The 49,382-nt window shown below is 65.4% G+C and carries 52 protein-coding genes and 3 pseudogenes (1 of these 55 running past the window's edge); 40 read left to right on the forward strand and 15 right to left on the reverse strand.

Annotated elements, in window-relative coordinates; all coding sequences use genetic code 11:
- The 3 genes in view from AC1D2O_RS01895 to AC1D2O_RS01905 are tightly spaced (at most 56 nt apart) and all read left to right on the forward strand, a layout consistent with a single transcriptional unit that may run on beyond the window.
- Nucleotides 1–182 carry the final stretch of a methionine ABC transporter ATP-binding protein gene (locus tag AC1D2O_RS01895; RefSeq protein ID WP_478087624.1) on the forward strand. 694 nt of this gene lie to the left of the window's left edge, so only the last 182 of its 876 coding nucleotides appear in the window; its start codon lies beyond the left edge, outside the window; the stop codon is at nt 180–182.
- Complete coding sequence (locus AC1D2O_RS01900) at nt 175–837, forward strand: methionine ABC transporter permease (RefSeq protein WP_442286031.1); 663 nt, start codon at nt 175–177, stop codon at nt 835–837. Before AC1D2O_RS01895 ends, AC1D2O_RS01900 begins: the two co-directional genes overlap by 8 nt.
- Nucleotides 838–893: 56 nt before the next feature.
- Entirely contained in the window at nt 894–1,721 is an 828-nt protein-coding gene (locus AC1D2O_RS01905) for a MetQ/NlpA family ABC transporter substrate-binding protein (protein WP_478087625.1), read from the forward strand.
- Between the two features lie 65 nt (nt 1,722–1,786).
- On the opposite strand, the gene AC1D2O_RS01910 is transcribed toward AC1D2O_RS01905, so the two are convergent.
- The 3 genes from AC1D2O_RS01910 to AC1D2O_RS01920 form a co-directional block, all read right to left on the reverse strand.
- Complete coding sequence (locus AC1D2O_RS01910; RefSeq protein WP_478087627.1) at nt 1,787–2,437, reverse strand: hypothetical protein; 651 nt, start codon at nt 2,435–2,437, stop codon at nt 1,787–1,789.
- Between the two features lie 624 nt (nt 2,438–3,061).
- Nucleotides 3,062–3,418, reverse strand: coding sequence for a cupredoxin domain-containing protein (locus tag AC1D2O_RS01915; RefSeq protein ID WP_478087628.1), 357 nt, complete (start codon nt 3,416–3,418; stop codon nt 3,062–3,064).
- Between the two features lie 42 nt (nt 3,419–3,460).
- Nucleotides 3,461–4,402: a metallophosphoesterase family protein gene (locus tag AC1D2O_RS01920; RefSeq protein ID WP_478087630.1), complete on the reverse strand. Its 942-nt coding sequence runs from the start codon at nt 4,400–4,402 to the stop codon at nt 3,461–3,463.
- A gap of 156 nt (nt 4,403–4,558) precedes the next feature.
- Between AC1D2O_RS01920 and AC1D2O_RS01925 the strand changes: the two genes are divergently transcribed.
- Nucleotides 4,559–5,293, forward strand: a complete 735-nt coding sequence (locus AC1D2O_RS01925; RefSeq protein ID WP_478087632.1) for a hypothetical protein — start codon at nt 4,559–4,561, stop codon at nt 5,291–5,293.
- A gap of 45 nt (nt 5,294–5,338) precedes the next feature.
- Here AC1D2O_RS01925 and AC1D2O_RS01930 read toward each other — a convergent pair whose 3' ends face one another.
- Nucleotides 5,339–6,019: an anti-sigma factor family protein gene (locus AC1D2O_RS01930; protein ID WP_478087634.1), complete on the reverse strand. Its 681-nt coding sequence runs from the start codon at nt 6,017–6,019 to the stop codon at nt 5,339–5,341.
- Entirely contained in the window at nt 6,006–6,581 is a 576-nt protein-coding gene (locus AC1D2O_RS01935; protein ID WP_478087636.1) for a sigma-70 family RNA polymerase sigma factor, read from the reverse strand. Before AC1D2O_RS01935 ends, AC1D2O_RS01930 begins: the two co-directional genes overlap by 14 nt.
- Nucleotides 6,582–6,849: 268 nt before the next feature.
- Between AC1D2O_RS01935 and AC1D2O_RS01940 the strand changes: the two genes are divergently transcribed.
- From AC1D2O_RS01940 to AC1D2O_RS02000, 13 genes and pseudogenes are all read left to right on the forward strand, one after another.
- On the forward strand, nt 6,850–7,506 hold the full coding sequence (locus tag AC1D2O_RS01940; RefSeq protein WP_478087638.1) for a DUF4148 domain-containing protein: 657 nt from the start codon (nt 6,850–6,852) through the stop codon (nt 7,504–7,506).
- 175 nt (nt 7,507–7,681) lie between these two features.
- Nucleotides 7,682–9,313 (forward strand): adenylate/guanylate cyclase domain-containing protein, encoded by a 1,632-nt coding sequence (locus AC1D2O_RS01945; RefSeq protein WP_478087640.1) that lies wholly within the window; start codon nt 7,682–7,684, stop codon nt 9,311–9,313.
- A gap of 61 nt (nt 9,314–9,374) precedes the next feature.
- Nucleotides 9,375–9,509 (forward strand): hypothetical protein, encoded by a 135-nt coding sequence (locus AC1D2O_RS01950; protein ID WP_478087642.1) that lies wholly within the window; start codon nt 9,375–9,377, stop codon nt 9,507–9,509.
- A 294-nt stretch (nt 9,510–9,803) separates the two neighbouring features.
- The gene (locus tag AC1D2O_RS01955) at nt 9,804–10,160 is read left to right on the forward strand and encodes a hypothetical protein (RefSeq protein WP_478156059.1); all 357 of its coding nucleotides are present in this window, start codon (nt 9,804–9,806) and stop codon (nt 10,158–10,160) included.
- Between the two features lie 76 nt (nt 10,161–10,236).
- Nucleotides 10,237–11,469: a TolC family protein gene (locus AC1D2O_RS01960; RefSeq protein WP_478087644.1), complete on the forward strand. Its 1,233-nt coding sequence runs from the start codon at nt 10,237–10,239 to the stop codon at nt 11,467–11,469.
- Nucleotides 11,466–12,977, forward strand: coding sequence for an efflux RND transporter periplasmic adaptor subunit (locus AC1D2O_RS01965; RefSeq protein WP_478087646.1), 1,512 nt, complete (start codon nt 11,466–11,468; stop codon nt 12,975–12,977). The genes AC1D2O_RS01960 and AC1D2O_RS01965 overlap by 4 nt, the downstream gene beginning before the upstream one ends.
- Entirely contained in the window at nt 12,974–16,132 is a 3,159-nt protein-coding gene (locus AC1D2O_RS01970) for an efflux RND transporter permease subunit (protein WP_478087647.1), read from the forward strand. Before AC1D2O_RS01965 ends, AC1D2O_RS01970 begins: the two co-directional genes overlap by 4 nt.
- A 250-nt stretch (nt 16,133–16,382) precedes the next feature.
- Nucleotides 16,383–17,078, forward strand: coding sequence for an aspartate/glutamate racemase family protein (locus AC1D2O_RS01975; protein WP_478087649.1), 696 nt, complete (start codon nt 16,383–16,385; stop codon nt 17,076–17,078).
- A gap of 123 nt (nt 17,079–17,201) precedes the next feature.
- Nucleotides 17,202–18,119: a LysR family transcriptional regulator gene (locus tag AC1D2O_RS01980; protein WP_478087650.1), complete on the forward strand. Its 918-nt coding sequence runs from the start codon at nt 17,202–17,204 to the stop codon at nt 18,117–18,119.
- A 145-nt stretch (nt 18,120–18,264) separates the two neighbouring features.
- Complete coding sequence (locus AC1D2O_RS01985) at nt 18,265–19,254, forward strand: Bug family tripartite tricarboxylate transporter substrate binding protein (RefSeq protein WP_478089712.1); 990 nt, start codon at nt 18,265–18,267, stop codon at nt 19,252–19,254.
- The gene (locus tag AC1D2O_RS01990; RefSeq protein ID WP_478089710.1) at nt 19,251–19,655 is read left to right on the forward strand and encodes a Zn-ribbon domain-containing OB-fold protein; all 405 of its coding nucleotides are present in this window, start codon (nt 19,251–19,253) and stop codon (nt 19,653–19,655) included. Before AC1D2O_RS01985 ends, AC1D2O_RS01990 begins: the two co-directional genes overlap by 4 nt.
- Nucleotides 19,652–20,812 carry a thiolase gene (locus tag AC1D2O_RS01995; protein WP_478089709.1) on the forward strand — a complete coding sequence of 387 codons (1,161 nt, stop codon included), beginning with the start codon at nt 19,652–19,654 and terminating at the stop codon, nt 20,810–20,812. The genes AC1D2O_RS01990 and AC1D2O_RS01995 overlap by 4 nt, the downstream gene beginning before the upstream one ends.
- Before the next feature lie 43 nt (nt 20,813–20,855).
- Nucleotides 20,856–21,658, forward strand: a pseudogene (locus AC1D2O_RS02000) (JAB domain-containing protein).
- Here the strand turns inward: AC1D2O_RS02000 and AC1D2O_RS02005 are convergent.
- Entirely contained in the window at nt 21,574–22,050 is a 477-nt protein-coding gene (locus AC1D2O_RS02005; protein WP_478089708.1) for an OST-HTH/LOTUS domain-containing protein, read from the reverse strand. The pseudogene AC1D2O_RS02000 and the gene AC1D2O_RS02005 overlap by 85 nt on opposite strands.
- Nucleotides 22,051–22,146: 96 nt before the next feature.
- On the opposite strand from AC1D2O_RS02005, the gene AC1D2O_RS02010 reads away from it, so the two are divergent.
- The 6 genes and pseudogenes from AC1D2O_RS02010 to AC1D2O_RS02035 all read left to right on the forward strand — a co-directional run.
- On the forward strand, nt 22,147–23,427 hold the full coding sequence (locus AC1D2O_RS02010) for an ABC transporter C-terminal domain-containing protein (protein ID WP_478089707.1): 1,281 nt from the start codon (nt 22,147–22,149) through the stop codon (nt 23,425–23,427).
- A 673-nt stretch (nt 23,428–24,100) separates the two neighbouring features.
- The gene (locus AC1D2O_RS02015) at nt 24,101–24,409 is read left to right on the forward strand and encodes a DUF736 domain-containing protein (RefSeq protein ID WP_478089706.1); all 309 of its coding nucleotides are present in this window, start codon (nt 24,101–24,103) and stop codon (nt 24,407–24,409) included.
- Nucleotides 24,410–24,994: 585 nt separating this feature from the next.
- Nucleotides 24,995–25,342 carry a DUF2958 domain-containing protein gene (locus AC1D2O_RS02020; protein WP_478089705.1) on the forward strand — a complete coding sequence of 116 codons (348 nt, stop codon included), beginning with the start codon at nt 24,995–24,997 and terminating at the stop codon, nt 25,340–25,342.
- Between the two features lie 261 nt (nt 25,343–25,603).
- Nucleotides 25,604–26,065 carry a thioesterase family protein gene (locus tag AC1D2O_RS02025; protein WP_478089704.1) on the forward strand — a complete coding sequence of 154 codons (462 nt, stop codon included), beginning with the start codon at nt 25,604–25,606 and terminating at the stop codon, nt 26,063–26,065.
- A gap of 412 nt (nt 26,066–26,477) precedes the next feature.
- Nucleotides 26,478–26,960, forward strand: coding sequence for an N-acetyltransferase family protein (locus AC1D2O_RS02030; RefSeq protein WP_478156061.1), 483 nt, complete (start codon nt 26,478–26,480; stop codon nt 26,958–26,960).
- Nucleotides 26,961–27,317: 357 nt separating this feature from the next.
- Nucleotides 27,318–27,437, forward strand: a pseudogene (locus AC1D2O_RS02035) (DUF3363 domain-containing protein); the annotation flags it as partial.
- A gap of 73 nt (nt 27,438–27,510) precedes the next feature.
- On the opposite strand, the gene AC1D2O_RS02040 reads toward AC1D2O_RS02035, so the two are convergent.
- A complete protein-coding gene (locus AC1D2O_RS02040; RefSeq protein WP_478089702.1) occupies nt 27,511–28,422 on the reverse strand; it encodes a LysR substrate-binding domain-containing protein in 912 nt (303 codons plus the stop codon).
- Nucleotides 28,423–28,645: 223 nt separating this feature from the next.
- On the opposite strand from AC1D2O_RS02040, the gene AC1D2O_RS02045 reads away from it, so the two are divergent.
- From AC1D2O_RS02045 to AC1D2O_RS02060, 4 genes are all read left to right on the forward strand, one after another.
- Complete coding sequence (locus AC1D2O_RS02045; protein WP_478089701.1) at nt 28,646–29,323, forward strand: iron-containing redox enzyme family protein; 678 nt, start codon at nt 28,646–28,648, stop codon at nt 29,321–29,323.
- A gap of 368 nt (nt 29,324–29,691) precedes the next feature.
- On the forward strand, nt 29,692–30,723 hold the full coding sequence (locus tag AC1D2O_RS02050) for an IS110 family RNA-guided transposase (RefSeq protein WP_478089711.1): 1,032 nt from the start codon (nt 29,692–29,694) through the stop codon (nt 30,721–30,723).
- Nucleotides 30,724–31,076: 353 nt separating this feature from the next.
- Complete coding sequence (locus AC1D2O_RS02055) at nt 31,077–31,997, forward strand: LysR family transcriptional regulator (protein WP_478156063.1); 921 nt, start codon at nt 31,077–31,079, stop codon at nt 31,995–31,997.
- 82 nt (nt 31,998–32,079) lie between these two features.
- Nucleotides 32,080–32,811: a LuxR family transcriptional regulator gene (locus AC1D2O_RS02060; RefSeq protein ID WP_478156065.1), complete on the forward strand. Its 732-nt coding sequence runs from the start codon at nt 32,080–32,082 to the stop codon at nt 32,809–32,811.
- Here AC1D2O_RS02060 and AC1D2O_RS02065 read toward each other — a convergent pair.
- Entirely contained in the window at nt 32,800–33,465 is a 666-nt protein-coding gene (locus AC1D2O_RS02065) for an acyl-homoserine-lactone synthase (protein WP_478090323.1), read from the reverse strand. The genes AC1D2O_RS02060 and AC1D2O_RS02065 overlap by 12 nt on opposite strands.
- Nucleotides 33,466–33,847: 382 nt before the next feature.
- On the opposite strand from AC1D2O_RS02065, the gene AC1D2O_RS02070 reads away from it, so the two are divergent.
- The 4 genes from AC1D2O_RS02070 (at nt 33,848) to AC1D2O_RS02085 (ending at nt 36,810) form a co-directional block, all read left to right on the forward strand.
- Nucleotides 33,848–35,011, forward strand: coding sequence for a Bug family tripartite tricarboxylate transporter substrate binding protein (locus AC1D2O_RS02070; RefSeq protein ID WP_478090322.1), 1,164 nt, complete (start codon nt 33,848–33,850; stop codon nt 35,009–35,011).
- Nucleotides 35,008–35,370, forward strand: coding sequence for a chorismate mutase family protein (locus AC1D2O_RS02075; RefSeq protein ID WP_478090321.1), 363 nt, complete (start codon nt 35,008–35,010; stop codon nt 35,368–35,370). Before AC1D2O_RS02070 ends, AC1D2O_RS02075 begins: the two co-directional genes overlap by 4 nt.
- Before the next feature lie 171 nt (nt 35,371–35,541).
- Nucleotides 35,542–36,123, forward strand: a complete 582-nt coding sequence (locus AC1D2O_RS02080) for a helix-turn-helix domain-containing protein (RefSeq protein ID WP_478090326.1) — start codon at nt 35,542–35,544, stop codon at nt 36,121–36,123.
- A gap of 84 nt (nt 36,124–36,207) precedes the next feature.
- A complete protein-coding gene (locus tag AC1D2O_RS02085) occupies nt 36,208–36,810 on the forward strand; it encodes a hypothetical protein (RefSeq protein WP_478090320.1) in 603 nt (200 codons plus the stop codon).
- A gap of 73 nt (nt 36,811–36,883) precedes the next feature.
- Here the strand turns inward: AC1D2O_RS02085 and AC1D2O_RS02090 are convergent, their stop codons facing one another.
- Nucleotides 36,884–37,762 carry a DMT family transporter gene (locus AC1D2O_RS02090; RefSeq protein ID WP_478090325.1) on the reverse strand — a complete coding sequence of 293 codons (879 nt, stop codon included), beginning with the start codon at nt 37,760–37,762 and terminating at the stop codon, nt 36,884–36,886.
- Entirely contained in the window at nt 37,762–39,906 is a 2,145-nt protein-coding gene (gene pabB, locus AC1D2O_RS02095) for an aminodeoxychorismate synthase component I (RefSeq protein ID WP_478090319.1), read from the reverse strand. Before pabB ends, AC1D2O_RS02090 begins: the two co-directional genes overlap by 1 nt.
- On the opposite strand from pabB, the gene AC1D2O_RS02100 reads away from it, so the two are divergent.
- Complete coding sequence (locus AC1D2O_RS02100) at nt 39,905–40,108, forward strand: hypothetical protein (protein WP_478090318.1); 204 nt, start codon at nt 39,905–39,907, stop codon at nt 40,106–40,108. The genes pabB and AC1D2O_RS02100 overlap by 2 nt on opposite strands.
- A gap of 78 nt (nt 40,109–40,186) precedes the next feature.
- Here the strand turns inward: AC1D2O_RS02100 and AC1D2O_RS02105 are convergent, their stop codons facing one another.
- Nucleotides 40,187–40,429 carry a helix-turn-helix domain-containing protein gene (locus AC1D2O_RS02105; RefSeq protein ID WP_478090317.1) on the reverse strand — a complete coding sequence of 81 codons (243 nt, stop codon included), beginning with the start codon at nt 40,427–40,429 and terminating at the stop codon, nt 40,187–40,189.
- 379 nt (nt 40,430–40,808) lie between these two features.
- On the opposite strand from AC1D2O_RS02105, the gene AC1D2O_RS02110 reads away from it, so the two are divergent.
- The 3 genes and pseudogenes from AC1D2O_RS02110 (at nt 40,809) to AC1D2O_RS02120 (ending at nt 42,890) form a co-directional block, all read left to right on the forward strand.
- On the forward strand, nt 40,809–41,366 hold the full coding sequence (locus AC1D2O_RS02110; RefSeq protein ID WP_478090324.1) for a helix-turn-helix domain-containing protein: 558 nt from the start codon (nt 40,809–40,811) through the stop codon (nt 41,364–41,366).
- 173 nt (nt 41,367–41,539) lie between these two features.
- A pseudogene (locus tag AC1D2O_RS02115) lies at nt 41,540–41,929 on the forward strand (type IV secretory system conjugative DNA transfer family protein); the annotation flags it as partial.
- Between the two features lie 496 nt (nt 41,930–42,425).
- A complete protein-coding gene (locus AC1D2O_RS02120) occupies nt 42,426–42,890 on the forward strand; it encodes a hypothetical protein (protein ID WP_478090328.1) in 465 nt (154 codons plus the stop codon).
- 109 nt (nt 42,891–42,999) lie between these two features.
- On the opposite strand, the gene AC1D2O_RS02125 is transcribed toward AC1D2O_RS02120, so the two are convergent.
- Nucleotides 43,000–43,362, reverse strand: a complete 363-nt coding sequence (locus tag AC1D2O_RS02125; RefSeq protein ID WP_478090316.1) for a bleomycin resistance protein — start codon at nt 43,360–43,362, stop codon at nt 43,000–43,002.
- A gap of 238 nt (nt 43,363–43,600) precedes the next feature.
- Here AC1D2O_RS02125 and AC1D2O_RS02130 point away from each other — a divergent pair, with 238 nt between their 5' ends.
- From AC1D2O_RS02130 to AC1D2O_RS02145, 4 genes are all read left to right on the forward strand, one after another.
- Complete coding sequence (locus AC1D2O_RS02130) at nt 43,601–44,305, forward strand: H-NS histone family protein (RefSeq protein ID WP_478156066.1); 705 nt, start codon at nt 43,601–43,603, stop codon at nt 44,303–44,305.
- Nucleotides 44,306–44,407: 102 nt separating this feature from the next.
- The gene (locus AC1D2O_RS02135) at nt 44,408–44,842 is read left to right on the forward strand and encodes a hypothetical protein (RefSeq protein ID WP_478156068.1); all 435 of its coding nucleotides are present in this window, start codon (nt 44,408–44,410) and stop codon (nt 44,840–44,842) included.
- Nucleotides 44,843–45,375: 533 nt separating this feature from the next.
- Entirely contained in the window at nt 45,376–45,651 is a 276-nt protein-coding gene (locus tag AC1D2O_RS02140; RefSeq protein WP_478156070.1) for a hypothetical protein, read from the forward strand.
- A 102-nt stretch (nt 45,652–45,753) separates the two neighbouring features.
- Nucleotides 45,754–46,887, forward strand: coding sequence for an IS110 family RNA-guided transposase (locus AC1D2O_RS02145; protein ID WP_477650503.1), 1,134 nt, complete (start codon nt 45,754–45,756; stop codon nt 46,885–46,887).
- A gap of 455 nt (nt 46,888–47,342) precedes the next feature.
- On the opposite strand, the gene AC1D2O_RS02150 is transcribed toward AC1D2O_RS02145, so the two are convergent.
- From AC1D2O_RS02150 to AC1D2O_RS02160, 3 genes are all read right to left on the reverse strand, one after another.
- A complete protein-coding gene (locus tag AC1D2O_RS02150) occupies nt 47,343–47,501 on the reverse strand; it encodes a DUF1214 domain-containing protein (protein ID WP_477650504.1) in 159 nt (52 codons plus the stop codon).
- A gap of 13 nt (nt 47,502–47,514) precedes the next feature.
- Nucleotides 47,515–47,865, reverse strand: a complete 351-nt coding sequence (locus AC1D2O_RS02155; RefSeq protein WP_478156073.1) for a DUF1214 domain-containing protein — start codon at nt 47,863–47,865, stop codon at nt 47,515–47,517.
- 104 nt (nt 47,866–47,969) lie between these two features.
- Nucleotides 47,970–48,221: a hypothetical protein gene (locus AC1D2O_RS02160; protein WP_477650826.1), complete on the reverse strand. Its 252-nt coding sequence runs from the start codon at nt 48,219–48,221 to the stop codon at nt 47,970–47,972.
- On the opposite strand from AC1D2O_RS02160, the gene AC1D2O_RS02165 reads away from it, so the two are divergent.
- On the forward strand, nt 48,208–49,382 hold a 1,175-nt coding region (locus AC1D2O_RS02165), incomplete at its 3' end, for a PAS domain-containing protein (RefSeq protein WP_478156074.1). The genes AC1D2O_RS02160 and AC1D2O_RS02165 overlap by 14 nt on opposite strands.

The raw sequence follows: 49,382 nt of genomic DNA on the forward strand, positions 1-49,382 counted from the left end.
AGGGACGCCTGGTCGAGCAGTTCGAGGTCGATGCGCCGGCCACCGCGCGCACGACCGCGCTGGGCCGCGAGATCGACGCGCTGGTGCGGCGCCGCGAGCGCGATGCGCGCGAAGCGCTCGAGGCCCAGGCCGCGTCTTCCATCCACCGCCAAGCAGGCACCCAGGAGCTGGCCCATGCCTGAGAACATCGTCGCCATCCTGCCCGAGCTCGGGCTCGCCATTGCCCAGACCTTCATGATGCTGGGCATCGGCCTCACGGCCGCACTCGTGATCGGCGGGCCGCTCGGCGTGCTGCTGTTCCTGCTCGGCCCCGGCCAGTCGCTGGAACACAAGCCGACCTTCCTGATCCTCAACTGGATCGTGAACACCGTGCGCTCCTTCCCCTTCATCATCCTGCTGGTGGCGCTGGTGCCGTTCACGCGCGTGATCGCGGGCACCTCGATCGGGCCGCTGGCGGCCGCGGTGCCGCTGTCGGTGGCGGCCATTCCGTACCTGGCGCGGCTGGTCGACCAGTGCCTGCGCGAAGTGCCGCGCGGCGTCATCGAGGCCGCCCACGCGATGGGCGCCTCGGAGCTGCAGATCATCTGGCGCGTGCTGGTCGTCGAGGCCCGCTCGGGCCTGGTGCTGGCCTTCACCGTGCTGGCCGTGAGCTTCCTGTCTTACTCGGCGATCGCCGGCGTGGTGGGCGGCGGCGGCATCGGCGACCTGGCGATCCGCTACGGCTACTACCGCTTCCAGACCGACGTGATGGTGCTCACGGTCGCGCTGCTGGTGGTGCTGGTGCAGATCATCCAGTTCGTCGGCAACACCGCCGCACGTCGCCTCGACAAGCGCTGAAGCGCGTTGGCCGATTTTCGATTTCTCCCTTTTATTTGAAACCGTTGAACGTTCCCATGAAAAATTCCATTGCCCGCCGTTCCGTGCTCGCGCTGTCGCTGCTTGCCCTTTCTTTCGGCGGCCTGTCGCTGCAGGCCCATGCCCAGGCGCCCTCCAAGAAGGAACTCGTGATCGGCGGCACTGCCGGCTCCAACATCGACCAGCTCAAGGCCGGCATCGTGCCGATCCTCGAAAAGAAGGGCTACAAGGTCAAGCTGGTCGAGTTCAACGACTACGTGCAGCCGAACCAGGCGCTCGCGCAAGGCTCGCTCGACGCCAATTTCTTCCAGCACCGGGTCTACCTGCAGAAGTTCGCGGCCGACCAGAAGCTCGACATCGTCGAGCTGGTGCAGGGCCCGATCGCGCCGCTGGGCGTCTACGCGACCAAGCGCAAGACGCTGGCCGAGGTCAAGGACGGCGACCGCTTCACGCTGCCCAACGACCCGAGCAACCTGGCGCGCGCGCTGGTGCTGCTGGAGCAGAACAAACTGATTACGCTGAAGCCCGGCATCGACCCGCTGCGCGCGTCGGAGAAGGACATCGCCGAGAACCCGCGCAAGCTGAAGTTCATTCCGCTCGAGGCGGCGCAGCTGCCGCGCTCGCTCGGTGACACCGACTACGCCATCATCAACGGCAACTTCGCGATGTCCTCGGGCCTGAAGCTCACCGAAGCGGTGGTGCTCGAGAAAACGCCGGACCACTACCTCAATGTGGTCGCCGTGAAGCGCGCCGACAAGGACGCGCCGTGGGCCAAGGACATCGTCGAGGCCTACCACTCGAAGGACTTCCGCACGGTGGTCGACAGCAAGTTCCCGGGCTACGCCAAGCCGACGTTCCTGCAGTAGAAGGATGAGTAGCGGGCGGAGTGGCTTGGCGCCCTCCGTCCGGTCGCGCGGCTCAGGCCGGGCCCTCAGGCCAGCGGCGCCGCCCCCATCCACAGCCCCAGATACGCCAGCGCCTTCTCCTTCTCGATCGCCGTGCTGCTGCGCTCGATCGACGCCGGCGAGGTGCGCGCGAAATCCGCGATCGACTGCGACAGGTTCCAGACCTGCACGCGGTCGATCAGCAGCAGGCGGTCGTGCAGCGACTTGGCGCGTGCCAGGCGCACTTCGAGCGGCCGCGCGGCCTTGTACTGCGCCTGCCAGCGGCCGGCCGCCGGCGCGAGGCTGGACTTGGTGCCTGCGCGGTCGCCGAGGATCTGGATGCGAACGCCTTCGCGCGCGGCGATGGCGACATCGGTGAGGGCGATCGCGTTGACATACGGGTCGACGATCAGGATCTCGCTGCGCGCCGAGGCCACGAGCCTGGCCAGTTCGGCGAACACATCGAAAGGCGCGTGGCGGGCGATGAAGGCGCCGCCTGCGGCAGACGGCCGCGGCAAGGTGCGCGCGAGCATCGATGCAAGGCCATGGCGGGGCGCGGCGCCCAGCCCGCCGCGTATGGGGGCTGCCGGGCGGTGGTCCGGGGGAGGGGCGTGGGAGGTGTTGACGAAGACCAGCACCGAGGGGGCGCCAATGGAGATGGCGATGCGGGAGGGGTGTCTATGATCCGAGGTAGCCATGATGTGCGGTTCCTTGTTGATGGCACGTTGTGGTTAGAGCCTCGTCGGTGTTGGTGCACCTTCGGGGCTCGCCTTTTTGCTCAGGGCGAAGCGCTGAGCGGTGTTGCGCGTGGCCGAACACAGAGAGAGCGTCGGCGCATGCAGCAACCTGCCATTTCACTGCGCAGCGGCGCTCGTGCGAACCCCGGCGAGTCGGAAACTGCAGGGGGAAATGTCTGGGGTTGAGTTCCGGGCTGGCCTTCGCGGCGTTGATGAATTCGGCCGCCCTCCGGCTGCGTGTTCAGCTTCGGCGCCGGCAGGCGCCGCCGGCGCGCAAGGCATGTGCGGAACGACACTCAGTGTTCGCATCGCCACCTGCGCAACCGCTTGATTTTCAAGAAGCAATTGGCAGCGGCGCCTCAACATGTTCGCGCGGCGCGCCGCTGGACCTTCGCTCATCCTGGCTTTTCGCCACTGGGCTTTCGTCCATCCCATGGCTGTCGATGTGCGACCGAGGCTGAACCCGGGCGCCCGAGCGACCTGGCGCCGGCGGCCAGGGGTGAACAGCCGCTATTGGCGGAGGGCGAAAGTCGCTTCAGGGCCCAACGCTGCCCTCCGGCCCGTTGCGATGAACGTTGCGCCGGGCTATGGCTTGTGCACATGGACGACGCCGGTCATGAACGGATGCACGGTGCAGTAATAGGCATAGTCGCCTTCCTTTGGAAAGGTCACCTCGAACCGATCGTCGGTATCCATCGCCTTCGAGGCGATGACCTTGTCCAGGCCCTGTGCGCTGGCGACAGTGTGTGGCACCTCGTCGTGATTGATCCAGCGCACCGTGGATCCGGGCGAAATCGTGATCTCCTTGGGCCCGAAGGCGAAYTTGCTGACGTCGACGGTCGTCGCGGCGTCGACGGCAAAGCTGGCCGACGGGCTCACAGCGAAGCAAACGGCCAGCGCGAGCAATGCACTGCGTTGGTTGGGAAGAGATTGACAGAACATGGCGAAGCTCCTCGAAATGATTCCGAGATATGGGGGATGGGTTCAGCCTTCGAGCGGCCGGTCGACCATGGCAAGCGCGCTCTTGCCGCGCACCACGCTGATCTGCCGCGTGCCGAGCAGCTTGCCGAGTTCACCCGCGGGGACTTTGACCGGGCCGGGTTCGCCGATCCCCTCCTGACCTGGCGTGGGCAACGGATAGGCGAGCGACATCGCCGTGTGCAGCGCAACGTGGCCTTCGACTTTCTGCAACACCTGATGAATATGCCCGTTGAGGACCGTGACCGATCCGTACGGGCGCAGCAGCCCGAGCGCCTGGGCAGAATCGGCCGTGCCCCAACCCCAGGGTTCCCAAACCGTCCAGAGCGGTATGTGCGCCATGACGACGATCGGCGTCGAGCGCGAGACACCGGCGAGATCGCTCTTGAGCCAGGCCAGTTGCTCGTCGCCCAGTGCGGCCAGCGTACCTGCCTTGAAGTTGAGCACATTGTTCAGCCCGATGAAGTGCACGCCGCCCTGATCGAAGCTGTACCAGGCTCGCCCCTTGCCGTCGTGGTCGAAGAACTTCAGATAGCCGGTGACACCATCGTCGATGGTGTCGTGCTCGCCCGGTACGGTATGGATTCGGTCGACGCGAATCTCCTTGAGGATTTCCTTGGCGTTGCCGAATTCCTCCGGCTTCGACAAGTGGCTGACATCGCCCGTATGCACGACGAATGCGGGAGCCTGAGGCAACGCGTTGATGTCGGCGATGGCGTGGCGCAGGCTGCCAATGACATCCGGGTTGGCCTCTCTGTGGAAGCCGATGTGCGTGTCGCTGATCTGAACGAAGTTCAGCCCACCGCGCGCGGCGCCCGGCGGCGTGCCAGTACCGGTGGCTCCCAGGGCTCGTGGTATGCCGCCGCTCACGGTCCAAATGACGGCCGCGCCGCCCCATGCGGATATACAACTGAGGGCTTGACGTCGGCCCGGATTGTGCGTCTTCATCTGCTTGCTCCTTAGTGGGTTGAAGGTCGTTGCAAGTGGCATTACGGAAGAGGGCTGGGATTTATTCCCGCCGTTTGCACGGGGCGCGCACGCGCCCGCGGAATAGATTCCGTTCGGGCACAGTCATCGGTTCATGAGTGTCGACGGGAGATTCGCATGCCTTTCACTGCCCATCACCTGCGCCTGGGTTCGGGATTGGTGCTGATGAGCTACATCTCGCTGCACCTGTTCAACCACATGCTGGGCATCGTGTCGGTGCCCCTCGCGGAGGCCGGATTGCGCTGGTCAATCCGGCTGTGGCAAAGCGCGCCGGGCACAGCGGCGCTGTACGGTGCGTTCGCGCTGCACTTTGCGCTTGCATTGCGCACGATCTACCAGCGCCGCCACTGGCAACTGCCGGCCACGGAGTGGCTCCGCCTGTGGTCGGGCTTCAGTCTCCCCTTGCTGCTGATCGGCCACGCCGTGAACACCCGCCTGGCGTCGTCCTTCTACGGTTTCGAGCCGAGCTACGAAAGGATCATCGCCGGACTGATCTCGGGCGGTACGCAGGGTTGGCAGATCGCTCTGCTCGCGCCCGGCTGGGTGCATGGTTGCCTGGGCCTGTGGATCACGGCGCGTCATCGCGTTGCGTCGCGTCGCGCCCGAGTCGTATTGGTCGCGATTCTTGTCGCGGTTCCGCTGCTTTCGGCGGCGGGGTTCATACGCATGAGCCGCAGTATCGAGCCATACGAAGCCATCCTTGTGACACACGCGGCAGAGGCGCGCCCTCGTGCGGCGTCGCTCGCGTCATGGCGCCGAGCCCTGGTGGGCACTTACCTGTTGCTGCTCGCCGGCTCGTTTGTCGCCGGCCGATGGCGCGATGCGAAAGGGAGTGACTCGGCGGCGCCGTGACCCGGGGTCGCCGCCGCAACAGAAAGCAGCTCGCCCCGCGGTGGCCTATCGGGCGTCGGCCGCTGCCAGGCGCTCACGTACCAGCCCGGTGAAGGCTCGCAACTCCGCAGCATTCATGTCCGATACGGCCCAGGCCTGCATGCCACCCTGTCGCCAGTGCACGATGTTGAAGCCCTGTCGCGCGAGCAATTCGGACGCGACCGAACTGCCATCCGGCGTCGGCCAGACGAACAGGTTGATCACGTGAGGTCCGGCCTGATAGACCAGCCCAGCGACAGCCCGACCGTCGAGGTAGTCGAGTCGACCGCCGGTCAGCGGGAAGCCTTCGGCTGCGAGGTCGATGACCGGCGGCGAGAAGTCGAGCTTGCCGGCAAACCACGGTTTGACGGTGTGGTGGTCGGACGAAGCAACGTCCACCAAGTGAGACTCCATCAGTGAGCGCACGTGGCTGCCCATCACGGCATCGCGCGTCAAGTCCTGCGCAGGCACCACGAGCAGGCTGAACGCAATGCCCCAGGCGGTCGCGGCGCCGGCGCCGTAGACGGCCGCCGCCTCCAGCCAGCGACGCCATCGGGCTGCGGGCCGGGCTGCGGGAGGTCTCGGCGAAGGCGCGGCCGCTGCCCGAACATCGTCCAGGATGCGGCGGGTCAACCCCGCAGGCGGTGCGTACCGCGAAGCCTGGCTCCGGATCAGCGGACCGAGAGCGTCGTCTTCAGGCGATTGCATCGCGCCTCCTTACCGCATTTTTGGTTCCATGCTCTGCCTGCAGCGCGTCGCGCAGCAGCGCACGGGCGCGCGACAGGCGCGACATCACTGTGCCGAGCGGGATGCCGGCGACCCGAGCGATGTCCTCATACGACATTTCCTCTAACTCGCGCAGCACGATCACCTCGCGAAACACCGGCGCCAGCGCTTCGATCGCCGCATTGACGCGCTCGCCGACGACGTGTTTGTCCCACAGAACAGCAGGATCGACGCTGCCGTCTGGCCACGCAGTCGCGGCCAGACGGCAGCTTTCGCTGTCGTGCATCTCGTCGAACTCGACCTGATGGCCCAGACGGCGCCGCTCGCGCATGCAGTCGTAGCAGGCGTTGCGCACGATGCCCATCAACCAGGGCCTGGCATCTTCGCCACGCAGATCATCGAAAAAGCGCAAGGCGCGCAAGTAGGCCTCCTGCACTGCGTCTTCCGCCTGCTGCGCATCGCGCAGCAACCAGCGCGCCAGGTTGTAGGCGGCGGGCAGGTGTATCAAGGTCGCGGCCTCGAATTGACGGGTACGGTCGATCACGGTTCCTTGCATGACGGGCCGGGGCGCAGATTTATTCCGGGCGAGCGTCGAGTCTTCGATCCGTCATGCGTGCTGAACGCAACTGCACATGGAGCGGTCCCTTCCACCCGCTTTCGGTAGTTGTTCACGTTTTCAGAACCAATGCATGCGAGGGCATGGTCGCCGTTGTGCAGCCAGGAATATTCCGCGGATCGCCGCCGTACTGCACCAGGAGGCTGAGAGGCCTCGACCACGGCACAGGTGGTGCCGCTCAACCCAGGAGATCATCATGCGTACATTCGATCCAACATTTGTCCCCCAGGTCGGCTCAGAAATTGCCGGTCCTCGACGCCAGGCCAACGCGGCCGATGCTCGAACACGTCAACGTGCAAGCACACGCACGTGCGTGACGCTCGCCCGCAGCACTGGCACTTTGTTCCTTCTCGCTGCACTCGGCGTAGCCGCCCATGCCGACGGGGGCATGACACGCGCGCAGGTCAAGGCCGACCTGGCCGAAGCGATGCGAACCGGCGAAATGCTCGCCCCAGGCGAAAGCGGCCTGACGCTGAGGGAGCTGAACCCGCAGCGCTATTCCTCCCCGGTTGTGGCACAGGGCAAGACGCGCGCACAGGTCAAGACGGAACTGGCCGACGCGATCCGAACGGGCGACATCCTGGCCAATGACGAGAGTGGGCTGAGGGTCAACGAGGAGCACCCGCAGCTCTACCCTGCACAGGTTGTGGCGGCGGGGAAGACACGCGCTCAGATCAAGGCCGAATTGGCCGAAGCGATCCGAACGGGCGACATGCTCGCGAATGACGAAAGCGGCCTGAGGCTCAACGAGGTGCGCCCGCAGCGCTATGCCAAGGCGCGGGCGACGAATGGCGACCCGTCCCGGATGGTGGCCGCTGAGGCACCTTCGGCCTCAGGCGGCGCCACGCAGTGATGCGTTCGCGCAGGTCGGCCGGAGTCCGTCGCGGTCGGCCTGCGTCGCTCGACCCCGTGCAGCGGCGCGGCCGGCGTTGTCGCACAATTCGCACGGGGGCACCATGCCAGGCTTCAGACATCTCCGAACCCTGCGCCCGGCCGGACCGCGCTCGGTTCGGCTGGCGAGTGGGCTCGTGCTGTTTTTCTATATCGGGACTCACCTCCTGAATCATTCGCTCGGCAATGCCTCTCTCGCATGGCTCGAGCGAGGCCTTTTGGTGCAGAAGTTCGTCTGGCAGGGGTGGCTTGGCACGACCTTCCTGTACAGCGCCCTGGTCATGCACTTCTTCCTGGGCCTGTGGGCGCTGTACGAGCGGCGCTCGCTGCATTGGACTCCGAACGAGGTGGCGCAGCTCACCCTGGGCTTGTGCATTCCGCCGCTGCTTGCCAACCACCTCGTGAACACGCGAATCGCCTTTGCCGAGTTTGGCTTGAACAAGGGCTATGCCCAACTGCTGTACTCGCTCTGGATCGCTCAGCCAGCGTTCGGCCGCGTGCAGCTGATACTGCTCGTGGTTGCGTGGCTGCATGGGTGCTACGGCATCTGGTTCTGGTTGCGTTTGAAACCATGGTTCGGGGCTTGGCGCAGTGTGCTGCTGAGCGTTGCAGTGCTATTGCCGGTGCTTGCCTTGCTGGGCTATCTGCAAGGCGGCCGCGAGGTGATGGCGCTGGCCCAGAACCCGGCCTGGCGCGCGCAAGCGCTGGCGCAGACCGTCGTCGGGACGGCAGCGCAAAATCGCTGGCTCGTCGGTTTGCGCAATGACTTTCTCCTCTTCGAGGGTGGCGCGCTGCTGCTGGTGCTCTCGGCGCGACTGGCGCGTGCGCTGTGGGAGCGCAGGAAAGGGCGATTTTGGGTGTGCTATCCGGAGGGACGGCAGGTCCACGTGCCGCTCGGATTTTCGGTGTTGGAGGCAAGCCGGATGGCCGGCATACCTCACGCGAGCGCCTGCGGGGGTCGCGCCAGATGCTCGTTGTGCCGGGTGCGCGTCCTCAGCGACGTCGGGCTGCCGGGGCCAGCGGAGGCCGAACGGCGCGTGCTGGAGCGGCTCGGCGCCGATTGGCGATACATACGCCTCGCATGCCAGTTGCATCCGAAAGCTGATCTTGCCGTGTGGCCCCTGGTGCCGCCGGCGGCATCCACGGCCTTCCAACAGGAGCACCGATGGGGCGCGATACCGCAAGAGCGATTCGGCGCGTTCATGTTCGTGGACATGCGTGATTCCACCCGGCTCGCAGCGCAGCAATTGCCGTTCGACAGCCTGTTCTTCGTCAGTCGTTTCCTGGCTGCGGCCTGCGCCGCCGTCGTGCAGGAAGGAGGACTGCCAAACCAGTTCCTGGGCGACGGGGTCCTCGCCATATTCGGCCTGGATACCGAGCCTGGCACTGCATGCCGCCAGGCGCTGCGCGCGGTGCCAGTGGTCGCGATGAATATCGCGGCGCTGAACGTGGCGCTCGAGGCTCATTTGCAGCAGCCCCTACGATTTGGCATCGGAGTGCATTGCGGCCGCGCGGTCATGGGTGAGATCGGCTTTCGTGAGCACGTGACGTTCACGGCGTTGGGGGACGCGTTGAACGTGGCCTCCAGGCTTCAGCAGTTGACAAGAGACATTGGCTGCGAGGCCATCGTCTCGGACGCGGTGTTCCGGCGCGCTGGGGTTTCGGCAACCGGCCTGGCGCCGCTCAATGCACGCCTGCGAGGCCGTGATGAGGCGGTGCGCGTCCGTGTGCTGACCGATGCGCGGCAAATGCCTCGCCTAGTCGCATGAGGGGGCAATACGTGTTGGTGCCGTTGTCCCCCGCGAAACCTGGAGCGGCGATACGGTCGCCTTGTTGACCGACCCGGCCAAGGTCCAGCTCGTGATGAAGGATGGCGTGATCTATAAGGACTGCGCAACGCCTGTTCTGGCGAAAGCGGCGTTGCATGTCGATGGTGCAAGCTCGCCACTGCGTGAAGAAAGGTGAAAGAGGCGATTGCTGAAATGAATTGAGGGCAGAACTATGCGCGACGCATCGATTGCGCCGCGCGACCGCATTGTGGGCGAGACCGGTCATAGCAAGCGGGCGTGTGACTGACCGGTCATGGCCAACTGTAGCCTGTCGCCTTCTCGGCGCTTTGGGCCCGTTGCCGACGTTTAGCTCTCACCGGGACCGGACATTCCCAATGCAACAGCCGTTACATGTCGCCGCCGCTTCTTCAGGCTCAGGCTCGCCGCTACACTCTCGAAAGTCATGTTCCGCCGTCCCTTCCATCGCTGCATGACCGCGTTCGCCGTGGTCCTGGCGCTGCTGTTCTCGCAGCTGGCGCTGGCAAGCTACGTCTGCCCCGGCGCGGCTGACGCGGCCGCGATGGCGGAAATGATGACCGCGGGCGAAGCTTGCGACGGAATGGATTCGGCGCAGCCCGTGCTTTGTCATCAGCACGCGGCCGACATGTCGTTGTCGTTCGAGCCGGTGAAGGTGGCAACCCCTTCGCTGCCGGCCATCGTGCAGATACTCGTCGTGCCGTTGCTCCTCGAGGCGCAGCTTGCCGCGGCGACTCCCATCGCGGTGGCACCGGAGTTGCGACCTCCGCCCGACCCACTCTTTCTCTCCACCCTCAGACTTCGAGTCTGAAATCTCCGTTGACTGAACGGCGCTGGTGCGGCTCGTCCGCCTGCCAGCTCACGCCTCATTTGTCTTCGGAGTACTCATGCCATCCCACTTCCTGCGCGCTGCCGCCTTGGCTGCCGCACTTCTTCCGTTCCTCGCAGCGGCCGCCCCTCTGACCTTAGAGACGGCCCTCGACCTGGCCGTCAATCGCTCTGAAGCCGCGCGGGCCGCACAAGCAGGCGTGACGAGCGCGTCAGAGGCCGCACGCGCCGCCGGCCAGCTTCCGGACCCCATGCTGCGCGCGGGCATCGAGAACCTGCCGGTGACCGGCCCCGACCGCTTCAGCACCACGCGCGACGCGATGACGATGAAACGCATCGGCATCAGCCAGGAATGGCTGTCGAGCGAGAAACGAGCTGCCCGTCAGGCCTCGGCGGAGGCCGTTGTCGCGCGGGAGCGCGTCCAGGCGCGTAGCGCTGTCGCCGAAACCCGCCTCAACACCGCGCTGGCCTACCTCGACGCCTACTATGCCGCCGAAGCGCTGAAGCTGACGACGCTCACGGAGCACCACGCCCATGAAGAGTTCGAGGCGGCGCGTGCCCGTCTTGCTTCATCCTCGGGCAGCAGCCAGGAAGCGCTGGCCCTGACTGGCGCGCGCGGTCTGGCCGAAGACGAGTCGGCCGAGGCTCGTCAACTGCAAAGTGCGGCTCAGGCCGCGCTCCAGCGTTGGGTCGGCGCCACCGTCGAAGAGTTGGCACCTGTCGCGTCGGTTCCCCTGGCGACGGAGCAGGCATATGTCGCGGGGAATCCGATCGTTGCGGCCAAGCGGTTCGACATCGATGTGGCCCAGCGAGGCGCCGCAGTCGCTGCGTCGGAGCGCAAGCCGAACTGGACCTGGGAGGTCTCGTATGGACAGCGCACGAACTACTCAGACATGGCGACCTTCGGCGTGAGCATCCCTCTTCAGGTAGCGCCGTCCGAGCGCCGGGACCGGGAAACGGCAGCCAAGCTCGCACTGGCCGGGAAGGCTGAGGCAGAGCTTGAAGAAGCCACGCGCGCGGCAACAGCCGAATACCGAACGCTTGCCAGCGATGCCCAGCGCCTACGCGAACGCATCGAGCGCTACCGCTCCGGCGTCGTGGCCGTCGCCGGGCAGCGGACCTCGGCAGCCATCGCTGCCTATCGGTCGAACCAGGGCACGCTGATGACGCTGTTCGAGGCGAGACACGCAGAAGTGGAAGCACAGCGAAAGCTCCTTGTGCTTCAGCGCGACCTCGCCAGGACCCAGGCGCAGCTGGCCTTCAAACCCCTTTCGCCAGGAGCCGACCGATGAAACGCTCTTACCTGACCACGCTTCTTGTCGTAGCCGGTGCTGCGCTCATTGGCGCAGGCTTCTTGCTCGGGCGTCAGACCGGCCGGGAGGGCGAGCATGCCGCAGCAAGCCATGCCGTCTCGTCGACCGACGGCCGCAAGGTTCTCTACTGGCACGACCCGATGGTTCCAGGCCCACGCTTCGACAAACCGGGCAAGTCGCCGTTCATGGACATGCAACTCGTGCCTGTGTATGCCGACAGCGACCCCAGCGAATCTGGCGTCAAGGTCAGTCCGACGGTGCAGCAAAACCTGGGCATCCGCATCGCTGCGGTACGTCGCGCCGAAGCCTCGAGCTCCTTCGACGCCATTGGTTCCGTGCAGTTCGACGAGCGGCTGAATGTGGCGGTACAGACGCGCGTCGCTGGCTACGTCGAACGCCTGGCGGTGCGCGCCCCCATGGAGCGCGTACGCAAGGGGCAGGCCCTGGCGACCATCTTCGCGCCGGAGTGGCTCGGACCGCAGAACGAGTTGCTTGCGCTCCAGCGCGCCGGCGTCGCACCCGACCTCATCGCCGCAGCGCGCGAGCGGATGCGCGCGATGTCGATTCCGACGGAACTCATCCGCCAGAGCGAAAGCACCGGAACCGCGCAGGCACGCTTCACCCTCAGCGCCCCGACCGATGGCGTCGTCGCCGAGTTGGGCGTCCGGGAAGGGGTTGCCGTCACGCCCGGCATGACGCTGTTCCGCATCGCCGGTCTCGACAAGGTCTGGGCCGTGGCCGATGTTCCGGAAGCCCAGGCGCTGCGGTTGACCCGCGGTCAGAAAGTCACGGCAGTGCTTCAGGCTGATGCCTCTCAGACCTTCGATGGCGAACTCAAGGAAATACTTCCGGAGGTCAGCTCGAACACTCGCACCCTGAAGGCGCGCTTCGAGGTCGACAACCGGCAAGGAAAGCTCACGCCCGGAATGCTGCTGCGTCTGCGAGTGGCAGGACCGACAAGCAGCCGGCTCGTCGTTCCGGCCGAGGCGGTGATTCGCACGGGCAAGCGTGCGGTCGTCATCGTCCGCAAGGACGGCGGCACCTTCGAACCTCGCGACGTCACCCTCGGCATGGACCTCGGTGACGACATCGAAATCGTCCAGGGACTGAACGACGGTGACCAGGTGGTCGCGAGCGGTCAGTTCCTCATTGACTCCGAAGCCCGGCTGCGCTCGGTCCTGGGAAGCATGTCGGTGTCCGCATCGCCTCCTGCACAGACAGCCTCATCGCCGGCAGCGAAGGCGTCAGGCACGCATACGGCAGAAGGCAAGGTCGAGAGCGTCGAGCTCGACAGCATCACGATTTCGCATGGCCCGGTGCCAACGCTGAAGTGGCCGTCCATGACGATGGGCTTTTCGAAGCCGAATCCCAACGCCTTTGCCGACGTGAAGCCGGGTGACACCGTGCGATTCGAGTTCAATGAGGCCGGCCCCATGGGCTATGAACTCCTCTCGGTGCAGCGCGTTCAACCGGGCGCCAAGCAATGATTGCCGCGCTCATCCGATGGTCGGTCGGCAACCGATTCCTGGTGCTCGTCGCCACGCTGTTCCTGGTGGCGGCCGGAGTCTGGTCGGCCGCCCGCATTCCTGTGGACGCTCTGCCCGACCTCTCGGACGTCCAGGTCATCATTCGAACGCCCTTCCCAGGCAAGGCCCCCCAGGTGGTGGAGGACCTGGTGACTTACCCGCTGACGACCACGATGCTGAGCGTGCCGGGCGCCAAGACGGTCCGCGGCTACTCGTTCTTCGGGGATTCCTTCGTCTACGTGCTCTTCGACGACAAGACGGACCCGTACTGGGCCCGCTCGCGGGTCGTGGAGTACCTCAATCAGGTGCAGGGCAAACTGCCCGCGGGCGCCAATGCCTCCCTGGGGCCCGATGCGACCGGGGTCGGATGGGTCTTCGAGTACGCCCTGGTTGACCGGTCAGGCAAACGGGACATCGGGCAGCTTCGTGCCCTCAACGATTGGTTTTTGAAGTTCGAGCTGAAGACCATCCCCGATGTCGCCGAGGTCGCGAGCATCGGCGGCATGGTGCGGCAGTACCAGGTGGTGCTCGACCCTGACCGCATGCGGGGCCTTGGCGTGACCCAGGGGATGGTTGTCGCGGCCTTGCAGAAGGCGAACCAGGCTTCGGGCGGCTCGGTCGTCGAACTCGCGGAGGCCGAGTACATGGTGCGTTCGCGCGGCTACCTGAAATCGCTGGATGACTTTCGTGCCATTCCGCTCGCGGTCTCGGGCGCGACCCCAGTGCTCCTGCGCGACGTGGCCACGATACAGACAGGTCCCGAAATGCGCCGCGGCATCGCCGAGCTCGACGGTGAAGGGGAAGTTGCAGGTGGCGTCGTGGTCATGCGCTCGGGCAAGAACGCACGTACGACCATCCAGGCCGTCAAGGTGAAGCTCGAGACGCTCAAGTCGAGCCTGCCCGATGGCGTGGAGATTGTTCCGACCTATGACCGGTCGTTGCTCATCGACCGCGCGGTCGAGAACCTGCGCTTCAAACTGCTGGAAGAATTCGCAGTCGTGGCGCTCGTCTGCGCCATCTTCCTGTTTCATCTCCGCTCGGCATTGGTGGCGGTGGTCGCGCTTCCGATTGGCGTGCTGACCGCGTTCATCGTCATGCAGTGGCAAGGCGTCAACGCCAACATCATGTCACTCGGCGGCATTGCCATCAGCATCGGCGCCATGGTCGACGCAGCCATCGTGATGGTGGAGAACGCCCACAAGCACCTGGAGGCGTTCGAGGCGAAACATGGGAGGAGCCCGACTTCTCCGGAACGATGGGAGTTGGTCAGCGCGGCGTCCATCGAGGTTGGGCCGGCCCTGTTCTTTTCGCTCCTCATCATCGCGCTGTCTTTCGTGCCCGTGTTCACCCTGGAAGCACAAGAGGGGCGGCTCTTCTCGCCGCTGGCGTTCACGAAGACTTATGCAATGGCTGCGGCTGCGGGCCTGTCCGTGACGCTGGTTCCTGTGCTGATGGGCTACCTCATCCGCGGACGCATCCCTCACGAGGCAGCGAACCCGGTGAATCGTTTCCTCGTGGCGGCCTACCGGCCCGTGCTGGAAGCGGTGCTTCGCTTTCCGAAGGCCACCCTGGCGGTCGCCGCAGTGCTCATGGCACTGACAGCCATCCCTGTCATGCGTCTCGGCGGTGAATTCATGCCGCCGATGGATGAAGGTGACCTGCTCTACATGCCATCGGCCCTCCCCGGGCTGTCGATTTCCAAGGCTTCCGAGCTTCTTCAGCAGACGGACCGACTCATCAAGACGGTGCCGGAAGTCGAGCGGGTCTTCGGCAAGGCGGGTCGCGCCGACACCGCCACGGACCCGGCGCCGCTCGAGATGTTCGAGACGACCATCCAGTTCAAACCGCGCGCACAGTGGCGTGCCGGGATGACGCCCGACAAGCTCGTTGAAGAGCTCGACCGCGTGGTCAAGGTGCCGGGCCTGACGAATGTCTGGGTGCCGCCCATCCGCAACCGCATCGACATGCTGGCAACCGGCATCAAGAGCCCTGTCGGCATCAAAGTCGCCGGCGCCGACCTGGCCACCATCGACGCGCTGACAACGCAGATTGAAGCAACAGTCAGGGGCATTCAAGGTGTCTCGTCGGCGCTGGCCGAGCGCCTGACCGGTGGCCGGTACATCGACGTCGACGTGGACCGGCTCGCAGCCGCGCGCCATGGACTTTCCGTGGCCGATGTTCAGTCCATCGTCTCGACTGCCGTCGGCGGCGACAACGTGGGCGAGGTCATCCAGGGGCGAGAACGCTATCCCATCAACGTCAGGTATCCGCGAGAGGTTCGCGACTCGCTGCAGCGCTTGAGGGAACTGCCCTTCGTGACCGACAAGGGGGCGCAACTCCTCCTGCAGGACGTGGCAAAGGTGACCATCCAGGAAGGCCCGCCGATGTTGCGCAGCGAGAACGCGCGCCTCTCCGGCTGGGTGTACGTGGATGTCCGAGGCCGGGACCTGAGGTCGGTGGTCAACGACATGCAGGCGGCAGTGGCCAAATCGGTCACCATGCCCGCCGGCTACGCCGTCTCATGGTCGGGGCAGTTCGAGTACCTTGAGCGAGCGACCGAACGGCTCAAGCTCGTCGTGCCCGCCACCTTGGCCGTCATCTTCGTCCTGCTCTACGTGCTGTTCAGGTCTGTTGCAGATGCAGCACTGGTCATGGCGGCGGTCCCGTTCTCTCTCATCGGCGGCTTCTGGCTGGTTTGGGCGTTGGGACATTCCATCTCGGTCGCCACCGTGGTCGGTTTCATCGCACTCGCCGGCGTCGCTGCCGAGTTCGGCGTCGTGATGCTCATCTACTTGAAGAACTCCCTTGCGCGGCGTATCGAAGCTGGAGCGCCGATGAACGACGAAACGTTGATTGCAGCCATTCGCGAGGGAGCGGTGCTGCGCGTTCGCCCAAAGGCGATGACGGTGGCGGTGGTCATGGCGGGCTTGCTGCCGATCATGTGGGGAAGCGGAACGGGCTCCGAAGTGATGACCCGAATTGCCGCCCCCATGGTGGGGGGCATGGTGACGGCGCCATTGCTCAGCCTGCTCGTCATCCCGGCTGCCTGGTACTTGGTCAATCGACGCCGAACTGCAGCGCGCGATACCCGACAGGACCACGAGGTCGTGCCGTAGAGGAAGCCTGCTCCCTTCGAGGTCTGTCACGACACCTGTCAGCCGGCTTGCAAACGAGAACCGACGGCCAAAGACCGCCGATGGCCGATTCCGGCGGTTCGCCGCATTCTGCCTCCCCGCTGGCCGGAAAGCCGCCGCCAGGCAGGCCCGCTCGGGCGGTGCCCCGCAAGTCAAGTGGCGCGTCCACGAAGGTCCAGTGTCGTTCCGCGGCATGATCCCCATTCCACCCATCCACTCTTCCACCATCTCCATGCGCACCATCGGCCTCATCGGCGGCATGAGCTGGGAATCCAGCAGCGAGTACTACCGCCTCATCAACCAGCAGGTGCGCGAGCGCCTCGGGCCGCTGCGCTCGGCGCAGTTGCTGATGCACAGCGTCGACTTCGGGCCGATCGAGCGGGCCCAGCACGAGGGCCGCTGGGACGATGCCGGCGCCATCCTCGAAGACGCCGCGCGCCGGCTCCACGCCGGCGGGGCGGAGTGCATCGTGCTGTGCACCAACACCATGCACAAGCTGGCCGATCGCATCCAGGCCGCGACGCCGCTGCCCTTCATCCACATCGCCGATCCGGTCGGCGCCGCCGCCGCCCGCGACAGCCTGCGCCGCGTGGGCCTGCTCGGCACCGCCTTCACGATGGAGCAGGGCTTCATGAAGGATCGGCTGGCACAGCGGCACGGACTGGAGGTGCTGGTGCCCGAGCCGGACGAGCGCGCCGCGGTGCACCGGATCATCTACGACGAGCTGTGCGTCGGCATCGTCGACGACGCCTCGCGCGACACCTACCGCCGCGTGATCGCCTCGCTGCAGGCCCGCGGCGCCGAGGCCATCGTGCTCGGCTGTACCGAGATCTCGCTGCTGGTCAAGGATCAGGACAGCGCGCTGCCGCTGCTGGACAGCACCGCGCTGCACGCCGCTGCCGCGGTCGACTTCGCGCTGGCAGGGTAGGGCCGGGGGCCGGGGGCCGGGGGCCGCGGGGAGCCCTGCGTCACCGACGTCAGGGCCAGGCAGACGGCCGTGCCTGCACGCTCGCTAAGATCAACGCCGTGTGATGCAAGCGCGCGGAAGGCCATGCGATACGAACTCACCGATCTCCGCCTCTTCATGGCGATCGCCCAGGCAGGCAGCCTCTCGACCGGTGCTTCCGCCGTGCACATCACGGCGTCATCGGCCAGCTATCGGCTCAAGAATCTTGAACATGCGCTGGGCACGCCGCTGTTCGTGCGCAACGCGCGCGGCATGGGACTGACACCGGCCGGCGAAGCCATGCTGACGCATGTGCGCGAGTTGTTTGGAGGTGTCGAACGCATGCACGAAGACGTCGGCCGGTTCGCCGCCGGACTCAAGGGGCACGTGCGACTGGCGGCCAACAGCAGTTCATTGAATGGATTCATCACTCCCAGCCTGGGGCGCTTCCTGATGCTCAATCCGCACATCGACGCGGATGTGGAAGAGCGGCAGAGCGAGACCATCCCTGCGGCGGTGTTCGCGCGAGAGGTTGATGTGGGAATCTTCGCGGGGTCGACCGAGGTCGAAGGCATCGAAGTGCATCCCTACGCGCTGGACCGGCTCGTCATCGCCGCGCCGTCGAACCACCCTTTGGCTGGGCATGGCGAGATCAGGCTTGCCCAGGCGCTCGGCTTCAGCTTCGTCTGCATGAGCCGCAGCAGCAGCAACTTCATGTTCCTGCGGGACATGGCGCAGAAGGTGGCGCGTCCGCTGTCGGTGCGAATGCACGCCCACAATTTCGATTCGGTGCTGTCGCTGGTCGACGCCGGCGTGGGCATCGCCCTGGTGCCGCGCAGCGTGGTCGCCACGTCGCCGGAGGCACGAGCGATCGTCGCCATCCCCTTGTCCGAGCACTGGGCGCTGCGCGAGCTGAATCTGGCCGTTCGGCAGGATGCGCGCATGCCGGCGTTCGCACAGGCGTTCGTGCGGTTCCTGCTGGACGACCCGCGCGTCGCTGCCACGCGAGAAGCTGCCGGCTGAGCACCGAGCCTTCTCTTTCAATTCTTCGAAAGCTTCCTTCGGAACTTTCGGATGGTGCGTTCGAAAGCTCATTCCTAGACTCCTTCCTGGTGACTGCCCAGGGCAGCCCGCACCGGCCCGGCCGGTGACCTATAAGGAGACAAAAATGGGATGGATCCTCACTCGCCGCCTGGCGATGCTGGTGGCTGTTGCCGGCCTGGCTTGCAGCGCTTTTTCTTCCGCGGCGCAGACCGCGCCCTGGCCTCAAAAGCCCATCACGCTGGTCGTGGCGTTTCCCCCTGGAGGGATGACCGACATCGTGGGCCGGTTGCTCGCCAACGACCTGTCCCAGACGCTTGGGCAGCCGGTCATCGTCGAGAACAGGGCGGGTGCGGCAGGGCAGGTGGCGACGGAATATGTCGCCAAGCGGCCCAACGACGGCTACACCCTGCTGATCAGCGCCACCGGACACGTCATCGCGCCGGCAACGCGCAGCCAGGTGGGCTATGACCCGGTCAAGGACTTCGAGCCGATCGCCGTACTGGCCAGGGCGCCGAACCTCCTGGTGGTCAACCCGGCCGTCCCGGCACGCGATTTCCCCGAGTTTCTCAAATGGGCCAGGTCGCAGCCCAGCGTGCCCTATGCCTCCGCGGGCGTGGGAGGGTCCACGCATCTGGCCGGCGAACTCCTGCGCCATGAGGGCCGTGTGCCGTTGTCTCACGTGCCGTACAAGGGCGCGGCACCCGCAGTCAATGACACCGTGGCCGGGCAGGTGCCGGTGGCCATCCAGGATGCCATGAGCGTGTCGTCCTTCATCGCCAGCGGGCAGCTGCGCCCCATCGTCGTGACCAGCGCCGAGCGCAGCGAGGTGTTCCCGCAACTTCCCACGCTCATGGAGCTGGGCTACCGGGATTTCGACGTCTACACCTGGCTCGGCCTGTATGCGCCGGCCTGCACGCCTGAGCCCATCGTCGCCCAGCTCAATCGGGAGGTGAACAGGATCATCAACTCGCCGGAGATGACGCAACGGCTCAAGGCGCAGTACAGCGAACCCGGCGGGGTCCGCGGTGTGGCGCAGGTCCGCCGGTACGTTGAACTGGAAACCGCCAAGTGGCGCCGGCTCGTTCAGATGACGGGCGTGAAGGTGTCGGAATGACGCCGGGTGTGGACGAGGCGCCAGGGCCGCCCGGCGGTACGGCGCATGCGCAGGCCCGCTATTTCGAGCGGCTTGCCGAGGGCATCTTCCAGATTCCACGTTGCACGGGGTGCGGCCGGCCCCATTTCTATCCGCGCATTTGCTGTCCGCATTGCGGTTCACTGGCGCTGGAGTGGTTCCTGCCGTCAGGGCGGGGCGTGGTCTACGCGACGACCGTGGTGCGTCGCACCGAAGGTGACCACACCATATGCCTGGTGGACCTCGATGAGGGCCCGCGCCTGATGAGCCGCGTCGTTGAGTTGCCCGTGGAGCAGGTGTGCATCGGATTGCGCGTGCAGTCGCGCATCGACATCACACCTGAAGGCCCGCTTCTCGTGTTCGTGCCCGGGCAGGCGCCATGAGCGCCGGTCATCGCGCAACGACGGCGATCCTCGGCACCGGGCTGGCCGGCCTCGGCCATGCCGGCGGCCGCTCCGAGCAGGAGATCATCGCGCAGGCATCGTGCACCGCGGTGCAGCGCAGCGGCCTGGCGATGCGCGACATCGACGGCCTCATCACCTCCAGCCTCACCTCGCCGTGGTGGACCCTGCGCATGGCCGAGTACCTGGGCATTCGTCCCCGGTTCAGCGACAGCACCATGTTCGGCGGTTCGTCGTTCATCGCGGATCTCAAGATCGCCTCGCTCGCCATCGCGGCGGGCGAGTGCGAGCACGTGCTCGTCTGCTACGGGGCCACGCCGCGCAGCGCGCCGAGCAGTTCCCGCATCCATCGATTGCGCGCGGAGCTCGACCCCCAGCCCTACGAGCATCCCTATCTGCCCTTCAATCCGGTGTCGAGCTACGCGCTGGCCGCGTCGCGGCACTTTCACGAATTCGGAACGACGCGCCGTCAGTTGGCCGAGGTGGCGGTTGCCGCGCGGCAATGGGCACAGCTCAACCCGGAGGCCTTTTCGCGCGATCCGCTGTCTCTCGATGACGTGCTGGGCGCGAAGATGATCTCGGACCCACTGACCGTGCGCGACTGCTGCCTGGTGACAGACGGCGCCGGCGCGTTCGTGGTCACCGCCGCGCACCGCGCGCGCGACCTGCATGCCAAGCCGATCTACGTGCTGGGCAGCGGTCATGCGCATTGGCACCGGCAGATTTCCTGCATGGACGATCTCACGGTGACGCCGGCCGTCGACTCGGGACGCACCGCGTTCGCCGAGGCGGGCCTCGTCCCTGCCGACATCGACCTGGTCGAGTTGTACGACGCTTTCACCATCAACCCGATCCTGTTCCTGGAAGACCTGGGTTTCTGCCGCAAAGGCGAGGGCGGCGCATTCGTGGAAGGCGGGCGCATCGCCCCGGGCGGTGACTTCCCGATGAACACCAACGGCGGCGGCCTTTCCTGCACCCATCCGGGCATGTACAGCATCTTCCTCGTCATCGAGGCGGTGAGCCAACTTCGCGGAGATGCCGGCGCACGACAGGTGCGGGACGCGGAAGTGGCGCTCGTGCATGGCAATGGCGGGGTGCTGTCGAGCCAGGCCACCGCGATTCTGGCGAGTTCGACGTGACGCAAGGGCTGCGTCCAGCAACCTTCCATGGAGTGAAACAAGCATGCTCGATCAGGCCCTCGATGGCATCAAGGTATTGGATCTCTCGCGGATTCTGGCGGGGCCATGGTGCACACAGAACCTTGCCGACCTGGGCGCCGAAGTCATCAAGATCGAGCATCCCGCCCGATCACTGGAGTTCGCCATGTCGCACGATCTGTTCTCTTCCCTCGATTCCTTCGTTGCCGCTTTCTCTGCTGCCTCTTCGCTGCTCGTTCGCGATGTCGCGGACGAATACCGTCCGGCCGAGGCCGATGAGGTGCTGGCTGCGGCGCAGCGGGTGCTGGCAGGCCGGGTGCGTGGGACCGACGTACTGACGTCGCCGGCCGTGGTCAAGGACTTCCTTCGGGCACGGCTGGGGAGTCTGCCACATGAGATCTTCCCCGTGGTGCACCTGGATGCACAGCACCGGGTGCTCGACTACGTGGAGATGTTCCGGGGCACGGTGAGCCAGACATCGGTGTATCCGCGCGAGGTGGTCAAGGATGCGCTGTCGCTGAACAGTTCCGCACTCTTGCTCGTGCATTGCCACCCGAGCGGTTGTGCCGACCTTCGCGGGCCGACGAGTATCTGAAGCAGACGCTCAAGCAGGCGACCGCGCTGGTGGACGTGCGCGTGCTGGATCATCTGATCGTCGCGGGCGGCACGGTCCTGTCGATGGCAGAGAGGGGCTACTTTGACGCAGGAGCCTTCGGGCTCTTGCCTCTTTGCGTCGACGCGCCCTATGGACGCGGCACGTCGGCTTCCGCCGTGCCCTCGGCCTTGGGCAGCAGGCTCACCGACCAATGGCCGCCTTGCTCCAACTGAGGCGCCAGCAGGTCATAGGTCTTGACCATGTTCAACAGTCCCGAGTGGCCGTAGGTCTGGGGCGAGAAGGCCGGGTCGGTGCGCTTGAGGTACTGGCCCAGGACGCCCAGGCCGACCTTGCCCTCGGATGTGTCGCTGGCGAGCAGTGACACGGCCTCGACGAGGAAGCGTGGCCGGCGCTTGGGCGGCTCCTGCTTCGGCGGCTCGGCCTTGGCCGGCTCCGCTTTGGCGGTCGCCCTCGGTGCGGCCTCGGCAACTGCTTCTGCGGGTGGCTCGGGACGGGTCCATTCGAAGAACTGGTCGCTGGCATTGCACAGGGCGTCGGGCGACACGTTGTCGCAGTCGACCAGGACGGCCACGCGTGTCTCCGTTGTCGTTGGGGTGATGCTCATTCGATGTCTGTGTTGCGGGATGAACGGTCCCCTCACAGTAGCCGATTTCGGGGCATCTCCGGCCCGCGGGCCTGGGCGCGCGACCGGCTCGCGTCGGTGGCCGAGCAGGTACGGGCCGAGGGCTGGGCCTGGGTGGATGCCGCGCCGCGCACCACGTCCTCCGAGCTTTACCAGTTCCAGCGGGCGCGCAGCACGCGCCGTGCGCCCGACAAGGCCGAGGCCAGACGCATCGCCGCGCTGGAGGAACGGCAGGCGAAGCTGCAGGATCGGCTGGACGACGGGAACGAGGACATGACCGACGCGCAGGCCCAGGCGTTGCAGGAGGAGATCGACGAACTTGGCGATGCGCTGGAGACCATCGAAAGCAAGCCGGTCGAATACCCGAGCGCCGTGGTGGCGCTGGCCGGGGCCGTGGTGTCGCTCGATCACATGGGCGGCGTGGTCGTGCATCGCGGCCTGCTGCGCGAGGAAGAGGCCAAGGCGTTGCGGGAGCAGGCGCGGCCGGAGGAAGGCGGCGCGGGCCACGGTTCGGACGCCGACCACGGTGACCCGGCCCGGCCTGGTCTTTCGGAGAAGTTGGTGAAGCGCCTGAGCGCGCACCGCACGGCCTTGCACGCCGAGGTCGCTCGGCACCCGCACGTCGCGCTGGTGGCCCTGGTGCATCGCCTTGCGCTGCGCGTGATCATGGACAGCTATGGGTCGCATGGCTCGCCGATCGACATCAGCGCCGTGCCGCAGGCTGGGCTCGGGTTGCATGCGCCGGACATGGACGAGGCACCGGCCGCCGTGGGCATGCGCCGGGTTCGGCAGGCCTGGGCCGACCGCCTGCCCGAGGACCCGGAGGCGCTTTTTGCGGAACTGCTGGCCTTTCCGCAACAGGAACTGCTGTCGCTGCTGGCAGTGTGCGTGGCCTCCACGGTCAACGCGTTGGCTTGCCGTGAAGACCACCATCCCGCCGACGCGCTCGCGCGGGCGGTGAACCTCGACATGCACGACTGGTGGACGCCGACCGCGTGTGGCTATTTCGAGCATGTCTCGAAAGCCCGCACGCTTGAAGCGGTCCAGGCGTTCGCGCCGGCCGAGGTGAACCGACTGGGCAAGCTCAGGAAGGCCGACATCGTGACCGGGGCCGAACGGCTGGCGCGGGAACCGGATGGTTGCCTGCGATGTTCCGGCGACAGGACGCTGATGCCCAAGCACAGGCCATCGCGTCGGAGCCAGAAGCCATGGACGGCGCCGAGACAGCCGGCGACGCTGAGACCGAAGCTTGCGGGGTCGTGCAAGCCGTCGCATGAGCATGGAGCCCCGGCCTGCGGGACGGGGCTTGTCCGGCGAGGGGCGCGACGCGCGCGGCAGGTGTGCCGCGCGCGTCTTTGAATTCAGCGGCTGCGCCGCCGCCGCCCATGCAAGCGCGCACCGCGAAGGGCGGCGCGGATCCACGATCTGCGACAGGCCTCGCTGCGCTGGGATGTACTGTGCCTTGCCTTGCCTTGCCTTGCCTTGCCTTGCCTTGCCGTGTCCGACGCTGACGGGCAGGCCGGCGTGAACGACGCAGGCGCGCTCCGACAGGACCTGGTACGCGATGCCAATCGACTTCCACTTCGAACTCATCAGTCCCGCAAGCCGCCGCGGCGCGGAGGGGCGCTTTCGTTCGTTCGCGAGTGCGGCGCGACTGGCATTCAGTTGCGAGCCGGATTCTTGCCGGATGGTTGTCGCTGGCTCGGTGGTTGCCGGGCGCATGCGTCCTTTGCGAGTACAGGTCCACGCCCACGGCCCTTGTTTTTGCCGTGAATCCTGGCGCGGGCACGGCGCCGCTCCCCTTCGTTTCGCTTTGCCTCGGGCTTGACCGCCGCAACCGTGCGGTCCGACAAATTTCCCCTCTGCTGCGCAGATTCCTCGCGAGGCAAATTTCTCGGGCCTTCCGGTCCTTCGCTGCGCTGCGGCCTCCTGCGCTGCGCCAGGTGGTGCGGCGAGCCCGGACCCGCGCCATTCGGATCACGCCAAGGCCGCGATGGGCGCGGTCCTGGATCAACCTCGAAAGGACTTCATCATGAGCACCATTGGCAACTTCATCGCGTCGGGCAACGGGTACACCGGCACCGTTCGCACCCTGTCCCTGAACGTGAAGGTCAAGATCGCGGCCGCCGAAAAGGCGAGCGAAAACGCCCCGGACTATCGCGTCATCGCCGGCAACGGTCTGGAAATCGGCGCGGCGTGGAAGAAGATCAGCCAGGCGGACCGGCCCTATCTGTCGGTGACGCTGGACGATCCATCGTTCCCCGCGACCATCTATGCCCACCTGGTCGAGGCGGATGACGGTGCGCACAGTCTGATCTGGTCGCGCAGCAAGGGCGATTGAGCATCGCCCTCGGCGCCCCGCCTCGGCGGGGCGCTTTTTCTTTTCTGTCATGGCGTGCGTCGACGGTCTCGGCGTGACGCGTTGTGTCCGCACTCATCGCCTCGCTTTCCTCGCTTGCGAAAGGGGTGCGAAGGCGCCGCGCACATTCACGCATTGCGTCGAACTTCGATCCGGCGCCTGTACGGAGTCAGGGAGCCTCGCCGATGAGCCCAAACAGGATCGTGGTCTTGCGCATATCAGCAGTCTCGCTTCCAGGGCTGACCTTGCCGGGCATCTCCGGCGATGCCGGACCGCGCTCTCGGGCGCAGCATCAAGCCGCCCATGGCGTCTCGCCCCTCTCGAGCTTCCATCGCTGACGCCTTCGCGCCTGCGGTGCTGCGCGCTTCGCTTGCAAGTCTGGCATGCGCGGGTACAGAGCGGTGTTGCTGTTCCCTTCATCGTCGCACGCCGGTCTCGCCGTCAAGGTCGGCGCGTGCGGTGCACGCTGGCGTCCTGCGGCCGTCGTCGAACCCTGACGGCTGCGCTGCGCCGTGCCGCTTCCGATCCCGGGCAATTCCGCCCGGATTCCTTTCAAGGAGAAAGACCATGACGAAGCTGATCACCGACGAACAACATGCGCAGTTGCTGGCCAATGGCCGGCGATCTATCGAGGATGGCGAATCCGATCCGTATCCCGTGGTCAAGATGTTCACGCCCGACGCGGGAGCGACGTGGCTGCTGACCGAGATCGATCCGGAGGACCCGGACCGGGCCTTCGGCCTGTGCGACCTGGGATGGGGCTTTCCGGAGCTAGGCTGCGTGAGCCTGCAGGAACTCGCGGCCTTGCGGGGGCGCCTGGGCCTGCCGATCGAACGGGACCTCGGCTTCGCCGCCGACAAGCCCATCAGCGGGTGTGCGCGCGAAGCGCGCCTCTCGGGGCGCATCGTGGCTTAGCCCCCCTTTCAGCCGCCAGCCTCCGCGGCTGGTGTTCCTGTCCTTGCTGCGCAGGCCTCGCTTCATCGTTCACAACGGGTCCGTGGGGCGAGCGTTGCAGCTGGCCGTCCCGGTCTCAGGACGCGCCATGCGTGCGCCTACGCCAGGCTGCGCCCCAACCGGTGGGGTTGATCGAAACGGCGCGGGAGCATCCGGGAACGACCCCCAGGGGCGTGCTCTTCTTCATCTGGCATCCACGCCAGCCACTCTTTCCTGCCCAACATGAACCATCAACGCGTGAGTGAAACCTTCTTCGAGGAAACCTATGCAATGCCGCACGATCAGACGGCGCGGTCCTTGTTTGCCAGGCTGCCTCATCGGTGCGGCTACGCGCAGACGATGATCGAATGCCTGGCAACCGGATACCTGGTGGCCGTGATCGAATCCATGTGCATTCGAGAAATGCAGGGACACGTCGATCCGATCGAGGAAGTGGTCGTGGGGCGCACCGTCCGGATCGAGCACCGAGCCCCCATTCCGCCCGCCACGCGACTGCGCGTGGGTGGTTGGACCGAGGGCATCGGGGAGCGCAGCGCGACGTTCCGTATCCGCGCGCATGACGATCACGAGCTCGTGCTGGACGGGACCGTCACACTGGTTGCGGCGCTGCGCGCAAGTATCGAGCCGCGAATTGCCAGGAAGTTGGACGCCATCGCGCTACGTCGCAGCGATTCACGCTCGTAGGCGCAGATCGCTCCTTTCGTTTGCGGTGGACGAATGACTTCTTCATGCCTCCCGTGCTCCCGGGGGCATCGATTGGCCGCCCCGGGTAGAGGCAGCAAGGGGCGTTGCAGTTCCCTTCAGAGGGCCTCGCCGTTCTCTCAGTCAAGGCGTGCGCGCACGCATGCGCGTGCGGTCTGGCGGCCGACCGTCGAGCCTTCACCCCTGCGCTGCGGCGTGTCGCGACCGATCTCGGGCAATCCCACTCATCCAAGATCGGAGTGCAACGCGTCAGCGTGGCGAGGCCGACTTCGGGCGCAGCGTGCGCCGGAGCGGCAATCGGCGGCGTCGCAGGCCAGGCCATGCCGGCCCCGCCTCGGCCGCCGGCCTCGGGGCAACGCCGTTGTTCGCTTCGAGAGCTCGCTAGACTTGTTGGATGTCCTCGATCGGTTACGTCATTCGACAAGCGTCCCCCTCTGACGCGCGAGCGGTGGCCGCCTTGGTCGGCTGTCTGCTGGCGGAGGTCGCCGGCGAGGCGGAAGATCCCGGCGCGCCTTTCGACCTGGGCGACACGACGGCGAGGCTGGCCCAGCTTCTCGAGCAGGAGCAGTACTTCGTGTTCGTCGCGCGGGCTGACGACGATTCCATCGCCGGGTTCGTCGCACCCTGCGAGGGCTGCACCCTGTCGGCCGGCGGCGCCTTCGGGCTGATCCCCGAGCTGTACGTCGTGCCGGAGGCTCGGTCGCGACGTGTGGGCGAGAAGCTCGTTGCAAGGGCGAAGAAATTTGCGACCACCAGGGGGTGGCAATGGCTGGAGGTCACCGCACCATCCTTGCCGGTGGGCGGGTTCGCGCTCGACTTCTATCGGCGCGAAGGCTTCTTGCTGCGCGAGGATCACCGCCTCTTCGCAAGGCTCTGAGGCCTGATCGGCGGCGGTTCATGCGCCGCGCACGCGCACAGTTGCGATGYCCGCTGGGACGGGCGAGCCAATCCTCGCACATGAACCTTCACCGAGACCATGCTGAGCGAAGCAACCGCATGCTCCGGACCTTGCGTCCGTGATCGCCGGCCGTCGGGAATCGAGCCTGGAACTTCAGCCTTGAAGCCCATGGTGCGCAAGCAGGAATCTCTAACTGGATACCTAACATGGATAAAAAGGCATCGACCACTTCAACCGGTGCGCGCAGCGCGGCAACGTCCGCGCTTCCGTGGAACCCGCCGGCCACGTTGACGCCGGCAATGACGCGCGTCGATACAGGGCCTGCCCCGCGCAGGGTTCAGCCTCGTGCCCTGGCGGCCCGTGATCGACCAGCGTCTTGGACAAGAGATGTCCGCAGTGGTGCGCGGGATGTCCGTGTCCTGGAAGTTCGGGCGACAGCGCGGCCTCTCCCTCTAGATTTCGCCGGACCCGCGACCGCCCCCCTTGGACTTGGAAGGCAGGCGGTGCGGAAGTGGCACACGCGGCGCTCTCAGCCGGGTGCCAGCGATCCGATGAGGGATGGCATGTGCGGGATGGGTGCCAGCAGCAACTGCCTGAGCGACTCGAGATCGTCCATGTTCAGTGCGCCTTGCGGGGCCGCCACGTAATAGGCCCAGGAGGTGTTCAGGCGATGGGCGAACGGTCGGATCAGCCGACCGTCCTTCAGATCCCTTTCAACGAGCTGGTCCACCGCCAGCGCGAAGCCCTGTCCTGCCGCGGCGGCCTCCAGCGCCACGGTGGCCTGGTTGAAGAAGGGACCCCGGGGCGATCGCCCCGGGGCGACGCCCGCCTTCGCCATCCATGCCTCCCAGAAATCGTGCAGCGACGTGTGCAGAAGCGTCTGCGACAACAGAATCCCCGGATCACTGGGCCGCCCGAGGCATTCGAAGAGCGCAGGACTGCAGACGGGAAACAGCTCCTCGTCGAACAGCTTCAGGCTGCACGCGCAGCGGCTGTCCGGTCGATGCTCGATCACCAGATCGATGTCCGCCCGCGAAATATCGGCCTCTGCGATGTCGGCGCAGACACGCAATTCGGCATTTTCGTGCGCGGCGCGCAAGACGTTCAGCCGCGGGCCCAGCCAGCGAGTGGCCAGACTGGGCGGCGCCCAGATGGTGATGGTCCGCTTGCCCGTGACCTCTTCGGTCGCTCGCGAGAGCTGGAGCAACGCAGAGCGGATCGATTCGGCGTAGGTACGCCCCACGACCGTGAGCGCCAAGGTGCCGGGAAGCCGGATGAACAGCTTGACACCGAGATGGGATTCCAGCGATCGGACGTGCTGTCCGACAGCGCCGGCGGTCACGCAAAGCTCATCGGCCGCCGTTCGATAGTTCAGATGCCTGGCGGTCGCCTCGAACGCGCGAACGGCATTCAGTGGGGGAAGCCTGATGCGAGTGGCCATGGCCGCAACCTGATGAACCTTCGACCGCCTTGAGTGTGGACGAAATCATTTTTGCATGGCATGCAACCCTTGACGGGGTGGCGAGCAGTTTTTCTGCGGCGAATGCAAGCAAATGTGACTTGCTGCCACTTTACGGCCGCCGATATCGTTGGGGCGCGCGCTGGCCGGCTGCCCGCAGCACGTCGTTCGGACCTTGATTCACCACATTGGAGCATCTTGACCTATGGACTATCTCGCGACTCTCGACGAACTGGCTCTTCCTGAACCCGAAGAACGATTCTTCGCCGGCCTGAGCGGCCGACAGGACCCGAGACTTGGGCGCTGGGCGAGGAGCTACCATTACTTTTCGATCTCCCAGGCGAAGCTGCTGCCGTTGATGGTGAAGCGCCTGGCGATGACGGACCACCACTCGCTGTCTGAAGTCACGAAAGCGCTCTACGAAGAGTACGGGTCGGGAAAAGCCGAGGCGGTGCACAGCCGCCTCTTCGCTCGATTCTGCGAGGCGGTCGGCCTGCGCGCCGACCGTCTGCCGATTGCGCGTGCCGACGTCGAGCCGGACGTTCTTCATTACCTCGATGCCATCGAAGCCGGCTATCGCCACGCGGACAACGGCATCGCGATGGCGACCTACTGCTTTCTGGAGCGGTCCGCCGTCCTGTCCTATCCGCTGATGTTGCGTCGACTGGACGAATTGGGATTTTCGGCATCCGATCTCATCTTCTTTTCGACGCATGTCGTGCAGGAAGCCGAGCATGACCAGGGGGCCAACCAGATCGCCAGGCGGTTGATCCGGTCATCGCGCGAGCAGCAGGATTTCGTCGATCAATTGCAGCGCATGCAACGCGCCTGGTCGAACTTCTGGCGGCCCTTCGCGATGCCGAAAGTGAACATCATTCGTTGAGTCGACGCAGGCGGGTCGCCGGCCCCTCGCCGGTGCACGTCAAGGCCGTGGCTGGCGCGCCCGCTGGAGCGGGTTGCGGCCACGCGAGCGCTCCAGGCGCAGCGGTCACGCGCCTTGAAGTCTTCACAGGAGATGCTATGGATGCCTCCCTCCCGAAGGGGATCAGAAGACTGGAGTTGAGATGACGCCGAAGGCGGCAAGCGCTGCCGTTGACCGCGGAGATCAAGCTGAGCAAGAGCAGAGGGACCCTCTGCTGGATACGGCATCAAAGTGCCCAAGAGGTGATAGACCAAGGTCTTCACAAACACCGCAGAGGGTCCGTCATGAATCGTAATACAGGCATGAATGCAGGACAAATCATCGGCACCATGAACGGTCGGCAGGTCGTCGGGCTGGACATTGCCAAGCACGTCTTTCAGCTGCACACGGTGGACATGGGCACGGGCGAGGTCATCAACGTGCAGCTCAAGCGCGCCAAGGTCATCGAACACTTTGCCAATCGCCAGCCCTGCCTCATCGCCATCGAGGCCTGCGGGAGTGGCCACCACTGGGCGCGCGAATTGATGGCGCTAGGCCACACGGTGCGCCTGTTGCACGCCAAGGCGGTGCGGCCCTTCGTCTCGGGCAACAAGACCGATGCCACTGATGCTCGTGCGATCTGGCTGGCCGTGCAACAGCCTGGCGTGAAATTCGTTGGCATCAAGACCGCGGTCCAGCAAGCCACGCTCACGCTGCATCGCCAGCGCGAACTCCTGATGAAGATGCGCACCATGCAAACCAACGCCCTGCGTGGGCTGCTGTATGAATTCGGCGCCACCTTCGCCAAGGGCCGCAATGCCCTGTTCAAGGACGTCGAGCAGGCTCTGGAAGAGCTCTCGCCACAGTTGCCCCAAATGGTGAGGGACAGCCTGCACGAGCAAGTCGAGCGCATCAAGGCGTTGAGCCAGGACATGCAGACGGTAGAGAAGCGCCTGGCGCTCCAACTCAAGGCCGATGCGGACATGCAGCGCATTGCGCAGATTCCGGGCGTGGGCCTGCTGACGGCGACCGCGGCCATTGCCACCATGGGCGAGGCCAGCGCCTTCAAGTCAGGGCGAGAGTTCTGCGCATGGCTGGGCCTGGTGCCCTCGCAAACCGGCACGGGCGGCAAGGTGCGCCTGGGCAACATCTCCAAACGAGGTGACACGTACATGCGCACCTTGCTCATTCACGGCGCCAGAAGTGTGCTGGCGCACACCAAGGAGCCTGGGGCGTGGCTTGAGGGGCTCAAGAGTCGCAGGCCCGCCAACGTGGTGATCGTGGCACAGGCCGCCAAGATGGCCCGAACGATCTGGGCCGTGACGGCCAAGCAGCAGGATTACCAACGGGGCTTTCAAAGCGTCAGGCCGCAAACGGCGTGACGTCAAGACAGCCAATTCATCAACCACCATAGAAAGGATATGGATCAGTCTTCGCAAGGGTAATGAGGCAGCAAAGAGTGACGTGATGTGAAACAGGTCAGACCGGGACGAGCTAAACCTGCATGGATCGTCGGACATGAAAAGTCCGCTATCGGAGATGAGGCGCTTGTCAGCGGATATGCATGGGGGCCAGCGGGCGAGTCGGGGAAACCGGGCGAGCCGCGCAATCAAGGCCGGATATAAGGACGCCGCCGACTTCTTCACAACGCGACACGAATTCTTCTCGCTACCCGGGAGGCATCCATATAAGGATCCATGTCGTGGCGTCGCGACATGGGTGTCGAATCTGTCCCATGCTCGAGTTGCGTCACCTTCGCTACTTCATTGCGGTCGCGGAAGAGCAGAACTTCAACCGTGCCGCCGAGCGGGTCCACATCGACCAGACGCCGCTGGCGCGAGCTATGCGCGATCTCGAAGATCAATTGGGCGTGAGCCTGCTCGTGCGCACGCCCCGGCGGCTCCATCTCACACCGGCGGGCAGCGAGTTGCTCGGACACGCGCGGCTTCTCCTCGTGCGGCTTGAACGCGTCAAACGGGCGGTTCGCTCCAAGGCGCAGCACCACCGGTCGTTGCGTATCGCGATCGCAGACGGCATTGCGCAACCGCACATGACGCACTGTCTGCAGACTTGGCAGTCCGTCTACCCAGACGCCCCGCTGGAACTGCTTGAACTGCGCGCCGATCAGTTGGTGGCCGCCCTGCGCCGGGAGGAAGCGGACGTTGGCTTCTGCTTCGGGGCCCCGCACCACGAGGCCATCGAACAGCGTGTGGCCTGGGCGTACCCCGTGCGCGCGATTCTCCCCGCGGGGCATGTCCTTGCGCGGCGCCGCGAACTGTCCATCGCCGAACTCCTGGCCTACCCCACCGTGACGTGCGACGCCAGCGCGATGCCGGGATTGCGCCGACAGATGGATGAACTGCAGCGGGCTCACGCATGCGTGCGGCTCCACACGGAAGAGGCCACGACCCTGGCCGGGTACCTGACGCGGGTGGCTGCCGGCATTGGCGTTGCGGACGTTGGGCATCTGCAGGCCTGCAATCGCGGCGACCTGGTGGCCGTGCCGCTGCTCGAGGAATTCAGCTTTCACACGTACGTGTTGCACAGGCGCCAGCCGGTGCGTTCACCGGACGCCGTGCTTCGATTCGTCGACCACGCCCTTTCGTCTGAGCCTGCCGGCGGACCTCGACCCAATGAGCGAGGCGCAGAGTCATGACTCCCCTTGAGACGCCGGAGGTGGCGAACGCCGCCGAAGGCGAAAGCCTGGGTGCGCTTGCGCAGTTGAAGGAGGAGATTCCATGAACGATCGGATCGCGGAATTTCGCGAAGCGCTGACGCCAGGGCTGCCTGCAGAGGTCATCTTCTCGAAAATCGCCGCCGCTGCGCGCGAGCTGGGCTTCGAGGGTTGCGCATACGGTCTGCGGCGCGGCCTGCCGCTTTCGCAACCTCGCTTCGTCCTGTTGAACAACTACGATCTGCGCTGGCAACAGCGCTACGCCAGCGCGTCCTATCTGAACATCGACCCGGTGGTCGCGCACGGGGCGCGACGGGTCGAGCCGGTGATGTGGACGGATGGACTCTTTCGCAGCGCGCCGCAGTTGTGGGATGAAGCACGCTCCTTCGGACTCGAGGTGGGGTGGTCCCAATCCTGCTTCGATGCCATCGGTACGGGTGGAATGTTGTCGCTCTCCCGCTCCCATGAAACGATCACGGCCGCGGAACTGCGCACGCGCGAGCCGTCGCTTCGAATGCTGGTTCACGTCGCGCATCTGGCGATGTCCGCAGCGCTGCTGACTTCGGAGTGGCCTGCTGCGGAGTTGACCCGGCGGGAAGAGGAGATCCTTCGCTGGACGGCCGATGGGAAAACGTCACCGGAGATCGCCGAGATCCTTCGGTTGTCCGTCAATACCGTGAACTACCACCTCAAGCGCGCGCTTCCCAAACTCGGCGCAGCGACCAAGGCCGGCGCCGTCGCTCTCCTGATGACCCGACCGTTGCGGTCGTCGCGCGCGATGCGTTCAACACGCTGACGACGTGTGCGCCGCCGCGGGCGGGGGCAACGCGGGGCGACCCTTGCGGCTTGCGGAGGATCGCGCACATTCGCGGCTCTGCCGAGTCTCGATCCAGCAAGGGACGAGCGCGTGGCCATCGATCACTTGAACCGGCGCTGCAGCCCGGGCTGCGAAGCCGGCGCGACGGAGAAGTCGCTCCACACCACGCGGCGAGACGGTAATGAGACGACGCGCGCCACAGCCAGCGGCGAGGTCGAGCGCAGCCTGAAGGAGCCCGACCGCGACCGGCGAAGAGAAGGCCTGGCGCGAGGGTGAGAGCTCCGACAACAGATCCATCGCGGCGAATCGGGAGAGCTCCCAGATCTCGGCGCTGCGCGGAAGCGGCTGCGAACCCATCAGCTGAGGGAAGACGTCTGCCAGCAGGTAAGGCCGGTGCGTCGGAAGCAGTCGAGCCACCCCTACCAGCGCGCCATCCGGATTCCGGGCTGCGATGTAGACCGTGTCCGAACGATCGAACTGGTCGAACTCCAGGCCTTCGAAGGTCGCAAGCGACCAGCCAAGCCGCTCCACGAAGACCTGGTGACGGTAGCGCGCGACGCTCGCCACGACGAGCGGCGCCAGTTGTGCAGGTGTTCCTGCGAGGTATTCGATGCGTTGTTCGGGCGACTGCATGGGTGCTATTGCAGCCCGGTCGCGAGGCGGATGCCACTACCCGATCAGGTGAGATTGCAACTGCGGGATGCGCGGGTTGCGGCCTCGTTCGGCGATGCGCCGACGCCGCCGGTTCGCGCGTCGGGTTGAACAAGTCGGTTTTCATCGACCCGGGCCGAGGAATGCCCGGTCGCCTCGGACCTTTGCCATTGCGCAACGAGCCTGCCGTGCAACACGGCTTGCGATGTCCGGGTGCCCCTTTGCCCCGTTCCCCGAATGAAATGAGGCCTGCGACGGTCGGTCCGGCGCGGCGCGATGGATGGCGCGCCGTGACGCAATGAGCAAGCGTTGAGACTTGGAGACCATCGGGGAAAACTTGGCGCTTCTTTCTTAGAGGTGATCAATGCCGAACAACACGCCCGTCTTCCTTGATCCGCAGGATCGCAGTGTGCGCAAGAGGCGCAGCACGCAGGCCGTGACGCTCTCGTCGCGGTGGCTCTCCCGTCTCTTCATTCGAGGCCTGCGGCTGGAGGGCGGGCGAGGGCGGAATGTTTCTCCGGATGCACCCGCCGCGCCACGGCCGTTCAAAGGGGCCATCTACGCGGCCGCCCTGGTGATCGGCCTCGGCGCCCAGGGGGCCTTCGCTCAAGGCGCTGCCAGCGAGACGCCCAAGTGGCCGACGAAGCCGATACGCATCGTCGTCGGGTTCGGCGGTGGATCGTCTCCCGACCTCGTTGCCCGGGCCATTGCGGACCCCTTGTCCAAAGCGCTCGGTCAGCCGGTCATTGTCGACAATCGACCTGGCGCGAGCGGAAACATCGCGGCGGACATCGTGGCCAAGTCCACCGATCAGCACACCATCGGGATGCTGATCAACGGCAACATGACCATTGCCAAGATGATCAACCCTGCGACGCCCTATGACCCCTTGAAGGATCTGGCGCCCATCAGCCTCATCTGCGTGGCGCCGCTGGTCCTGGCGGCCCCGATGGACGCTCCTGGCACCGACGGACGGACCTTTCTCGCCGCAGCGAAGGCCGCAGGCAGTCGCTGGAGCTATGGCTCGCCGGGCATCGGCACGGTGGGCCACCTGGGCATGGAGCTCCTGAAGTCCCGCACCGGCATCGCCCCGGTGCACGTGCCCTATATGGGCAACCCGCAGGTCATCGGTGGACTCATTGGCGGCCAGCTCCAGATATCCCTGCTGCCCCCGGGTCTGGCGGCGGAGCAGATCAAGGCTGGCAGGTTGCGCGCCATCGGCGTGACCTCGCTGGCGCGCAGCCCTTTGGTGCCCGACTACCCGACGCTGGGCGAGGCCGGTGTCGAGAACTTCCAGCTGGAGATCTGGACGGCGGCCGCCGGGCCCGCCACCATGCCCCAACCCATCATCGACCGGTTGTCGAAGCTGATCGGGGAGATCACGCGCACGCCCGAGGTGCGCCAGCGCCTGCACCTGGACGGGTACGAGGCGGTCGGTGCGCCCGCAGATGTCCTGGCCGCGCGAATCAAGGCAGACACTGCACTGCTCGGCAAGATCATCGTCAGCCAAGGCGTGAGGCTGGAATGAGCGAGCCAAAGCCGGGCCATGATGGGGCGTCGTCTGCTGCTGCGGCGCAGGAAGCCAATCTCGCCTCCTTGCGCGCGCAACTCGATGCGATCGATGCGAGGCTGCTGGACGTGCTCTTCGAGCGACTGGCCTGCTGCGCCCGGATCGGGCACCACAAGAAGGTGCACGCGGTGCCCATGATGGCACCGCATCGCATCGGGATCGTTCAGCGCCGCGCCGCCGATTTCGCCGCCAGCCACGCGTTGAATCCCACCTTCCTGCATCAGCTCTACGAGCTGATCATCGCGGAGACCTGCCGCCTCGAGGACGAGATCATCGCCTCGGAAGCGGCCATGCCGCAGGCCGTTCGCTCTGCCTGACCGGGACCTTCTGCATCGATCTTCGCGCGGGTCCTCGCCGACGCATTCCGCCAGGAATGCTTGCGGGGCCGCGCGCTGCGTGAGCCTGTGAAAAAGCATCTCGTCGCATCGCCCTTTCCGACGGCCCGGAAGATCCGGATCCCGGAAGCGCTCAGCCGTCCCCGCAGCACCGTGGCGACGCCGCGCAGTGAAACCGCGCGACGGCTCGGAGAGCAGGTGCGCGCGCTTCGCATCGCAGCGGGCGTCTCGGGCGGAGAGCTGGCCCGCCGCAGCGGCATCTCGCGCTCGATGCTCTCGCGGATCGAGCGCGGCCTGGTGCGAGCCACAGTGGACACGCTCGAGCGGATCGCAGAAGGACTCCATGTGCCGCTTGCCCGGATGTTTTCCGACCAGGCGCAACGAGCGGACTATTCCTTCGTCCCGGCAGGCCGAGGCATCGTGGTCGACCGGGTGGGCGCCGTGGCCGGGTATCGCTACGAACTGCTGGGCCATGTGCTGTCGGGGAATCTCTTCGTGGAGCCCTACCTCGTCCGGCTCCTCCCCGCAGCCATGCCGTACACCAGCTTTCAGCATCCGGGGATCAAGCTCCTCCACTGGATCGGCGGACGCGTTCGATACCGATACGGCGACCGGGTGGTCACGCTGAAGAAGGGGGACTCTCTGCTCTTCGACGCCATGGCGCTCCACGGCGTGGACAGCATTGAGGAGGCGCCGGTCGCCTACCTCTGCGTCGTCTTCACGATGCGAGACTAGACGCACCATCGGCCGGCGCAAGCCTGATCTCGTCATCCACCCGTCCATTCACCTTTCACCTTCCACCACCTCCGAGACAGAACCATGCCATCCTTTGTCACCCTGGGTCCGAGAGGCAGCAACCACGATTTCGTCCTGCGTCGCTATCTGGATGCCCATGGCCTCGGCGACCGCGCCCGCATCGGCCTGGTGGACGACTTTCATGTGGGAGCCCGGCAGGTCGTCGCCGGTGAAGCGGATTTCATGCTTCAGTGCGCGGCGCATCCTGATCTGGGTGAAGTGACAGGCCTCTATCGTGAGGAACTCTTCGTGGTGGACGCCTTCATTTCCCAAAGTCGTCCCATGGCCCTCATGCGTCAGAAGGATCCGGTCGGGGTCCCGGATTGTGTGGCAGTCCAAGCGGCGACTCGCTACTACGCGGACCTGTCGCCCTGGTCTCGGGTGGTGATCGAGCCGACGGTCATGGCCGTGAGCCTGGGCCTGCTGGCGCGACGCCATGCGGCAGGCATCGGCTTCGCTTCGTTCGCCGAGGCACATCCGCAGGCCTTGGAGGTCGTCGTTCCCATCGGATCGATCTGTGACGCGTGGGTGCTCTTCGGGCGCACGGCCGTGGATGGTGGCGAGACCGTGGTCTGGACGTCCAGTCCCGTGTCGCGCCTCCTTGCCACGGATGAGCCGACGGGCTGACGCATCGCAGGTTGTGCGCAGGTTGTGCGCAGCCGGGATGATTCGGGCGCGGACCCCCGGCGATGGCATGGGATCACCGACCGGCCCCTGGCGCTCGCCGCGTGGAGCGCAGGACGTAGACGCCGGAGCCGGCGACCAGCGCAATGCCGACGACGGCGTGCCAGTCCGGCACTTCGTTCCAGACCGCGAATCCCAGCACGAGGGCCCAGATGATGTTGCTGAAGCGGAACGGCGCGACGACGGACAGGTCAGCGCGCCGGCTGGCGGCCACGACGGCACTGTTTCCGACAGCCGTGAAGACCGCAGCCCCGACCATCCAGGTGAGCGTCTGCGGGTCCGTGGGCGCACGGACTTCCAGGGTGGCCATGGCGGCGCCCGCAAGGGTCACCGCCAGGGTGGTGACGGTGGCGACCAGCAGCGAGGGAACATCGAGCGGAATGGCGCGATTGACGAGTTCGCGGCCCGCCAGAGAGGCCGCGCAGGCGAGGGCCAACGTGAGCCCTGGGAGGTCAACCGCGGAAGAGGGTCGCAGGACTATCAGGACTCCGACAAAGCCGGCGGTCGCCGCCAGGACACGATCCATCCTTCTGGGCTCGAGTCCCGTCGCCATGCTCACGGCGGCAACGATCAGGGGAGCGATCATCATGATCGAGGTCACCGTGGAGAGCGACATGCGCGACAGCGCGGCGACGGAGGTTGCCGCCGTCGTGATCTCGAGCAATGCGCGAAGCGCGACGATGGGCCGAAGCGTCCTGCGCCAGGCGTGATGCAGCCGGGCACGCGCAACGACCGCCAGAAGCATCAGCGACGCGAGCAGTCCGCGCAGCAGCAGGATCTGTCCGGCTCCGTAGCGAGCCGCCGCCAGCTTGATGAAGGCGTCGTTCAGCACATAGCAGGCCATGGCGAGCAGCATGAGACCGATGCCATGCCGGTTCTCCTCGGCGGAGGCCATCACGCGCCGCTGTCCGCGTCGTCTTGCGCCTTCGATGCGGGCGGCCCGTCCAAGGACGCGGCACCGCAGGCGCGAAGCGTTTCGTACTGCGCCCTGGCCTTGAGCACGATTTCGTCCACTTCGGCGTCGGGATCCGACATCGCCACGATTGCTCCACCCGATCCGATGGAGACCTTCTCTCCGTCGCTTACGATGGTGCGGATGACGATGTTGAGCTTCGCCTGGCCATCCAGGGACAGGAAGCCCAGGCTTCCGGCGTAGACGCCACGCGGGGCGCCTTCGAGGGCGTCGAGGATCCGCATGGTTCGAATCTTCGGCGCACCTGTCATGGACCCGCCCGGGAAGGTTGCGCGCAGTGCATCGATGATCGACTTGTCGCGGTGCAGTTGTCCGCGGATGGTGCTCACGAGCTGGTGCACGGTCTCGAAGGACTCGACGTGAAAGAGCAGCGGGACGTGGACGCTGCCGACCTCGCACACGCGCGCCAGGTCGTTGCGCAGCAGATCGACGATCATGAGGTTCTCTGCCCGGGTCTTCTCGTCCTCGAGCAGAAAGCGGCTGTTGCGTGCGTCCTGCTCGGGTGTCGCGCCGCGGCCGATGGTTCCCTTGATCGGCTTGGATTCGAGGGTGCCGTCGGCCGCGAGATCCAGGAAGAGCTCCGGCGAGGCGCAGAGGACGGCAAGGGGTCCCGACTTGAGGTAGGCGGCGTAGGGGGCCGGGTTGTTCCGGCGCAGCACGCGATAGACGTTCCAGTCGTCGATCCCGCCGGCGCCGACAAGCTGGTTCGTGAGACAGGCCTCGTACGTCTCGCCCTGGAGGATCTCATCCTGGCAGCGCTCGATGAGCGCACGGTATTGCGGCAGCGGTATGCGCCATGCCATGGGCTCGAGTGCCTCGGCACCCGCTTCGCGCAGGATGGGCGCGGCGAGATCAAGCGTATCCAGCCGCTCGGCGAGTCCGTGCATCCATTCCATATTCGCCTTGGACAAGGCGCCCTGGTCGAGACACAGGATCCATGCGTCCTGGTTCAAATGGTCAAAGGCCACCAGACGGTCCGCGAAGATCCAGAGCGCGTCGGGGGTGGACGCGTCGGGCGTGGGCTGGCCTTGCAGTTCACCGCGCAGCTCGTAGCCGAGATAGCCGACGTAGCCGCCGATGAATTCGAAGGGCCACTCGCCCGCGGGGACCGCGCACTGGGCGAGGCGCTCCTGGAGGAAGTCGAAGATGCTGCCCGGGGCGCTGCTCGCCCCGGCGGCAAGCAGGTGGTCCGGGGCGGGTCCCTGGACGTGGAGCTCCTGCTCGGCCGAGCGATAGGTCACGACCTGCGCAGCAGGGCCGCGGGCATCCCCCATGTACGAGAAGCGTCCTCGCTGGCCGTCGGGGGCGCTGCTGTCGAGCCAGAAGGCGTCATGGGCGTCCGCGAAGCAGGCCGAGAACACCGCTTCGGGCTCGGGAAAGTTCTGCAGGCGATGGATGTGGACGCTGAAGCGAGGCCCTTTGGGGCTCTTCCGCGCGGCCTGGGCCGAGCCGCGGCCCGGAAGGCCCGCACGGGATGCGTGCCGCGCATGCCATTCCTGCGTGAGGTCCCGGAAGTTGGCCAAGAGCCGGGCGCCGAACTCCGTGCAGATCGACTCGGGATGGAACTGCACGCCCCACCAGGGTCGATGAAGGTGTCGCAGGGCCATGAGCGTGCCGTCCGGCGTCCACGCCAACTCCTCCATGTCGGAGGGAAGGTGGCTGGCCGCGAGCGAGTGATAGCGCACTGCCTCGAAGGGTGAGGGAATGCCGCGGAAGAGCTCGCAGTCCACATGCGAGACCTTGTCCAGGCGCCCGTGCATCGGGCGGATGGCCAGGTCCACGGTCGCCCCCGAGAAGTGGGCCATGGCCTGATGGCCCAGGCACACACCCAGGATGGGGACATCCGAGAAGCGCAGCGCGTCGCCGGAGATCCCCAGATCGCTGGCCCGCTGCGGCCGCCCGGGCCCGGGCGAGATCACGATGTTCTCGAACTCCATGGCCTGGACCTCGGCCCATGGCAGCTCGTCGTTGCGTAGGACGATGGGCTCGCGGCCGTTGGCGGCCGCCAGGTACTGGTGCAGGTTGTAGGTGAAGGAATCGTGGTTGTCGATCAGCAGGGTGTGCATGGAAAACCTCGCCGGTGTCCTGAGGGCTTCGATGGTGAAGCGGCGGATGGATCTGTCCAACTACCAGAACGGGTGGGTTCGTTCGGTGCGCGAGATCGGCGCGCGGAATGCCGAGAGGGTGACCCGGCGCCTTCGTGATCCGCGGGCTGAAGCGTTCCAACCGGACACGCGGCGCGGCCGGCAGGGAAACCGAGAAAGGTGAAGGTGAAAAAACGGGAAGGGACGCGCAGGCGACGGGGCCTGCGCAGGCCGATGCCGTGCCCTCGACCCGGAACGCTCTCTAGGCGCCCGCCTGAATCAATTCGGCGAGCGACGCCTCGGGCGTCTGCATGCACGCGCGGCACCAGTCCAGATAGAACAGGACGTCCATGTAGCGCTCGCCGCGCTCGATTTTGGATACCGCTGACTGAGCAATCTTCAGGCGGGCACCGAGTTCGGCCTGCGTGAGACCGCTCTGGCGCCGAAGCTTGCGCAGATGTCTGCGCAGAATCTCGTAGCGGCGGTGGTGGATGGGAACAAGCACGCACACATGCTCTCCAAGAATCATAAAAAACCCATTTCGGACTATTGTTGTGTATGATCGTTCGAGAGAAAAAAGCCAGAATGGACTTTATTGTGTTCTTCTTCGTCGTCGCTCCGCCCCGTGCGCGTGGCCGCGTCGGCCGCGGCCCGCTCGCGGGCAAGCGGTCGACGAAGGCACAGCGGCCCGGGGTGCGTGAAAGCACCGGGTGGCCGTGTGCGGCGGCTGCCGTGCACGCGGCAGCCGCGATGGTCGCAGAGCGAGGCCGGTGATGCGCGCGCGCGCTGCGCCATCGCCGCTGCCGAGCGCGCGAAAGCCCCGATTGCCCGCCTCGCTCGCGCGGGTGCCTCTTCGTGCAGGGCCACCCGCGAAGAGCGAGGCCCTGCATCGTCTGGGCGAGGAGGTGCGCAACCTCCGGATCGCCCATGGGACCTCGGGCGGTGAGTTGGCTCGGCGTTGCGGGCTCTCGCGGTCCATGCTCTCGCGCATCGAGCGCGGGCTGGTGTCGCCCTCCATCGACACCCTGCATCAGTTGGCAGAGTCACTGGAGGTCCCGCCGTCACGCTTCTTCTGTCATCAGAACGCCCGGCCCGAGCTGTCATTCGTGCCCGCCGGACGAGGCATCGTGGTGGATCGGCTCGGCGCGACCGCAGGGTTCCGCTACGAGCTGCTCGGCCACTCGCTGTCCGGCAACCTGCTGGCCGAACCCTACGTCGTCCGCCTGAAGCCGGGTGCGCGACCCTTCGTCGAGTTCCTGCACCCCGGGCGGGAGTTCATCCACATCCTGTCGGGTCGCATCCGCTATCGCCATGGCGGCCAGGCGCTGGAGATCGGCCAGGGAGATTCGCTCTTGTTCGACACCAGTGCGCCCCACGGCGTCGAGCGGATCCTCGAGGAGCCCGTGAGCTACCTCATGGTGAGCGTCACCACGCGGAACTGAGACGCCGGGTTGTTGCGGCTAGCCGTGGGCGGCCCTGCGCCGCGCTCGGGCCGAGGAGGCGCCGGCAGCGCATGCCGCGGCGCTACGTCGCGCCCGGGCGTTCAAGTCCGTCGCGCTTGCTCGAGGTCATGGTCATGGTGCCGCCTGCGCGCTGAGCAATTCACCTGCTTGGGTACCTGGTCGTTCCACCCTCGGACATCAGTCGCACCAAGCCGCTCGTGCGCCTGATCCTCAATCAGATCGGGCGGCGACTGACGGAGTCCCTGGACGGAAGCGACGGCATCGCGCGACGCCACAAGATGCTCCTGATGCTCGACGAGTTCCCGGCGCTCGGGTGGCTCGACTTCTTCGAGTCCGCACTGGCCTTCATGGCGGGTTATGGCCTGCGGGCGTTCCTGATCGCGCAATCCCTCAACCAGATCAACAAGTCCTACGGACAGAACCACTCGATCCTGGACAACTGCCATGTGCGCGTGGCGTTCGCGACCAACGACGAACGCACCGCCAAGCGGATCTCGGAGGCATTGGGCACGGCCACCGAGCAGCGCGCGCAGCGCAACTATCCCTTCTTGACGTCTGAGGAGTCGCTCAATGCTCAATCTCGCGGAATATCGCCGACGCCCAGCCCTGCTGGCCGACTGGCTGCCATGGGCGGGCATCGTCGCCCCGGGCGTCGTTCTCAACAAGGACGGCTCCTTCCTGCGCACGGCGCGCTTCAGAGGGCCCGATCTGGAGAGCGCAACGCCGGGCACTGGCGGGCTGTGGCTGCCAGCACGTCCACTGACGTGCTCGAGGTCGAAATCGTTTGCTCTGACCGGACCGAACACCGCCGGCGGGTTGAGGGGCGGAAAGCTGATATTCAGGATTTCACGCCGCCAACCTGGGAGGCGGTCCTTCATCATGAATACGAGGCATGGACAACAAGCCGCCTTGTCATTGATTCCGCGCTCTTCACCGCGAGCGAAGCGGCGAAGCAGATTCGGGAGAGGCTCAGCCAAGCCGGGGGTAGGTGAGCAAAGGCAGAATGCGACCAGAACCAGACTTTCAAAAGGACCTTCGGTGACGTTGCGAAAAAATTTCGAGGAAGTCATTTCACCTGTCCGAACTATCCTGATGCTGGTGTTCTCTGGCCTCGTCTTTTTCGCCGCGACCTGGCACGGTTTGGGGCGACCAAACTCGGTTTCCGAGTACCGCTTTCTCGGGCGACTCTCTGAGCAGAAGGTAGGTGAGCGCTTGGACCTAGGGGCGCAAATGCCTGGAGATTGGGAGATGGTCTGCGATGCTCACGGGTATGCGGGGGACTTCTATCCGGAGAAGTACGGTCGAAAGTACCCTGCCGTTGGCGAACCCGATGACGGGGCATGGGGTCTTGTTTTCATCGATGCGGATGGGTCCTTCACATCCGCGTCCGGAACCTGCAAATCGACTGGCGTCCTACTCACCATGGAAGGCTGCGCAACACGCGACCAAGTGGTTTTGACGCGAGAAGCCAGAAGTTTTCCATGCCCGGTTTTCAAGAACTAGTTCGCTCTTGCGCGAGGCATTCCGAGGTCCAGGACTGAAGTCGCCAGGAGCGGACATTCCTGGTGGGCATCCAATTTGATGCCCGACCCCAATTCGGTCGTGCCATGCACTACCGCGCCGACGACTCCTGCCCGAACTTGATGAGGTTGCCGTCCGGGTCCATGACATAGAGTTCATCCATGCCCCATGCCGTGCGAACCACGGCCTGCAGCGAGGGTAGCTTCGGACTGAGCTCACGATGCACGGCCTCGATGTCCTCCACGCGGATGTAGCACGAGGTGTTCTCGGCGATGTGCTTATCGTTGCAGGCCCAGAAGTGCAGCTCCGTGTCGCCGCGCACCGCCATGCCGTACGAAAATCCCTCAAAGTGCTGAGTCCGGAAACCAAGGACATTCCCGTAGAAATCGAGAGTGCGCTCCATATCGAGTGAAGCGAGGACGGGTATTGCCTTGCCGAAGCTTGCTTGATTCATTGCGATTTCGGTTTCCTTGAGGAAGCCATTGTGCAGGGGCGGGTCTGAGCGTCAGCTCTTGGGAAGGTCTTACCTCGGTATCGGGCCCGGGGACGCCGACGCAGGAATAAAATCCGGGCCGGCGTGCATTTGAAGAGAAGACGTCTTTCCATCGATTCATCAAAATTCAGACGCCTTTGTCGCCAACGTTCATGACGCTAGGCGACGAACTCCCTCACTTTCAAAGGTTCCAGACTCAATGACGAAGTCCTACGCGCAACTCAAATCCGCCATCGCCAAACTCGAAAGGGAAGCGGCTGCGCTTCGTGAAACTGAGACGAAAAAGGTGGTTGCGCAAATCAAGGAGTCGATTGCCACGTTTGGCCTGACCGTCGAACACCTCTTTGGCCGAGGCGCCAAAGCATTGAAAGTAGTCGCCGGCAAAGCCCTCGGCGATGGCAAAGCAGTGCGCAAGGGCGCAGGCGTTCCCAAGTACCGACACCCCAAGACGGGCAAGACCTGGACGGGCTTCGGCAAAGCTCCCGGATGGATTGCCACGGTTCGCAACCGTGACAAGTTTCGCATCGACCAATCTGGCGTCGTCGCAGAACCTTCGGTCGAAAAGGCCGTGGCGCCTGTCGCTGCAGTGGCGAAAAGGGCCACCCGTAAGGCCCGCGCAGTTGCAGCACCGGTGAAGACGTCGCGTCGCGCCAAGAAGGTTGCTCCCGCTTCTGTCACAGCTCCCGAAACTCAGGCTGAAAAGCCGGTCGCGAAGAAGGCCGCACCGGCAAAGAAGGCAGCTGACGCCTCCAAGACTGCAAAGGCTGCTGCGAAGACCACCAAGAAGGCCGCCGCCACTAAGTCGCAAGCTGCCGCCAAGACCCGCAGCGCGCGCACGTCCACGAACGCTGTGGCGCCTGTGTTGACCTCCGCCACGCCGGAGACGGCTGCATCCGCGAGCTGATAACACCATTGGCCTGCTTCGGCCGATGGGACACACAAACGGGCCGCTCTGCGGCCCGTTTGCTCTTGGTGGAGCTTCGAGATTCATGGCGCCGAGCTAGGGTTGGAGCGCGAATTTGCGGAGATTCGCTCCCGTGAGCAAACGCGACGACTCGAGCATCCGCCTTCTGGATGTCATCATGTCCGCTCCGAGCCCGAAGCCCTGAGCCAGCGACCGGCCACAGTCGGCCATGAGCTGACCTTCGAGAAGGAAACCCAGATGTTCACTTGGATAGGCAAACAAGGGGTGAGGAGCAGCGATGGCTTTGAGGTCCAGAGCATCGACCGTTTCTCCATCGCCTACCGCGAGGGCTCGCAGGTTGTGACAGTCTACGTAGAGGATGGCTTCTATGGCGGGGGGCAGTCTGTCGGCATCGAGCGAGGCGCCTTCGCGCACTGGGACAACCTCCGTCTAACCAACTCGCTCGAGAAGCAGGCCCAGATGCGCGCGAACTTCGTGGCCGCCTTGAAGTTTCAAGGAATTGCCGTTGAGCTGTGAACGGCCACAAGCAGATGCTCACTGACTGGGCCTGATTGAGTTGCGACGTTCAATCTGGCGTCCTGCAAACGTGAACAAGTTCACGAATGCGTGGAGCATCCATGCAATATCGGAACTCCCAGCGGCTCGCCGATGGCGGACATTTGAACGGCATGCACAAGGAAGACTCCCGCGACCCCTGGTCGAATCAGTCCCACACGCCGATGACGGCTTGGGAAAACGGGCTGCGACCGTCGCGGCCATCCAATCGAATGTTGTTCCTGCTTGCGGCGGCCGCGGCCGCACTCGCGGCGTTCGTGGCGTTTAACGGTTGGCGAGATTCAGACCCCCTGCGATATCCCAAGGGGCGGCAAGTCGCGCCAGCCACGCCCCCAGCGGTGAATGCTTCGCCGGCACCAAGGTACGAAGAGCGTGAGCTGGAGCCTGGGCCGTCGTCGCGCGTACAGCGATTCGCGAAATGCATATCGCCTGCGGGCGCCGCAACCTATTCAGACGGACCTTGCCCGGCTGGCACACGGACTGGCGAGGTGTCCGTGGCGCCTGATGCCAACCTGGCCGAGGGGATGCCTCAAGCTGCCAGGCAGGCGTCGATGCGCCGGAACAGCGCCATCGCCCAATCCGTCTTCGAGCATGAGCGCCGGGTGGCGATGAACGTCGACAGCTCCTCTACGGAGTGCGCGCAGCTCAATGCGTTGATTGCCTCGATTGACGCGGCTGCTCGCCAGCCTCAGCCTGCCTTTGAACAGGACCGCCTCAAGGACCAGCGCAGGCGCGCGAGGGACCGGCAATTCGCCTTGCGTTGTGGATGACCTTCGAGGGAAGAATGCGGCCAGAAGATGCTATGTAGGACTACCCGAGTCAGCCCCGTTTAGCTACAACGGGATTTCCAACCTCTACGCAAGGAGACGGAAATGACGACCCAGACAGTCCTACCAGGCAAGGATACGGCGCAGGCGGGCGAGTTGTACATCAGCTTCGAGTTGGGCAACAAGAAGTGGAAGGTGACGGCCAGCGATGGCTGCCGCGGGCCGAGCCGCTACAACGTGGACGCGGGCGACACGACAGCGGTCGCCGATTGCATCTGCAAGGCTGCAGAGCGCTGCAAGCTCGGTCCTCGGTTCAAGGCGCATTCCTGTTACGAGGCAGGTCGCGACGGCTGGTGGTTGCACCACTGGCTGGCTCAGCAAGGTGTCGACAACATCGTGGTCGACGCCGCCAGCATCGAGGTGAACCGACGTGCCAGGCGGGCCAAGACCGACCGTCTGGACGGTGACAAGCTGCTGGCGATGCTGCTGCGCCACCACGGTGGCGAACGCGTCTGGTCGGTGTTGCGCGAACCGACGCCCGAGGACGAAGACGCGCGCCGCACGCATCGCGAGCTCGCCCGGCTGACGACGGAGCGCACGGCACACATGAACCGCATCGGCTCGCTGCTCGTGCTGCACAACCTGCGCCCGAACGCCGTCATCGGCGGGCGCGATTGGGCAAACTGGTGGGAGCGCCATCGCGAGCAAGTGCCACCTATATTGCGTGCCGAAATCGAACGCGAGAGCGCACGTCTGTCGCTGGTCAAGCGGCAGGTGAAGGCGCTGGAAGCTGAACGACGCCGGGAGGTCGAAACTGGCAAGCAGCCGGTGGTAGCGCACCTGACTCAACTGCGGGCCATCGGTCTCAAGACAGCCTGGGTGCTGGACAAGGAGCTCTTCGGTTGGCGGCACTTCGCCAACCGGCGTGAACTCGCCGGCTGCCTGGGTCTGGTGCCCACGCCCTATGACAGCGGCGGCAGCAAGATTGAGCAGGGCATCAGCAAGGCAGGCAACAAGCGAGCCCGGGCGTTGCTGGTCGAACTCGCCTGGGGCTGGCTGCGTCTGCAGCCCGACAGCGCGTTGACCCAGTGGTTCAACCGGCGCTTCGCCGGCAGTGGCAAGCGCATGCGGCGCGTAGGCATCGTGGCGCTGGCACGGCGCCTGGCCATCGCGCTGTGGCGCTACCTCGAACATGGGGAAATTCCGGTCGGAGCGATGCTCAAGCCGGCCGGCGCGTGAAGCAACACGAGTAACTCCACCTCCCACACGGCTAAGCAAGGAGCACATTGATGGTCAAAGGTCGACGCGCCCGGAAAGTCGGCGGGTCACCACACGGTGACCGACCAAAAAGAAGGGGCGCATCGGTAACTGGGGTTTGCCATTGCGCTTTGCGCGCATGCTGCATGAGGTGCACGGCATTCACACCGTGCACGGATAGAAGCTCGTCCGAGCAGTGGCTCGAACGCTCGTCACGCCCCGACCTTGGCCCTTGGTGCATCTCACGAGCCAAGCCCGGCCCGTAGACTCAGTGCAAACGCAGAGGCCATCATGAAATACCTCGCCGCTCCAAAGCGGCCCTTCAAACCGCAGCGCGAAATCGTACCCGACGTGCGTTTACTGAGGCCTGAACAGGTACATAACTAACGTCAGCGCCACCACAAACAGCCCCAAAAGGCGCATCGCCTTGCGTTCGTTCAGTTAACCCGCTCGACCTCGGTCGGACGCCACTGCTTGGAGAAAAATGGCTCGAGTGGGCTGTATAGGCGCAGCGCCGGGATGAAGCCCTTGCCGGGGGTCGTCCGAATCCAGTTGCCGCGCTTCACGCCCTCGGGTTGCCGGGGTCCAAAGTACACCGTCGTCGAACCGTCAGCGTTCGGCTCGGCGGCCGGCGATGGGATAGCTTTGGCTGCCGGCGCGCGGGTAGCCCTGCGGCGTGTCGAGCATCGATCGGGTCATCGTGTCGTACAGCGTGAACGACCAGAACTTCGCGGCCGGAATACCCTTCGGCAGCGTGACCTTGTAGGTCTTGGCGCCGTCGATGTAGTCCCCCTGGGCGTCCACCATGGTCCACAGATAGGTCGATCCGATGTCCGGCAGCCGCATCGCCATCGCCGGCGTGATTCCGGTGACGCCGTAGAAGAAGGCCGAGCACGAGTCGAGCTTTCGATAGCCGGTCGTCGGGAAGCTCAACAGCGCCACGTTGACACTGACGGTCAAACCACTGCGTCAACGCGTTGTCGAGCTGCACGCGCAGACAGCCCCGGGCGAGCTCCACCAGTGACGCGCGGGCTCGCTTGCTGCCTGCCTCGCTGATGCCTTGCTCAATCTTGATGCGCCGCAGCCATAGGCGCGGGTTCTAGACCCAGGCAACCGGCGAGATCGCGCCGATCGGCGAAGCGCCGCCAGCCGAAGAGTTCCATGTCCTGAACCCAGACCGTCTTGAGACCGATGGCCCGCAGGAGGGCCAGGTGCGCCAGGTTTGGCAATGACTTGGGTTCCTCCCAAATCACGCCACTCGACCCCGGCGAGAATCGGGCTTGGTCACCGAATGGAGTTTTGATGAGTTGGGTCACCATTGTCTGGGCCATGGTCGGGTCCGCGTGCCTCATGCTGGCCGCCGTGAATTTGCCCCTGTGGGTGAAGGATCGGACAGCCTGGCCGAGTTTGTTCTTTTCGGCCTTGGCGGTGGCGACCGCTGCGGTTGCCTTCGGCGAACTCGTCGCCATGAAAGCGCAGGGACCGGATGAATTTGCCCTCGCCCATCGCACAGGACAGGTAGGGATCTGGCTCATCAACGTGTCGCTGGTCGGCTTCGTGCGCAGCTATCTCAAAAGCGGTCGCGCCTGGTTGGGGTGGACAGTCGTCGTACTTCGGACCGCCTCGTTGTTGCCCAACTTCCTGACCGGTCAGTCACTGAACTACAAAGAGATCTCGGCGTTGCGCTCCATTCCGTTCCTGGGCGAGAACGTCTCGATCGCCATCGGGACCCCCAATCCGTGGATGCTGGTCGGCCAGTTGGCGACTGGCCTGCTCGCGATTTTTGTCCTGGATGCCAGCATTTCGGCCTGGCGCCGCGGTGACAGGGCCGCAGCGCTCACCATCGGCGGCACGGCCTGCTTCTTCGCCCTGGGTGGTGTGGCGCAGGCGGTGGTGGTGTTCTGGGGCTTTGTCGAGGCGCCGACCACGGTCAGCTTGTTCTCATTGGGCATTGTGTTGGCGATGGCCTATGAACTGAGTCGCAACGTGCATCGCGCGGCGAGACTGCTGCACGAATTGCGCGAAGGCGAGGAGCGCATGACGCTCGCCATGCAGGCCGCGAACCTGGGCCTCTGGACGCGCGATACCGCGTGCGGCACCTTCTGGGCGAGCCCGAGGACCCGGCAGCTGTTCGACTTTTCGCGGAACGAGCCGATGGATCTGGAGTCGTTGCTATCGAAGGTGCATGTCGACGACCGCCGCATGGTTCGCCTGGCTTTCTCCGAGGCGGGAGGGGGCAGGATTGGCCACTTTCAGACGGAGTTTCGCGTTTTTGTTTCCGATGGCAGCACACGGTGGATCTCGGCGCAAGGACAATTCGAGTTCGAACGCCAGCGCGCTGTCCGCAGTCGGGGTGCCTGCAGCGACATCACCGCCCGCAAGGAAGCCGAGCAGGAAATGTTGCGCCTGCGGCATGAGATCGCTCACGCAGGCCGCTTGTCCGTGATGGGTCAGTTGGCGGCCGCTCTGGCCCACGA

Source organism: Variovorax sp. P1_G12 (genome assembly GCF_056405555.1).

What these genes read in the sequence shown, in the direction of transcription:
- AC1D2O_RS01900 (WP_442286031.1), top strand. Translation starts at nt 175, where the DNA reads ATGCCTGAGAACATCGTCGCCATCCTGCCCGAGCTCGGGCTCGCCATT.
- AC1D2O_RS01905 (WP_478087625.1), top strand. Translation starts at nt 894, where the DNA reads ATGAAAAATTCCATTGCCCGCCGTTCCGTGCTCGCGCTGTCGCTGCTT.
- AC1D2O_RS01910 (WP_478087627.1), bottom strand. Translation starts at nt 2,437, where the DNA reads ATGGCTACCTCGGATCATAGACACCCCTCCCGCATCGCCATCTCCATT.
- AC1D2O_RS01920 (WP_478087630.1), bottom strand. Translation starts at nt 4,402, where the DNA reads ATGAAGACGCACAATCCGGGCCGACGTCAAGCCCTCAGTTGTATATCC.
- AC1D2O_RS01925 (WP_478087632.1), top strand. Translation starts at nt 4,559, where the DNA reads ATGCCTTTCACTGCCCATCACCTGCGCCTGGGTTCGGGATTGGTGCTG.
- AC1D2O_RS01930 (WP_478087634.1), bottom strand. Translation starts at nt 6,019, where the DNA reads ATGCAATCGCCTGAAGACGACGCTCTCGGTCCGCTGATCCGGAGCCAG.
- AC1D2O_RS01940 (WP_478087638.1), top strand. Translation starts at nt 6,850, where the DNA reads ATGCGTACATTCGATCCAACATTTGTCCCCCAGGTCGGCTCAGAAATT.
- AC1D2O_RS01955 (WP_478156059.1), top strand. Translation starts at nt 9,804, where the DNA reads ATGACCGCGTTCGCCGTGGTCCTGGCGCTGCTGTTCTCGCAGCTGGCG.
- AC1D2O_RS01960 (WP_478087644.1), top strand. Translation starts at nt 10,237, where the DNA reads ATGCCATCCCACTTCCTGCGCGCTGCCGCCTTGGCTGCCGCACTTCTT.
- AC1D2O_RS01965 (WP_478087646.1), top strand. Translation starts at nt 11,466, where the DNA reads ATGAAACGCTCTTACCTGACCACGCTTCTTGTCGTAGCCGGTGCTGCG.
- AC1D2O_RS01970 (WP_478087647.1), top strand. Translation starts at nt 12,974, where the DNA reads ATGATTGCCGCGCTCATCCGATGGTCGGTCGGCAACCGATTCCTGGTG.
- AC1D2O_RS01975 (WP_478087649.1), top strand. Translation starts at nt 16,383, where the DNA reads ATGCGCACCATCGGCCTCATCGGCGGCATGAGCTGGGAATCCAGCAGC.
- AC1D2O_RS01980 (WP_478087650.1), top strand. Translation starts at nt 17,202, where the DNA reads ATGCGATACGAACTCACCGATCTCCGCCTCTTCATGGCGATCGCCCAG.
- AC1D2O_RS01985 (WP_478089712.1), top strand. Translation starts at nt 18,265, where the DNA reads ATGGGATGGATCCTCACTCGCCGCCTGGCGATGCTGGTGGCTGTTGCC.
- AC1D2O_RS01990 (WP_478089710.1), top strand. Translation starts at nt 19,251, where the DNA reads ATGACGCCGGGTGTGGACGAGGCGCCAGGGCCGCCCGGCGGTACGGCG.
- AC1D2O_RS01995 (WP_478089709.1), top strand. Translation starts at nt 19,652, where the DNA reads ATGAGCGCCGGTCATCGCGCAACGACGGCGATCCTCGGCACCGGGCTG.
- AC1D2O_RS02005 (WP_478089708.1), bottom strand. Translation starts at nt 22,050, where the DNA reads ATGAGCATCACCCCAACGACAACGGAGACACGCGTGGCCGTCCTGGTC.
- AC1D2O_RS02015 (WP_478089706.1), top strand. Translation starts at nt 24,101, where the DNA reads ATGAGCACCATTGGCAACTTCATCGCGTCGGGCAACGGGTACACCGGC.
- AC1D2O_RS02020 (WP_478089705.1), top strand. Translation starts at nt 24,995, where the DNA reads ATGACGAAGCTGATCACCGACGAACAACATGCGCAGTTGCTGGCCAAT.
- AC1D2O_RS02025 (WP_478089704.1), top strand. Translation starts at nt 25,604, where the DNA reads ATGAACCATCAACGCGTGAGTGAAACCTTCTTCGAGGAAACCTATGCA.
- AC1D2O_RS02030 (WP_478156061.1), top strand. Translation starts at nt 26,478, where the DNA reads ATGTCCTCGATCGGTTACGTCATTCGACAAGCGTCCCCCTCTGACGCG.
- AC1D2O_RS02040 (WP_478089702.1), bottom strand. Translation starts at nt 28,422, where the DNA reads ATGGCCACTCGCATCAGGCTTCCCCCACTGAATGCCGTTCGCGCGTTC.
- AC1D2O_RS02045 (WP_478089701.1), top strand. Translation starts at nt 28,646, where the DNA reads ATGGACTATCTCGCGACTCTCGACGAACTGGCTCTTCCTGAACCCGAA.
- AC1D2O_RS02050 (WP_478089711.1), top strand. Translation starts at nt 29,692, where the DNA reads ATGAACGGTCGGCAGGTCGTCGGGCTGGACATTGCCAAGCACGTCTTT.
- AC1D2O_RS02055 (WP_478156063.1), top strand. Translation starts at nt 31,077, where the DNA reads ATGCTCGAGTTGCGTCACCTTCGCTACTTCATTGCGGTCGCGGAAGAG.
- AC1D2O_RS02060 (WP_478156065.1), top strand. Translation starts at nt 32,080, where the DNA reads ATGAACGATCGGATCGCGGAATTTCGCGAAGCGCTGACGCCAGGGCTG.
- AC1D2O_RS02065 (WP_478090323.1), bottom strand. Translation starts at nt 33,465, where the DNA reads ATGCAGTCGCCCGAACAACGCATCGAATACCTCGCAGGAACACCTGCA.
- AC1D2O_RS02070 (WP_478090322.1), top strand. Translation starts at nt 33,848, where the DNA reads ATGCCGAACAACACGCCCGTCTTCCTTGATCCGCAGGATCGCAGTGTG.
- AC1D2O_RS02075 (WP_478090321.1), top strand. Translation starts at nt 35,008, where the DNA reads ATGAGCGAGCCAAAGCCGGGCCATGATGGGGCGTCGTCTGCTGCTGCG.
- AC1D2O_RS02085 (WP_478090320.1), top strand. Translation starts at nt 36,208, where the DNA reads ATGCCATCCTTTGTCACCCTGGGTCCGAGAGGCAGCAACCACGATTTC.
- AC1D2O_RS02090 (WP_478090325.1), bottom strand. Translation starts at nt 37,762, where the DNA reads ATGGCCTCCGCCGAGGAGAACCGGCATGGCATCGGTCTCATGCTGCTC.
- AC1D2O_RS02100 (WP_478090318.1), top strand. Translation starts at nt 39,905, where the DNA reads ATGGAAAACCTCGCCGGTGTCCTGAGGGCTTCGATGGTGAAGCGGCGG.
- pabB (WP_478090319.1), bottom strand. Translation starts at nt 39,906, where the DNA reads ATGCACACCCTGCTGATCGACAACCACGATTCCTTCACCTACAACCTG.
- AC1D2O_RS02125 (WP_478090316.1), bottom strand. Translation starts at nt 43,362, where the DNA reads ATGAATCAAGCAAGCTTCGGCAAGGCAATACCCGTCCTCGCTTCACTC.
- AC1D2O_RS02130 (WP_478156066.1), top strand. Translation starts at nt 43,601, where the DNA reads ATGACGAAGTCCTACGCGCAACTCAAATCCGCCATCGCCAAACTCGAA.
- AC1D2O_RS02145 (WP_477650503.1), top strand. Translation starts at nt 45,754, where the DNA reads ATGACGACCCAGACAGTCCTACCAGGCAAGGATACGGCGCAGGCGGGC.